This window comes from Halalkalibacterium halodurans (assembly GCF_004376175.1).
Lineage (GTDB): Bacteria > Bacillota > Bacilli > Bacillales > Bacillaceae_D > Halalkalibacterium > Halalkalibacterium halodurans.
On record NZ_SNUY01000002.1, the window covers coordinates 43,051 to 100,721 of the forward strand.

General features: G+C 44.7%; 48 protein-coding genes and 1 pseudogene (1 of these 49 running past the window's edge). 38 read left to right on the forward strand and 11 right to left on the reverse strand.

Annotated elements, in window-relative coordinates; translation table 11 throughout:
- Window positions 1–175 precede the first annotated feature (175 nt).
- The 10 genes and pseudogenes from E2L07_RS00965 to galT all read left to right on the forward strand — a co-directional run.
- Window positions 176–667 (forward strand): annotated as a pseudogene (locus tag E2L07_RS00965) (spore germination protein); the annotation flags it as partial.
- Between the two features lie 32 nt (window positions 668–699).
- Window positions 700–1,869: a Ger(x)C family spore germination protein gene (locus E2L07_RS00970; protein WP_053431672.1), complete on the forward strand. Its 1,170-nt coding sequence runs from the start codon at window positions 700–702 to the stop codon at window positions 1,867–1,869.
- Window positions 1,870–1,917: 48 nt separating this feature from the next.
- Window positions 1,918–2,163 (forward strand): hypothetical protein, encoded by a 246-nt coding sequence (locus tag E2L07_RS00975; RefSeq protein WP_010897272.1) that lies wholly within the window; start codon window positions 1,918–1,920, stop codon window positions 2,161–2,163.
- A 27-nt stretch (window positions 2,164–2,190) separates the two neighbouring features.
- A complete protein-coding gene (locus E2L07_RS00980) occupies window positions 2,191–3,285 on the forward strand; it encodes a GerAB/ArcD/ProY family transporter (protein ID WP_053431671.1) in 1,095 nt (364 codons plus the stop codon).
- Entirely contained in the window at window positions 3,264–4,391 is a 1,128-nt protein-coding gene (locus tag E2L07_RS00985) for a GerAB/ArcD/ProY family transporter (protein WP_243854877.1), read from the forward strand. The genes E2L07_RS00980 and E2L07_RS00985 overlap by 22 nt, the downstream gene beginning before the upstream one ends.
- A 54-nt stretch (window positions 4,392–4,445) precedes the next feature.
- Window positions 4,446–5,573: a GerAB/ArcD/ProY family transporter gene (locus E2L07_RS00990; protein WP_053431669.1), complete on the forward strand. Its 1,128-nt coding sequence runs from the start codon at window positions 4,446–4,448 to the stop codon at window positions 5,571–5,573.
- A 140-nt stretch (window positions 5,574–5,713) separates the two neighbouring features.
- The gene (locus E2L07_RS00995) at window positions 5,714–7,450 is read left to right on the forward strand and encodes a phospho-sugar mutase (protein ID WP_053431668.1); all 1,737 of its coding nucleotides are present in this window, start codon (window positions 5,714–5,716) and stop codon (window positions 7,448–7,450) included.
- Window positions 7,451–7,573: 123 nt separating this feature from the next.
- Window positions 7,574–8,761 (forward strand): galactokinase, encoded by a 1,188-nt coding sequence (locus E2L07_RS01000; protein WP_175414309.1) that lies wholly within the window; start codon window positions 7,574–7,576, stop codon window positions 8,759–8,761.
- A 2-nt stretch (window positions 8,762–8,763) separates the two neighbouring features.
- Window positions 8,764–9,768 carry a UDP-glucose 4-epimerase GalE gene (gene galE / locus E2L07_RS01005; protein ID WP_053431667.1) on the forward strand — a complete coding sequence of 335 codons (1,005 nt, stop codon included), beginning with the start codon at window positions 8,764–8,766 and terminating at the stop codon, window positions 9,766–9,768.
- Between the two features lie 55 nt (window positions 9,769–9,823).
- The gene (galT, locus tag E2L07_RS01010; protein WP_053431666.1) at window positions 9,824–11,350 is read left to right on the forward strand and encodes a UDP-glucose--hexose-1-phosphate uridylyltransferase; all 1,527 of its coding nucleotides are present in this window, start codon (window positions 9,824–9,826) and stop codon (window positions 11,348–11,350) included.
- 25 nt (window positions 11,351–11,375) lie between these two features.
- Here the strand turns inward: galT and E2L07_RS01015 are convergent, their stop codons facing one another.
- Together E2L07_RS01015 and E2L07_RS01020 are read right to left on the reverse strand one after the other, a co-directional pair.
- Complete coding sequence (locus tag E2L07_RS01015; RefSeq protein ID WP_010897280.1) at window positions 11,376–11,594, reverse strand: hypothetical protein; 219 nt, start codon at window positions 11,592–11,594, stop codon at window positions 11,376–11,378.
- Between the two features lie 7 nt (window positions 11,595–11,601).
- Entirely contained in the window at window positions 11,602–11,925 is a 324-nt protein-coding gene (locus E2L07_RS01020; protein ID WP_010897281.1) for a YbjQ family protein, read from the reverse strand.
- A gap of 275 nt (window positions 11,926–12,200) precedes the next feature.
- On the opposite strand from E2L07_RS01020, the gene E2L07_RS01025 reads away from it, so the two are divergent.
- From E2L07_RS01025 to E2L07_RS01095, 15 genes are all read left to right on the forward strand, one after another.
- Complete coding sequence (locus E2L07_RS01025) at window positions 12,201–13,610, forward strand: SpoVR family protein (protein WP_053431665.1); 1,410 nt, start codon at window positions 12,201–12,203, stop codon at window positions 13,608–13,610.
- 209 nt (window positions 13,611–13,819) lie between these two features.
- Complete coding sequence (locus tag E2L07_RS01030; RefSeq protein ID WP_134228601.1) at window positions 13,820–16,624, forward strand: rhamnogalacturonan lyase; 2,805 nt, start codon at window positions 13,820–13,822, stop codon at window positions 16,622–16,624.
- 67 nt (window positions 16,625–16,691) lie between these two features.
- Window positions 16,692–17,792: a rhamnogalacturonan acetylesterase gene (locus E2L07_RS01035; protein ID WP_053431663.1), complete on the forward strand. Its 1,101-nt coding sequence runs from the start codon at window positions 16,692–16,694 to the stop codon at window positions 17,790–17,792.
- Entirely contained in the window at window positions 17,789–20,980 is a 3,192-nt protein-coding gene (locus E2L07_RS21460) for a rhamnogalacturonan lyase family protein (RefSeq protein ID WP_134228602.1), read from the forward strand. Before E2L07_RS01035 ends, E2L07_RS21460 begins: the two co-directional genes overlap by 4 nt.
- Window positions 20,981–21,354: 374 nt before the next feature.
- Window positions 21,355–22,659 (forward strand): ABC transporter substrate-binding protein, encoded by a 1,305-nt coding sequence (locus tag E2L07_RS01045; protein ID WP_134228603.1) that lies wholly within the window; start codon window positions 21,355–21,357, stop codon window positions 22,657–22,659.
- Between the two features lie 52 nt (window positions 22,660–22,711).
- Window positions 22,712–23,668, forward strand: coding sequence for a carbohydrate ABC transporter permease (locus tag E2L07_RS01050; protein ID WP_053431660.1), 957 nt, complete (start codon window positions 22,712–22,714; stop codon window positions 23,666–23,668).
- Window positions 23,665–24,510: a carbohydrate ABC transporter permease gene (locus E2L07_RS01055; RefSeq protein WP_053431659.1), complete on the forward strand. Its 846-nt coding sequence runs from the start codon at window positions 23,665–23,667 to the stop codon at window positions 24,508–24,510. Before E2L07_RS01050 ends, E2L07_RS01055 begins: the two co-directional genes overlap by 4 nt.
- A 25-nt stretch (window positions 24,511–24,535) precedes the next feature.
- On the forward strand, window positions 24,536–25,612 hold the full coding sequence (locus E2L07_RS01060) for a glycoside hydrolase family 88/105 protein (RefSeq protein ID WP_053431658.1): 1,077 nt from the start codon (window positions 24,536–24,538) through the stop codon (window positions 25,610–25,612).
- On the forward strand, window positions 25,609–26,241 hold the full coding sequence (locus E2L07_RS01065; RefSeq protein ID WP_083445577.1) for a YesL family protein: 633 nt from the start codon (window positions 25,609–25,611) through the stop codon (window positions 26,239–26,241). Before E2L07_RS01060 ends, E2L07_RS01065 begins: the two co-directional genes overlap by 4 nt.
- 92 nt (window positions 26,242–26,333) lie before the next feature.
- Window positions 26,334–28,094 (forward strand): cache domain-containing sensor histidine kinase, encoded by a 1,761-nt coding sequence (locus tag E2L07_RS01070; protein ID WP_010897292.1) that lies wholly within the window; start codon window positions 26,334–26,336, stop codon window positions 28,092–28,094.
- A gap of 12 nt (window positions 28,095–28,106) precedes the next feature.
- Window positions 28,107–29,687, forward strand: coding sequence for a response regulator transcription factor (locus tag E2L07_RS01075; RefSeq protein WP_134228604.1), 1,581 nt, complete (start codon window positions 28,107–28,109; stop codon window positions 29,685–29,687).
- Window positions 29,688–29,766: 79 nt separating this feature from the next.
- Window positions 29,767–30,276, forward strand: a complete 510-nt coding sequence (locus E2L07_RS01080) for a ferritin (RefSeq protein ID WP_010897294.1) — start codon at window positions 29,767–29,769, stop codon at window positions 30,274–30,276.
- 357 nt (window positions 30,277–30,633) lie between these two features.
- Window positions 30,634–32,379, forward strand: coding sequence for an ABC transporter ATP-binding protein (locus E2L07_RS01085; protein WP_053431655.1), 1,746 nt, complete (start codon window positions 30,634–30,636; stop codon window positions 32,377–32,379).
- A 15-nt stretch (window positions 32,380–32,394) separates the two neighbouring features.
- On the forward strand, window positions 32,395–34,200 hold the full coding sequence (locus tag E2L07_RS01090) for an ABC transporter ATP-binding protein (protein WP_053431654.1): 1,806 nt from the start codon (window positions 32,395–32,397) through the stop codon (window positions 34,198–34,200).
- A 183-nt stretch (window positions 34,201–34,383) separates the two neighbouring features.
- Window positions 34,384–35,586: an aminotransferase-like domain-containing protein gene (locus E2L07_RS01095; RefSeq protein WP_010897297.1), complete on the forward strand. Its 1,203-nt coding sequence runs from the start codon at window positions 34,384–34,386 to the stop codon at window positions 35,584–35,586.
- A gap of 63 nt (window positions 35,587–35,649) precedes the next feature.
- On the opposite strand, the gene E2L07_RS01100 is transcribed toward E2L07_RS01095, so the two are convergent.
- Window positions 35,650–37,011 carry a sodium-dependent transporter gene (locus E2L07_RS01100; RefSeq protein WP_010897298.1) on the reverse strand — a complete coding sequence of 454 codons (1,362 nt, stop codon included), beginning with the start codon at window positions 37,009–37,011 and terminating at the stop codon, window positions 35,650–35,652.
- Window positions 37,012–37,211: 200 nt separating this feature from the next.
- Between E2L07_RS01100 and iadA the strand changes: the two genes are divergently transcribed.
- The 11 genes from iadA to E2L07_RS01155 all read left to right on the forward strand — a co-directional run bounded on the left by iadA (window position 37,212) and on the right by E2L07_RS01155 (window position 49,002).
- Window positions 37,212–38,387 carry a beta-aspartyl-peptidase gene (iadA, locus tag E2L07_RS01105; protein ID WP_053431653.1) on the forward strand — a complete coding sequence of 392 codons (1,176 nt, stop codon included), beginning with the start codon at window positions 37,212–37,214 and terminating at the stop codon, window positions 38,385–38,387.
- Window positions 38,388–38,692: 305 nt separating this feature from the next.
- A complete protein-coding gene (locus tag E2L07_RS01110) occupies window positions 38,693–39,838 on the forward strand; it encodes an acyl-CoA dehydrogenase (RefSeq protein WP_053431652.1) in 1,146 nt (381 codons plus the stop codon).
- A gap of 32 nt (window positions 39,839–39,870) precedes the next feature.
- On the forward strand, window positions 39,871–41,511 hold the full coding sequence (locus tag E2L07_RS01115; protein ID WP_134228605.1) for an AMP-binding protein: 1,641 nt from the start codon (window positions 39,871–39,873) through the stop codon (window positions 41,509–41,511).
- Window positions 41,512–41,517: 6 nt separating this feature from the next.
- Window positions 41,518–42,876: an acetyl-CoA carboxylase biotin carboxylase subunit gene (locus E2L07_RS01120; protein WP_053431650.1), complete on the forward strand. Its 1,359-nt coding sequence runs from the start codon at window positions 41,518–41,520 to the stop codon at window positions 42,874–42,876.
- Window positions 42,876–43,088: an acetyl-CoA carboxylase biotin carboxyl carrier protein subunit gene (locus tag E2L07_RS01125; RefSeq protein ID WP_010897303.1), complete on the forward strand. Its 213-nt coding sequence runs from the start codon at window positions 42,876–42,878 to the stop codon at window positions 43,086–43,088. Before E2L07_RS01120 ends, E2L07_RS01125 begins: the two co-directional genes overlap by 1 nt.
- The gene (locus E2L07_RS01130; RefSeq protein WP_053431649.1) at window positions 43,057–43,986 is read left to right on the forward strand and encodes a hydroxymethylglutaryl-CoA lyase; all 930 of its coding nucleotides are present in this window, start codon (window positions 43,057–43,059) and stop codon (window positions 43,984–43,986) included. Before E2L07_RS01125 ends, E2L07_RS01130 begins: the two co-directional genes overlap by 32 nt.
- Window positions 43,983–44,765, forward strand: a complete 783-nt coding sequence (locus tag E2L07_RS01135) for an enoyl-CoA hydratase (protein WP_083445576.1) — start codon at window positions 43,983–43,985, stop codon at window positions 44,763–44,765. The genes E2L07_RS01130 and E2L07_RS01135 overlap by 4 nt, the downstream gene beginning before the upstream one ends.
- Before the next feature lie 11 nt (window positions 44,766–44,776).
- On the forward strand, window positions 44,777–46,291 hold the full coding sequence (locus E2L07_RS01140) for an acyl-CoA carboxylase subunit beta (RefSeq protein WP_010897306.1): 1,515 nt from the start codon (window positions 44,777–44,779) through the stop codon (window positions 46,289–46,291).
- A 21-nt stretch (window positions 46,292–46,312) separates the two neighbouring features.
- A complete protein-coding gene (locus E2L07_RS01145; RefSeq protein ID WP_134228606.1) occupies window positions 46,313–48,259 on the forward strand; it encodes an AMP-binding protein in 1,947 nt (648 codons plus the stop codon).
- Window positions 48,260–48,421: 162 nt separating this feature from the next.
- Window positions 48,422–48,625 carry an alpha/beta-type small acid-soluble spore protein gene (locus E2L07_RS01150; RefSeq protein WP_010897308.1) on the forward strand — a complete coding sequence of 68 codons (204 nt, stop codon included), beginning with the start codon at window positions 48,422–48,424 and terminating at the stop codon, window positions 48,623–48,625.
- 131 nt (window positions 48,626–48,756) lie between these two features.
- Window positions 48,757–49,002: a hypothetical protein gene (locus tag E2L07_RS01155; RefSeq protein ID WP_010897309.1), complete on the forward strand. Its 246-nt coding sequence runs from the start codon at window positions 48,757–48,759 to the stop codon at window positions 49,000–49,002.
- Between the two features lie 43 nt (window positions 49,003–49,045).
- Here E2L07_RS01155 and E2L07_RS01160 read toward each other — a convergent pair whose 3' ends face one another.
- The 8 genes from E2L07_RS01160 to E2L07_RS01195 form a co-directional block, all read right to left on the reverse strand.
- A complete protein-coding gene (locus E2L07_RS01160) occupies window positions 49,046–50,143 on the reverse strand; it encodes an ABC transporter ATP-binding protein (RefSeq protein ID WP_010897310.1) in 1,098 nt (365 codons plus the stop codon).
- A gap of 127 nt (window positions 50,144–50,270) precedes the next feature.
- Window positions 50,271–51,164 (reverse strand): PucR family transcriptional regulator, encoded by an 894-nt coding sequence (locus E2L07_RS01165; protein ID WP_134228607.1) that lies wholly within the window; start codon window positions 51,162–51,164, stop codon window positions 50,271–50,273.
- A gap of 169 nt (window positions 51,165–51,333) precedes the next feature.
- Window positions 51,334–51,519, reverse strand: a complete 186-nt coding sequence (locus tag E2L07_RS01170) for a hypothetical protein (protein WP_134228608.1) — start codon at window positions 51,517–51,519, stop codon at window positions 51,334–51,336.
- 54 nt (window positions 51,520–51,573) lie between these two features.
- A complete protein-coding gene (locus E2L07_RS01175; protein WP_010897313.1) occupies window positions 51,574–51,789 on the reverse strand; it encodes a YheE family protein in 216 nt (71 codons plus the stop codon).
- Between the two features lie 65 nt (window positions 51,790–51,854).
- Window positions 51,855–52,322, reverse strand: a complete 468-nt coding sequence (locus tag E2L07_RS01180) for a hypothetical protein (RefSeq protein ID WP_134228609.1) — start codon at window positions 52,320–52,322, stop codon at window positions 51,855–51,857.
- Window positions 52,294–53,508 carry a YheC/YheD family endospore coat-associated protein gene (locus E2L07_RS01185; protein WP_134228610.1) on the reverse strand — a complete coding sequence of 405 codons (1,215 nt, stop codon included), beginning with the start codon at window positions 53,506–53,508 and terminating at the stop codon, window positions 52,294–52,296. Before E2L07_RS01185 ends, E2L07_RS01180 begins: the two co-directional genes overlap by 29 nt.
- On the reverse strand, window positions 53,505–54,884 hold the full coding sequence (locus tag E2L07_RS01190) for a YheC/YheD family endospore coat-associated protein (protein WP_134228611.1): 1,380 nt from the start codon (window positions 54,882–54,884) through the stop codon (window positions 53,505–53,507). The genes E2L07_RS01185 and E2L07_RS01190 overlap by 4 nt, the downstream gene beginning before the upstream one ends.
- Before the next feature lies 1 nt (window position 54,885).
- A complete protein-coding gene (locus E2L07_RS01195) occupies window positions 54,886–56,232 on the reverse strand; it encodes a YheC/YheD family endospore coat-associated protein (RefSeq protein WP_134228612.1) in 1,347 nt (448 codons plus the stop codon).
- Window positions 56,233–56,384: 152 nt separating this feature from the next.
- Here E2L07_RS01195 and E2L07_RS01200 point away from each other — a divergent pair, with 152 nt between their 5' ends.
- Complete coding sequence (locus E2L07_RS01200; RefSeq protein WP_243854879.1) at window positions 56,385–57,515, forward strand: DUF445 domain-containing protein; 1,131 nt, start codon at window positions 56,385–56,387, stop codon at window positions 57,513–57,515.
- Window positions 57,516–57,614: 99 nt separating this feature from the next.
- Window positions 57,615–57,671 carry the 5' end (the start) of a YlbF/YmcA family competence regulator gene (locus E2L07_RS01205; RefSeq protein WP_010897319.1) on the forward strand. The gene runs 294 nt beyond the window's last position, so only the first 57 of its 351 coding nucleotides appear in the window; it begins with the start codon at window positions 57,615–57,617; the stop codon falls past the right edge of the window.

Sequence of the window (57,671 nt, forward strand, 5' to 3'; positions counted from 1 at the left end):
CTTTCCTAAAGCCGCCTAGTCAATTTTTAAAAAAATAATGGCAATAGGTTTCTTTGTCATGCACATTTTTGAAAATACAATGAAAATAATGAGTGTGCAGGCCATTCCAATCCAATTTCCAGTAATTTTGGTTCATTTCACCCGGAAAATTGTTATTTATTCCGAGACTCTATTTATTGATGCCAGGGAAGGGATTCCGTTCCCTTCCTTAATCGAAGCATTAATTATGATGATTTTCTTTGAACTGTTGCGAGAAGCAGGAGTCAGGCTCCCTCGGCCCGTTGGTGCAGCTGTTAGTATCGTCGGCGCTCTCGTGCTAGGAGAAGCAGCGATTCAAGCAGGAATTGCTTCCCCGATTATGGTCATTGTCGTTGCCTTAACAGGAATTGCTTCCTTTGCGTTACCACAGTATACGTTTGCTATCGCGCTTAGGCTTTTGCAATTTCCACTCATGGTCTTGGCGGCACTTCTAGGTGGATTTGGCCTAATGATCGGCTTAATCTTAATTTGGCTTCATCTAGTCAGTCTGCACTCGTTAGGCCAGCCTTATTTAAGTCCTGTTGGGCCGTTTAAATTCAGAGAACTTCGAGATGTGTTTATCAGGGCGCCATTTAAAACGTTGATCAAATCACCACGAAAACGTCCATATGAAGTAAGGGGTGATTAAGACGTATGCTCTTAATATGGAGAAGAATTCCTATGAAAAAATACCTTTCCCGTCTTCTTGTCTTGTGTTTGCTGTTCTCCCTTATGAGTTGCGATGGCCTAGAGCTCACCGAACGAGCTTTTGTAATTGGGCTCGCACTCGATGAGACAGAGGCAGGGAATATTATGTTAACCACTCAACTATACCGCCCTTCACCCGAAGGGGCAGTCGGACAGATGGGAGGCGGGAAGGCAGGACAAAATTATCTCAACATTCAAACATCAGCAGAATCGGTTACAAAGGCTCTTCGTAACATTCCAATGCACATTGGTCGCAAAGCACAGTGGAGCCATATTAGTTCGATCTTAGTGGCCGAGAGATTGGCAGAAGAAAGAGGAGTTGCTGAACTTCTAGAGTTTTTTTATCGTGATCATGAACCACGAATTATTTCGTCGATTGCTGTAACAGAAGGGAAAGCTAGCGATTTTTTGAACATTGCCCCATTGATGGAGATGACCCCAGGGCACCAACTGTTAGTGAATGAAGAGGGGGCTCACACGTTTGCCAATAAAAGCATTGAAACGAGGTTGCTCAAAATTGCCCTGCAATTACGAAGTGAGGTAGGGAATGCGGTCATTCCGTTAATCCATAAAGAGGATGTCCATCCCCAGCCTTCCGCGACAGTATCGGGTGTGGGCTTATTGAAGGACGGAAAGCTAGTGGACAAGCTGTCCCCTGATTTAGTGGAGTACTTACAAATAATTCGAACGGACTATCAAAACGGAATGATCCAATTTCCTTGTCCGGGAAAGAAAGAAGAACCTCAACAGGTGGAAGTGATTGAAGTCGTCTCAATGGATTCTGCGGTACGCCCAATTATTGAAGGGGATTCCTTGCGCGTATCGATCCCTGTTCGGATGGAGGTGGTCATTCAAGAGTTGGCTTGTTCAGAAACGCTGGAGCCTGAGCAGGAACAAGAGTTTGTTGAATACATAAGCCAATTTTTCGAACAACAAATTTTAACCACCGTCGCTACTTTACAGGAAAAGAAATTCGATGCTATCAACATAGGAAACAAAATTTACGGCAAGGATCCGCAAAAGTGGAAGGAATGGAAGGCTGATTGGGATGAACGCTTTGCTAAAGCTGAATTTTCGGTGGATGTCCAATTGCGAGTCATAAATACAGGCACAATGATTGGAAAGCCTACTTTCACCGAATGACGCTCCTTTTTTATCATTAATTTATACGGTCGAGCGGAGGAACTCAAAATGGTCATTAAGCTCATTGTGATGATAGTCGTTTACGCTGTCATATTAGGTTATGACATACCAAAACTAAAAGAAAAGGAAGGGAAAACAATCGGAGTATACACTGGTCTCATGTTTGTTGCCCTTTATCAGAGTCTTATTTTTGTGTTTGATTTAGACTGGCCTTTTTTGCATACGGCTGTCGATGCCTTATTTCGAGAGCCTGCTCGTCACATTGTTGAATTCTTAGAGGCCCCCCCTTCTTAACGCGCGGCCAAAGTGAGGTGAAAGGGAGTGAAAAGTCAGCAGCGTATTCATGCGCATCAGATGTCTAGCTTGTTTTTCCTTTTATTAATAGGAGCTGCGATCATTAATATACCAGGTCCTCTAATCGGTTATGCGGGAAATGGAGCGTGGTTGTCGATTCTCTTATCAGCGGTTACAGGCTTCATTTTTGTGGCATGTTTACTTTATTTGTATCGAAAATTTCCCCACCTTTCGTTTGTCGAGTACAGCAACAAATTAGTAGGGAAGCCACTTACAATTTTGTTCATGTTACCGTTCATTACGTTGAATTTATATCATCTCAGCGGGAATGCCCTTGATATCAGCTTGTTTATGACTGCAACGATGATGCGGGAAACCCCCTTATATGTTTTTGTGCTTTTAACCTTGTCTATCGTTGCTTTAACTGCACGATTAGGAATTACAGTATTTGCCCGAACTAGTACAGTTCTAAATCTAACTGTTTTCGGGGTTGTATTACTCGTTCTCGCACTAGCAAGTGAGCAATATCAATGGGAGCATTTTTTTCCGGTCATGCCGGACGGTATTAAACCGGTCCTACTAGGGGCATCTTTTTCTTATTCATTTCCCTATGCCGACATCGTTCTCTTTTCGATGCTCTTGCCGTTTGTTGATAAAAGAGAGTATGGCAAGCTTAAAAAGGGAATGTACCTTTCTCTCCTCCTAGGTACCTTTTTATTGGGAGGTATTACATTAAGTACAATCCTCGTGTTCGGCCCAATTGCAGGAGAACGAATATATTCTTTATTCGAAATAGCACGTACCATTCATTTGTACGAAATTATTACAGGTGTTGAAATTTTGATTGGATATTCCCTTATCGCAGGGGCCTTTCTATTGGATGTGATTATACTTTACATTCTTAGCTTAGTCATTGGCCAATTATTTGGAATCAAAGATGAGCAAATAATTGTGTTTCCTTTAGCTCTTATAGGTTTTCTATTCTCAATGGTTATTATTTCTGAAGGCGTAGCGAAATGGAATGAATTTGTTCTAGTTACTGATATTCTTCTTGTTACGATTGTCAATCTCCCTCTGTTCATTTTGACAGCTGTAGCAGCTTGGCGAAGACAAATCGAGTGAAAGCGAGATGTACAGATGAAAGGTCAACAACAGATAACGCCAATCCAATTGTCAATGCTGTTTTTTATCTTTTTAACCGGTTCAGCGGTTATTGTCATTCCGGCCCACTCATTGGCAACGCTGGCAACGGGGCGTGGCTTTCGTTGCTGCTCTCATTTATCGGAGCCATTGCTCTCCTAGCTACCGTGCTTTCCTTGCATAAAATGCATCCTCGTTTAACGTTTATTGAATACAGTCGTTCGTTAGTCGGGAAATGGCTAACCGTTTTGATCGGCATTCCGTTTGCGTTCACACAATTAAACAGCACCGCTGGGATCGTCCTTGATATTGGGTTGTTTATGACTTCCTCCATGCTTCGGGAGACGCCACTTTACTTGTTTAATCTGATCATCTTTATTGCCGTTGCTTTTACTGCGCGAGGGGGAATCGAGCTATTTGCGCGGATGTTTCCCATGCTTATTATCACAAGTATTTTGTTTATAACGGTTATTCTCCTGCTTGCTGCAGGTCACTACGACATTGAATTCTTACTTCCCGTTATGCCTGATGGTATAAAACCAATCCTCCATGGGACCTATTTTTCTTTTTTGGGCTTCCCATATTCCGAACTCGTCATTTTTTCTATGTTGCTCCCGTTTGTGTCTAACCAAGATTATGTCTCTGTAAAAAAAGGAATGGTGAGTGCGCTTACGTTCAATTGGATTTATTTGGTGGCCGTGACGATTTGTGCATTACTCGTTTTTGGCCCGATTGCAGGGGATAGACCGTATTCCACTTATGAGGTGGCTCGGGTAACGAGGTTTGACATCTTAATTGGCTATTCGCTTATTACAACTTCCTATATGAAGGCGGTGATTACGTTCTATATTTTGTATATGACGATCGTTCATTTGCTGAAAGTCAAAGATCCAAACGTTCTTATCTTTCCACTTGCATTCATTTGCTTTCTTTTTTCTCTCATTCAACTATCGTTGGGGCATGCCCGCTGGGGTGAACATGTAACAGTAGCTGAGCCATTGTTAAAGCTTTGTTCTTACATTATTCCTTTAATTTTCATCGCGATCATTGCTTATTTCAAAAAGAATAAGAAACGAGCAGCAACCTAATGAAATAAGATGTAGGTGACATACCGGAAGCAATATGACAAGGAGGTGTTACGAGTGAATAAGCAACAAATTAGCGCCTTTCAATTTAATGCTGTGTTTTTTTCATTTATTACTGGTTCCACGATCTTAAATGCGCCTGCCCCAATGATTGGTTTTGCTCAAAACGGGGCTTGGCTTTCTGTCGTCATTTCCCTTGCAGGCGGCTTGCTTCTTCTATGGGGGATGCTCTTTTTATATGACAGATTTCCCGATTTAAATTTGATTGAATACAGCCGTAAACTTGTCGGTTCTTGGTTCACTTGGATTTTGGCGATCCCATTTATTACGATGCAGCTTCATAGTACCGCTGGTATTGTCGTGGATGTAGGGTTGTTTATGACGACCACGATGATGCGGGAAACGCCGCTCTATGTATTTGTTTTACTTATTTTTCTCGTTTCCTCGTTAACGGCAAGAGCTGGGATTGAAGCGTTCGCTAGGCTATTTCCGATTCTGATGGCAACGGTTCTTCTGTTTAGCATTTTTGTTATGATTTTAGCGAGCGTTGATTACGATCCTAGCTTTCTCCTCCCTATATTGCCTGATGGGATCAAACCGGTTCTTCTAGGTACTTATTTCTTTTTTGGAATTCCAGTCACCGAAATCATTTTATTTTCAATGCTGCTTCCATATGTTCGTAAGGATGAGCGAACGAAGGTGAAAAAGGGAATGGTTTATGCCCTTATTATTAATCATATCTTGATGATATTGGTGACCGTAAGTACATTGCTCGTCTTTGGGCCGATTGCTGGGGATCGACCATTTTCCATGTATGAAGTGGCACGAACTATCGCCCTTTATGAAGTATTTGAAGGCTCGGAAATTTTGATCGGTTATTCTCTCATTATCGCTTCGTTTATGAAAGATGTTGTCTCACTTTATATGATGAATGTGACCCTTGTCGCCATGTTTAAGTTAAAAGACAAGCAAATCTTTATTTTCCCGCTTGCACTCGTTTCCTTCTTGTTTGCGATGGTGTTCATTTCTCTAGGAGTGAGGACATGGGCCACGTTCGTCACCGTAAGAGAACCGCTCTGGAAAGGAGTGGCTTACGTAGTTCCGCTGATTGTCCTAGTGATTGTCGCTCTAGTAAAAGGAAAAAGGTCTGTTCACCAAGCGGAGAAGATGAATACATTTTCATAAAATGGTGTACCTTGTCCTACAATCAAGTTCCTCCACATAAGCTTTTCAAAGAAATACTAGATAAAATATTAGATTTCATCAAATCACAAAGCAAGCAAGATGATATAATGGAAGAAATAAAGAGGATGGAGGGGACTCGGATGAGTTGGAGACAGCGTTATGAAAAATGGAAAGGCTTTAATGAGCTTGAATTAGAGCTAAAACAATCGTTGGAAGCCATTGGTGGGGACGAACAGCAGCTTGAAGACTGCTTTTATAAAAACTTAGAGTTCGGGACAGGTGGAATGCGCGGAGAAATTGGACCAGGTCCGAACCGAATGAATACATATACAATTCGTAAAGCTTCTGAAGGCTTTGCCCGTTACTTGCTTGAGCAAGGGGAACATGTAAAAGCGCAGGGGGTCGTCATTGCCTATGATTCCCGGCATAAATCACCTGAGTTCGCACGTGAAGCGGCATTGACGATCGGGAAGCACGGAATTAAAGCATACTTATTTGAAGAATTACGTCCAACACCTGAACTATCGTTTGCTGTTAGAAAGCTAGGAGCAGCAGGTGGTATTGTGATCACAGCAAGTCATAATCCACCCGAGTATAACGGCTTTAAAGTATATGGTTCAGATGGATGTCAGCTTCCACCTGAGCCGGCTAATCGACTCGTCAAATTTGTTAACGAAATAGAAGACGAGCTTGTGATTCCTGTTGGGGATGAACGCGAGCTAAAGGAAAATGGAACGCTGGAAATGATCGGTGAAGAGGTGGACGTAGCTTATCACGAGGCTCTAAAGACGATTATTGTCAATCCAGAGCTGCTTGAAGCGTCAGCTAAAGATGTTCGTATTGTGTTCACTCCACTACACGGAACGGCTAATCTCCCAGTTCGGCGTGTGCTGGAAGCAGTCGGCTTTGAAAATGTAACGGTTGTTAAAGAGCAGGAGCTACCTGATCCACAGTTTTCAACGGTTAAAGCGCCAAATCCAGAGGAGCATGCAGCGTTTGCCTTGGCGATTGAGTACGGCAAAAAGACAGAAGCAGATGTGTTGATCGCAACCGATCCTGATGCGGATCGCGTCGGTGTAGCTGTAAAAAATCAAGCCGGTGAATACATTGTTCTGACGGGGAACCAAACAGGGGGATTGATGCTTCATTACCTTCTTTCACAAAAGAAGGAAAAAGGGCAACTCCCAGTTAACGGCATCGCGTTAAAGACGATTGTGACATCTGAGTTTGGCCGCGCCATTGCGGAGGATTTCGGTATCCCTATGGTAGATACATTAACTGGTTTCAAATTTATTGGTGAAAAGATAAAGGAATACGAGCAATCTGGCGAGCATCAATTTTTATTCGGTTATGAAGAAAGCTATGGCTACTTAATTGGGGACTTTGTACGTGATAAAGATGCAGTACAAGCGTGCTTATTAGCGGCCGAAATGACAGCTTACTACAAGTCGCGTGGGATGACCCTTTATGATGGTTTATTAGAGCTGTTTGATCGTTATGGGTATTACCGTGAAGGATTGACATCTATCACATTGAAAGGAAAAGTCGGCGTTGAAAAAATTCAACACGTGTTAAGCCAATTCCGTCAATCGCCCCCGAAACAAGTGAATGACCAACAAGTGGTCGTGATTGAAGACTATCAAACAAAAGAAAAAGTGTCGGTCAAAGAACGAACTGTAGAAGCAATCACGTTACCAACATCAAACGTTTTAAAATATATGCTTGAAGATGGCTCGTGGTTTTGTCTCCGTCCATCAGGAACAGAGCCAAAGCTTAAAATTTATTACGGTGTAAAAACGGAAGCTTTAGAGAAAAGCGAAGCCGCATTAGATGCGGTAAAGCGCGACGTAGAAGAGATCGTGCACTCGTATGTGTAAAAAAAGTTGAGCTGATGCTCAGCTTTTTTTACGTGATTTTAACGACAAATCTGCAAATATATGATAGGATACAATTAATAAATTAAATTAATTAAGTAATTCGTTGAGGAATGGGGGATGGACATGGAAGTTGCTTACAAAGAGGATCTGCTCACATCTTTTGCGGAAGCGTTTTCTTTTGATCGTTTGACTGATGTACGGGTGTTTTTTGCCCCAGGACGTGTCAATTTAATCGGAGAGCATACCGATTATAACGGGGGATACGTGTTCCCAGGTGCATTAACGAATGGGACGTATATGGTGATCAAGCTGCGAGACGACGGGGAATACCATCTAAGAAGCGCCAACTTTGATACATCCGTTGTCTTTAGAAACTCTGACTTACGATTTGATCCAAAGGATGACTGGGGCAATTATCCGAAGGGCATTATTGCCGAGTTGGCAAAGCTTGGAGTGGATCTTCCAGGGGCTACTATTTATTTTTATGGAAATATCCCGAACGGAGCAGGTTTATCATCGTCGGCATCAATCGGAATGGTCACGGCCTATGGACTTACACAATGCTCCGGTGTAGACATTGATCGAGTAACACTCGCTAAGCTATGTCAACGGATGGAAAATGATTTTATCGGAGTAAGTACAGGCTTAATGGACCAATTTGCTGTTGGAATGGGAAAGAAAGATCACGCGTTGTTTTTGAATACGAGCACGTTAGAATATGACCAAGTCCCCCTCATTCTGAAAGGGTATAAACTTGTCATTACGAACTCTAATAAACGAAGAGGGCTAGCAGACTCAAAGTATAACGAACGTCGGCGAGAATGTGAAATGGGCTTAGAGCAGCTGAGAAAGAAACAACCGAATCTAAGCCATTTGGGTGAAGTGACAGAGGAAATGTTCGCTGAATTAGGTCCTGTCATTGAGGATGAACTGATCTATCGCCGCGTTCGCCATGTTGTAACAGAGGATGCGCGGGTACTAGCCGCTGTTTCTGCACTTAAAGCAGGAGAGTTGCAAACGTTTGGCGAGTTGATGAAAGCCTCACATCTGTCGCTTCGTGAGGATTATGATGTAACGGGAGTTGAGCTTGACACGTTATTCGACCTTCAAGCAAGTGCACCTGGGTGTATCGGAACGAGAATGACAGGGGCTGGATTTGGCGGCTGTACGGTAAGCATTGTTCATGAGGAAGAGATTACTGCTTTTCAGACTGTCGTTTCTAAAGGGTATGAGAAAAAAATTGGCTACAAGCCAACCTTTTATGTGACCGAGTTAGGTGACGGTGTGAACGAATGGAAAGGAGGCGCTTAACAATGGCAATTCTTGTGACGGGTGGGGCTGGTTATATCGGGAGTCATACGGTGTTGTTTCTTTTAGAGCAAGGTGAGCAAGTCATTGTTCTAGACAACTTACAGAAAGGGCACGCTGGGGCATTGTCCGATGTGACATTCTATCATGGGGATATCCGAGATGATCAGCTGCTCGATACGATTTTTACGACTCATTCGATCGATACGGTCATCCATTTCGCTGCCAATTCCCTTGTAGGAGAGAGTGTAAAACGACCGATTGAATATTATGAAAACAATGTGATCGGCACCCATACGCTATTGAAGAAAATGCTTGAGCATGATGTAAAGAAAATCGTGTTTTCGTCGACCGCTGCCACATATGGCGAGCCAGTGCAAATTCCGATTCAGGAATCGGATCCGACCATTCCGACAAACCCTTATGGAGAGACGAAGCTCGCGATCGAAAAAATGTTCCATTGGTGTCAAGAAGCTTATGGACTCCAGTATGTTTGCCTCCGCTATTTTAATGCTGCTGGGGCAGATCCGAACGGACGTATTGGCGAAGATCATAGTCCTGAAAGTCACCTAATACCAATTGTTTTACAAGTGGCGTTAGGTCAACGGGAGAGGGTCGCGATTTTCGGTGACGACTATCAAACGGAAGATGGTAGCTGCATTCGAGATTACATTCACGTTATGGATTTAGCCAACGCCCATTATTTAGCATGTGAGCATTTGCGTAAAGATGGACAGTCAGGAAGCTTTAATTTAGGGAACGGGAAAGGCTTTTCCGTCAAGGAAGTGATTGAAGTGTGCCGTCAAGTGACGGGACATCCGATTCCTGCAGAGATAGCACCAAGGAGAAGTGGAGATCCTGCTTCGCTTATCGCTTCCTCAGAAAAAGCACAAACCATTCTTGGCTGGGAACCTAAGTATCCTTCCCTTGAAACGATGGTTGAACATGCGTGGAATTGGCACAAGGAACATCCACATGGGTATTCAACAGAAAACAAAGATAAGCAATGACACGTAAAGATTCATGTCTCTTGATCAAATCTACTAGGAAGAAGGTGGAAGAGTCATGTCACAATCATCAATTGCTATCCAGATTGAAGCGCTACTAACCTATGCCCTGCAGCATGGGCTCATTACAAAATGGGATATAGATGCTAGTCGAAACCGAGTTCTTGACGTATTAGATTTAGATGAACTAGAGCCGGTCGAACAAGTGGACGTAGAGTGCGAGATGCCTTACCCAATACTAGAAAACATTCTCGACTGGGCTGCTGAAAATGGGCGACTGGAAGCAAATACAGTAACGTACCGAGATCTACTTGACACGAAACTAATGGGCGCACTACTCGGCCAGCCATCAGAGACGATTCGGACCTTTTATGAGAGGTACGAACAACAAGGGCCAGAGGAAGCGACGAAAGCCTTTTACGACTTTTCTAAACAAGTTCATTACATTCGGACCGATCGGATTGCCAAGAACGAACATTGGTTTAGTGAAACACCGTATGGCCAGCTAGAAATCACCATCAATCTTTCCAAGCCTGAAAAAGATCCGAAAGCGATTGCGCAAGCGAAGCACCTGCAGGCAAGTTCGTATCCAAAGTGCTTGTTATGTAAAGAAAATGTCGGGTATCGCGGAAGAGTCAATCATCCTGCCAGACAAAATTTGCGCGTCATACCTGTCGAGTTGAATCAAGAGCAGTGGTACATGCAATTTTCGCCCTACGTCTATTACAATGAGCATGCGATTGTGTTCTCTGGTGAGCACGTACCGATGAAAATATCGACGGAAACGTTTGCTCGTCTATTGGAATTTACAGAAAAATTCCCCCATTATTTTATTGGCTCGAATGCCGATTTACCGATTGTAGGCGGCTCGATTTTAAGTCACGATCATTTTCAAGGGGGGAATCATGCGTTTCCGATGGCGAAAGCTAGTATGGAAAAAACGTTTAGCATCAGTCGATTCCCTTCGGTTATAGCCGGGATTGTGAAGTGGCCGATGTCTGTCGTTCGCTTACAAGGAATGGACCGAGAGGAGCTCGTCAAAGCGGCGGACCATGTTTATCATGCTTGGCAAGCATACGGTGATGAGGCGGCGGACATCTATCCGTTTACAGGAGATACACCGCATAATACCATTACTCCCATTGCTAGACGACGGGGAGAATTGTTTGAACTGGATCTCGTTTTACGAAACAATCGAACGAGTAAAGAGCACCCGGATGGCATTTTCCACCCGCACCAAGAAGTTCATCACATTAAAAAAGAAAACATTGGCTTAATTGAAGTGATGGGGCTTGCCGTCCTACCTGGCCGGTTAAAGGAAGAGCTCGAGCTTCTGGCAGAGGCGTTGCTCTCAAGTGATCCAAGGCAGGTGATCGCTCGGTATGAGCAAATTCAAAAGCATGAAGCTTGGGCGCTGGCGATTAAAGAGCGTCATGCTCATTTACATGATAGCAATGTAATGGACATTTTGCGAGATGAAATTGGCAAGGTGTTTGCGACGATTTTGGCCCACGCCGGTGTGTTTAAGCGGACGGGGGAAGGAGCAGCCGCTTTTGACCGTTTCATTTCTACTCTTAATCAATAAGAAAAAAGGAAGTGAGCTTCTCTGGCTACACTTCCTTTTTACGTTCGCGTATCATGAGACGCTGCTGCTCCTCGATAGCATCTAACCGCTGGAGAATAATGTCCATTTTGTCATTAAGATCTTCTAATTCAGGGTTCCACTCTTGGCGCATTTCCAATTCCTTTGCTTTATGTCGAAACACAATAAAGACGATCACAGCCGGAAGGGCAATGGCTGCTAACGGAATCAGCAGCTCAAATGACATAGCTTCCTCAGCTCCTTCTTCTCAATTTAACAGCTGTACCTGTGGCTACACACATAAGCATTCCATCTCGAAGGGTTTCAAAGTCTAGCATCACGCCAACGACGGCATCCGCACCTAATTGAGCCGCTCGGTCTTCCATTTCTCGCACGGCAATTTGCCGACCTTCTGCTAGTTTATCTTCATAAGCTGCGCTTCGTCCGCCGATCACATCGGAGATTCCTGCAAGAAAGTCGCGAACGACATTTGCTCCCATAATCGCTTCTCCATTTACAATGCCGACATAGTCTGTAATTTCATGTCCTTCAACAGAGTGAGTAGTAGTAGAAATCATGTCATTGGTTCCTCCTCAAGGTTTAAGAAATTTGTTTCGCTATTTATACGAAGGAATCCTCTTTTTCGTTTCAAATTGTTCCAATATGAGAGAGTTTCACTACTTTAGAGGGGAGGATGAAATGTTTAGTAGTCATGATCAAATGGAGTTAAGGATAAGTGTACGAGGGTTCTACTAGTACCTCGTCTAAGGGAATCGCCGAGTTTTCTTTTGTTCATCATCATTAGGGAAGATGATTCATAAAATGAACAAAGCGGAGCTAAGGAGGGGACGAGATGTCAACAGACGCTTGGAAAGAGCTTCAACATGCGATAGAAGAAATTACGGAGATTGCCGAAGGGTTTGGCTTAGACTTTTATCCGATGCGCTATGAAATTTGTCCTGCTGATATTATTTACACGTTTGGTGCCTATGGGATGCCCACTAGGTATACCCATTGGAGCTTTGGAAAGCAGTTTTATAAAATGAAGCTTCAATATGATCTGGGTTTAAGTAAAATTTATGAACTCGTCATTAATTCAGATCCGTGCTATGCCTTCTTGCTTGATAGCAATAGTCTCATTCAAAATAAGCTCATTGTGGCCCACGTTCTGGCCCATTGTGATTTCTTTAAAAACAACGTTCGTTTTTCGAATACGAGAAGGGATATGGTGGAAAGCATGAGCGCGACAGCCGAACGTATTGCCCATTATGAACACGTTCATGGCAAAGCAGAGGTAGAGCGGTTTCTTGATGCGGTCCTTGCGATTCAGGAGCATATTGACCCAAGTCTCGTGCGGCCAAAGCTATCCTGGTCGATGGAGGATGAACCGGAAGAAGAGATAAAACCGAAGCGCTCAGAATTTGACGACTTATGGAATCTTGATGCAACGAAAGAGCCAGGGCGCCGGGAGTCAAAGAAAAAAGCGTTTCCACCGAAGCCGGAAAAGGACATTCTTTTATTTATTGAAGAATATAGTCGGGAATTAGAGCCGTGGCAACGGGATGTGTTAACGATGATGAGGGAGGAAATGCTTTATTTCTGGCCACAGCTTGAGACGAAGGTTATGAATGAAGGATGGGCATCTTATTGGCACGCTCGAATCATTCGTGAGATGGATTTAACAAGCGCCGAAGCGGTGGAATTTGCCAAGCTGAATGCCAATGTTGTTCAACCGTCTCGAACGACAATCAATCCCTATTATTTGGGTTTGAAAATTTTTGAGGATATTGAGCAGTGCTATAATGAGCCGTCAGAAGAGATGAAGAGGCAAGGAGTAAAGCCGGGGAGCGGACGGGAAAAGATTTTTGAAGTTCGCGAAATTGAATCGGATCTTTCCTTTATCCGTAATTACTTAACGAAAGATCTCGTCATGCGTGAAGATATGTACTTATTTCAAAAACAGGGAGCCGATTACAAGATTGTTGATAAAGACTGGGAGGAAGTCCGTGATCAACTCGTTTCATCCAGAATCAATGGCGGGTTTCCGTACTTAGTCGTAACCGATGGTGACTTTTTAAAAAACGGTGAGCTTTACATTCAACATCGCTATGAGAGCACGGAACTCGATGTCGGCTATCTTGAAAAGGTGCTTCCTTATTTGCATCAGCTTTGGGGACGATCGGTTCATGTAGAAACGGTCATTAATGACAAAGCGGTCACGTTTACGTATGATGGCAACAAAGTGCACCGAAAGTATTTATAAAAGTGGGGGCTGTCTTTAGGCAGCCTTTTTCTTAGTGTATTCTTTTCAAAAAACGTAAAGAATTGTTGATAATGAAAAGAAATTTAACGTTTTTCCTCTATGAGATTATCGTCTTCGCCTTTATACTATGTTGTACCTGTGCAAGTTGCAAAGAAATGTAAGCGGTTTCTTTCGTCCCTGTGCGGGAAATTCTCAAAAGGGGGAAGAGAATGAGGAAAAGGCTGACTTTTCTGTTGATCGTCGTCATGGTCTGTGCAGTTTCTTTAACGGTTCCTTTCTCACATCTACCGGAAGTGAAAGGAAAGGAGAAAGGTAAAGTAACAGGGTTACAGGTTGAAGCACAAGGAGAAGAGTATGTGACGCTCACGTGGGATGATTTTGATCAGACGGATGTGTACGTTGTTTATTGGGCGAATAAAGACACGGCCGATATGAATTATCGACAGGTCGGGGAAGTTTCGGAAACGAGTTTTACTTTTGAACGCTCCACCCACATGCCTCACTACTTTAAAGTGGCTGCACTCATCGATGAAGAAGAAGTGGCAATGTCGGAGACGATCCGTTCGGACAAGCATGACAATCTAAAGGTCCAATTAGAATATTTAGATCGGGGACTTGTCGTAGCGACAACAGATGAAGGGAATTTCTTAAGCTGGCGGCTACTTGTGAATGAAGTTTCCGGTTATTCTGAGCAAGGATTGACCGGTGTAAACTTCAACGTCTATCGAGATGGAAAGAAAATTGCAACAGTTGAGGATAGTACGAACTATCGCGATCTCGAGGGGAGGAGTGATGCAACCTATCACGTACGCGCTGTAAAAGATGGCAAAGAAATGGACAAAAGCGCAGTCGTAACCCCATGGGAAACGGATTATTATGAGCTGCCGTTGCAAAAGCCTGAGGACGGAATCACCCCTGCTGGTGAACCTTATACGTACCATGCAAACGACATGAGCGTGGGGGATGTGACGGGCGATGGGCAATATGAATTTTTCGTCAAGTGGGACCCTTCGAATTCAAAGGATGTCTCACAGAAAGGTTACACTGGCAACACGTACATCGATGCGTACCGATTGGACGGGACGCTTTTGTATCGAATTGATTTAGGCGTTAACATTCGTTCGGGAGCGCATTATACGCAGTTTCTCGTCTATGATTTTGATGGTAATGGTACGGCTGAATTGATGTTTAAAACGGCACCGGGAACGAAAGCAATCACATTTGATGAAGAAGGAAATGTAGCAAGTGAGCGCTACATTACGATGCCCGAAGAAGACGTTCAAGCAGGCTACAGCCATGAGGATGATTTTCGGATGAGCGCAGATGACTACTATGCATATTTAGTAAACGTTTTTAAAGGCTGGCATGAACATGAGGAAGTCGTTGCTGGACGCTGGCCAGAGACGATCGAAGAAAGTTTAGGGATTGAACCGCGTTATTCGTACCCACTTACTCAAGAAGACGCGGAGGAACTTGTCGATTACTTTATCGATGAATATGCTCCGAGCCGAAGCGGAAGAAATGATCTTCGCACGTTTGAAGGATTCATTGTGGAAGGTCCCGAATATTTAACGGTATTCGATGGGAGAACAGGCGCTGAGCTCGAAACGATTCACTATAAGCCTGAGCGTCATGATGACGGACTCATGTGGGGCGATTACGCGATGGCAAGAATCGAACCAGCGAACCGCGTTGATCGTTTTCTTGCGGGAGTGGCTTATCTTGACGGAAAACAGCCGTTTGCCGTATTTGCGAGAGGCTACTATACACGGACTACATTGGTCAGCTATCGTTGGGACGGACAATCATTAAAGGAGCATTGGTATGTGGATAGCGGCTGGGTGCCGATGGATAATCCATTTAACGATAGTCCACATGGTCGTAATGGTACTGACCCAGAATATGGGACGTTAACGACCCAAGGAGCCCATTCCTTAAGTGTCGCTGATGTGGACGGGGATGGAAAGCATGAAATCATTTACGGTGCTGCGACGATCGATCATGATGGATCGGTCCTTTACAGTTCAGAGGATGTGCTACCAGAAGGGAGTGCAGATCCTGGAGCCATGGCGAAGCTTGGACATGGAGATGCTCTTCATGTCGCTGATATAAATCCAGATCGCCCAGGGCAAGAAATCTTTATGGTATTCGAAGGTGGACCGTGGGCGCCATACGGGTACGCTTTGAGAGATGCAGAAACAGGCGATGTCATCTATGGTGGATATACAGGGCAAGACACGGGGCGCGGAATGGTCGGAGATGTCATACCATCAACAAGAGGCTTAGAAACGTGGGCAGTTGGCCTATGGACAGCCGATGGTCAGAAAATAAGCGATTCCATGCCAGGGACAAATATGAACATTAAATGGGCAGCGGATATGACGACACAAATTGTCAATGGTGCGATTGAACAGACGCCGACAATTGATGATTGGACTCGTGGGCGGCTTTTAACAGCAACGGGCACGCGGACGAACAATTACACGAAAGGAAATCCGTCGTTAGTTGCAGATGTCTTTGGTGATTGGCGTGAAGAACTGTTAGTAAGAGCGGAGGACAGCTCAGCCATTCGCATTTATTTAAGCACTGAAGTGACTGATCGAAAGCTGTATACGCTAATGCACGATATCCAATATCGAACAGGGATCGCGTGGCAAAACGTTGGCTACAACCAACCATCTTATCCGAGCTTTTACTTTGCCTCCGATACGGATTGGGCGTATGTTCCTGTTCCTGACTTTAAAATGCCTGCTTTGGCGCTCAAGTTACAGCAGCAACTTAGCGAATATGAGAAGAACGGAGAATTAAAAAATCCACTATTGAAGCAACTGCAAACGACGTTACGTCAAGCAATTCATCACGCAGAAAAAGGATCGTACAAACAAGCGATCAAAACAATGGAACGTTTTCAAACGCAATTAGATAAACGGAAGAAGAAGCAGTTATCTGATGAAGTAGCTGCCCACCTCCACTATCTAGCTGCACAATATATTGCCGACCTGAGAAAAAAATGAGTAGACGAAAAAGGCCGCTTCAAACAGAATGGAGCGGTCCTCTTCAACAACTGAAAGGAGACAGTCTATGGAATTGGTGGTGCAAAATCGAGAGGAGAGTGGCTACCCCCTTTCCTTTACAAGGGTAGATGCTCAGGAGGGTACTATCCCCCTAATCTGGACACCGTTAATGAATCAAGAGGACGGATTCCGTTCGTATCCGGGAGATTACGGAAAACAAAGACGCCCATCGCTCGTCATTCCGGTGAAAAACGGAAACTATCATGTGAAGGTAGCGCTAGGTGATAAGGAACGGGAAGGGCGCACGTCGATTAAAGCTGGTGCAGGCTCCATTATGCTTCAGCAAATTCGAACAAAGGCAGGGGAGATCACCGAGCGTGAGTTTATTGTCCGTGTTGAACAACAAGAGTTAAGACTTGCTTTCCTTGGAGATGTTCCGCAAGTTCAGTCGTTACAAATTAAACCCATTCACTGCCCAACGATTTTTCTTGCTGGGGATTCCACCGTTTGTGATCAATGTTCTGGTCATTATCCGTATACGGGCTGGGGGCAGGCGTTACCGTTGTTTTTAACAGCAGGTGCCGTTTCCAATCATGCGAAGTCGGGTCGAAGTTCGAAAAGTTTTATCCAAGAAGGGCGATTAGAACGTCTAGAATCATTGCTAGGAAAAGGTGATTTATTATTGATTCAATTCGGTCACAACGATCAAAAGAATGATGAGCGAGGTACAGCTCCCTTTGCCGATTATTTGACCTATTTAGCAGAATATGTTGCGACGGCAAACAACAAAGGAGCGACTCCCGTTCTCATGACTCCTGTGCATCGAAGAGCATTTACTGAAAGCAGATGGCTCGAAGATACCCATGGTGATTACGTACGAGCGGTAGTGGGCCTTAGCCAAATGCTAGGGGTAGCGTGTATCGATTTAGCTGAGAAAAGTAAACAGTTGTTCGAGGCATTAGGTCCTGAGGGAACAAAGCCTTTGTTTATGTGGACAGATCCAAATGAATATCCGCAATATCCTGAAGGAACGGAAGATAATACTCATTTTCATGTCAAAGGAGCCATCGAAATCGCCCGGCTTGTCTATGAAGGGATAACCGAGCAAGAAGGTTTACGTCAAACGTTTGGACAAGCGAATAAAACATTGAAGGAGGAACAGCGATGAATCGTTTCCTTTCCGCCTGTCTTGTATGTCTTATCACGTTTTCATCTCTATTGACGGCTACAGCAATCGGAGCCGAACCGAGAAAGGAACAAGGACAACAGCGTCATGCGTATGATTTTGGTTCAGAGACAAGTCCTGTGGAAGAAGGATTTACAAAGGTGTCTCATACGATGATTTATGACAGCGAGAGAGGATTTGGATTAAATAAGCAAGTGAACGAACGGGATCGCGGGGCCCCTGACGCCCTCAGGAGAGATTTTGTGCTCGATTCGAATTTTCAATTTATAGTCGATGTAGAGCCGGGACACTATTATGTGCGGGTAATTGCGGGTGATCAAATTGCCTTTAACCGTACAGGTATTGCGATGAACGGTGTGAGCAAAGGTTCGATTACGTCAACGGCTGGACATTTTGCCTCCTATACGGAAGTAATTGAAATTACGGATGATCAGCTCGTCATTCATTTTACCGAGAACGGGAGGGTGAACGGGCTCGAGTTAATTCCAGTTATGGCCCCTGAGGAACTAGACGTAACCGAGATACAGCTTGGTGACCCTACGTATGTCGAGCTAAGCTGGAAAGAAGTAGAGCATGCGAATCATTATCATGTGTACCGAAAAGAGGACGGAGACGAGGAATATACGAAAATTGCCGAAGAACAGCAAACGGTCTATCGTGATATGGAAGCGATACTTGGAGCCACCTATCAGTATGTTGTAACAGCTGTAGGCCAAGATGAGGTAGAATCGCACAAAAGTGAAGTGTTAACCGTAAAGCTGTTCGATGAGGCGGTCGAAAAACCGAATGCCCCTGATGAGATGAAAGTTGCGAGTGCTTTATCGAATGGGGTAGCCCTTGAATGGGCACAAACGAACGATGCACTCTTTTATTACGTTTATCGAGCGAAGCGGGAGGAAGGCCCCTTTACGAAGGTCGCTACGACTACAGAAGCATCTTATACCGATCATGACGTTTTAACGACAGCTTCATTTTATTATAAGATCGAGGCTGTAAATGAAGGAGGACGTTCAAAGGCAACCGATCCAGTTGCTTCGCCGATTGCCCATGTGATGCTTAGGCAAAAGGAACAGCTAGACAGAGGGCTTGTCGCCGTAAAACGGGAGGACGGAGTGTTTTTAAGCTGGCGTCTACTCGGGACGGAGCATCCGTTGACTGTCTTTCATGTGTACCGTGATGGAGAAAAAATCACGAAAGCCGGACTGCAAGAAGGGACCAATTTTGTCGACGTTGATGGGACGACAGACTCTGTCTATCAAATAAAGGCAGTAGCTGGGAAAGATGAAGATATGTCCAATCCTGTATCGGTATGGGGTGATGAATATCTTGCCATCCCTCTTGATAAGCCAGAGGGAGGAGTCACTCCGGATGGTGTTGCCTATGAATATACAGCCAATGACGCAAGTGTTGGAGATTTAGATGGGGACGGGCAGTACGAAATTATTTTGAAATGGGACCCAACAAATTCAAAAGATAACTCACGGTCTGGCTATACGGGGAACGTTTATCTTGATGCGTATAAATTAGATGGAACGAAGCTTTGGCGTCTGGATTTGGGACGAAACATTCGAGCTGGAGCCCATTATACCCAGTTTCTCGTCTATGATTTTGATGGAAATGGTCGTTCAGAAGTCGTCTTAAAAACAGCAGACGGAACGGTCGATGGAGTTGGCAATGTGATAGGGGATCGAGACGCCGATTATCGAAATTCATCAGGTTACATTTTAGATGGTCCTGAATATTTGACGATCTTTTCTGGTGAAACAGGCGAGGCGCTAGACACGATTGACTATGTTCCGCCACGTGGGAATGTCAGTGATTGGGGCGACAATTATGGTAATCGTGTAGACCGCTTCCTAGCAGGTGTGGCGTATTTAGACGGAGAAAGACCAAGCTTTGTCATGGCTAGAGGCTATTATACGCGGACGGTGTTAGCTGCTTATCAATGGGACGATGGGAAAATACAAGAGCAATGGGTGTTTGATAGCAATGATCCAGGAAATGAACGCTATGCAGGGCAAGGGAACCATAGTCTAGCAGTCGCGGATGTAGACGGTGATGGCAAGGATGAGATTATCTATGGTGCTATGGTGGTGGATCACGATGGCACGGGGCTTTATTCGACTGGCTGGGGCCATGGAGATGCTAACCATGTGAGCAACCTTAATCCGAATCGCAAAGGGCTGGAGATTTTTCAACCTCATGAAGACTCGCGCTCTCCTGTAGGCTATGGCATTCGGGATGCAGAGACGGGCGAGCTGCTCTGGGGTGAATTTACAGGGACCGACGTTGGACGGGCGATGGCAGCCGATATTGATCCACGCTTTGATGGGGCAGAGCTATGGGCATCTGCACAATGGGATGGGCGTGAAGGAAGTGGCCTATTCTCCGTTGAAGGAGAATCCATTACGAAGAAAACTCCGCAATCGGTTAATTTTGCGATTTGGTGGACGGGTGATTTGCTGCGTGAGCTCCTTGATCATTCCTTTGACCCAAGCAAAGATCCCCACGGAGTAGGAAAAATCGAGAAATGGGATTGGGAAAAGGAAGAGCTAGTGGAGATTTTCGTTCCAGAAGGGACAAGGTCAAACAACTGGACGAAAGGTAACCCATCCTTACAAGCCGACTTGTTTGGGGATTGGCGGGAGGAAGTTATTTGGCCATCTGCTGATAGTACCGAGCTGCGAATCTATACGACGACCGAAGAAACAGAGCACCGTATCCCAACACTTATGCATGACTCTGTCTATCGCTTGAGCGTTGCTTGGCAAAATGTCGGATATAATCAGCCACCGCATACGAGCTACTTCCTCGGCCACGGTATGAAGGAAGCCCCGTTACCAAAAGTGCATGCAGGACAAGTAGTACCAGTTGAGCTGAAAGCAAATCAGCAAGGGAAAAAGAAGCTATCGGTTCAAGTGAGATTCGATTCACCAACGACGGGAGAATCTCTCGTATCATCATCTGTCAGATTATTCGTCAATGGGGAAACAATTCAAGCGGAGAAAGTAACAGGTAAAGGGATTGTAAGACAAGTAGAGTTTGACTTCGAGTCGATCAAAAAAGCATTACCTGATGAGTTCAGAGGAGAAGTGGAAGTATCCCTTGTCGGCTATTTTGATCATCAGCACGCCCTCCAAGGAGCGACTACCATTAGCATTAATAACTAAAAAAGATGTAGGGAGATTGTCAAAATCACGAGACGCCTTGCTCGCGGCAAGCGAGTGTTTTTTTGAAACAATCACCCTATAAAATAAACATTTGAAAAATAAGGGTGGCATTCAGCGTCGGTGAGTGCCACCCTTATTAACGTTGTTTAGCGTCTGTAATGGATTAAAGTATAAGAAAAGTGCTAGATTCGTCATTAAGATTTAAAGGAGGAGCTAGGTTATTCAATTGTCAGACCACCATCTTTTTTTGGGAATTGTATGAGACATTATTTCTTTGTTTTCTGTAATTTTTTTAACATTTGTTAGCTACAAGCAGAGCAGAATCCTTTCTATAATAATAATGTAAGCACTTTCAAAAAAAGAGGGGGATGAGGATGAAGCTGAAGGCAGGGTTTAGAAGCTGTCTCCTTGGAGTTGCTTTCCTACTAGTATTAGCTGGATGTAGTAGCGGGACAAGCAACGAAGTCGATGGAGAGCAAGAGGCTGGAAACGAAGACGTCGTCTTACGGGTCGCTTGGTGGGGAGGTCAAGAGCGTCATGATATGACGATTGAAGCGATTGAACTATTCGAAGAGAAGTACCCTCATATCCAAGTAGATCCGGAGTTTACATCATGGGATAACTATTGGGAGCGCCTGACGACTCAAGCGGCGGGGAACAATTTGCCTGACGTTATTCAAATGGATAATTCCAAGCTGAATGAGTACAGTTCACGGGGGCTTGTCATTGATTTACAATCGTTAATCGCAGATGGGACGATTAATTTAGATGACGTCGATGATGTCTATCAAGATATGAACGTGCAAGATGGGAGCGTGTGGGCTGTTTCAGCGGGGTCTAATGCATTAGCTGCCATTTATAACGAAGAGATGTTAGAAGAACAAGGCATCCAATTGGAGCCTGGCTATACGTATGAAGATTTCTATGAGGCCATGCAAACGCTAAAGGAAAACATTGATGGGGACTTTTATGGTTATGATTTTGGAAATGCTGAATATGAAATGTTTTTCGTATACGCACGGCAAAATGGAGAGAGTTTCTATAACGAAGATGGGACAGGACTAGGCTTTGAGAATCAAACACTAATTGATTTTCTCACCTTTGTCAAACAGATGGTCGATGATGGTGTCGCTCCCCCTCATGCGTTAACGCTTGAATACATTCAAGGTGGCGAATCGCTATTAGGGGATCAAATGGCTGGGGCTGCTATGGCTGCGAGTAATGGGATTATCGGTCTGCAGCAAAGCACTGAACATCAATTAGGCCTAATGCTGTTACCTTCTCTCGACGGTGGTGTTCATGGCAACTGGATTCGCCCAAGCATGTCGTATTCGATTAGCTCTCATAGCGAGCAGCAAGAAGCAGCTGCCTTGTTTATTGACTTTTTAACGAATGATTTGCAAGCCAATGAGATTTTAAAAGCAGAACGCGGGGTCCCGATTTCCTCTAAAGTACGCGAACATCTTGCACCAATGGTGGATGGGCCAATTGCGAAAACGTTTGAGTTTTTAGAGCTAGTCGCGAATTACACAAGTCCAGCGGATCCGCTTCCGCCCCCTGGAGAAAGCGAAGTAAGGGGAGCTTTTCTACGGATGATTGAGTCGGTGAAATATGAGCGGCTTTCAATCGAAGAGGCAACAGAGCAATTTAGACAGGAAGCGGAACAAATTTTACGGTAACGTTTGAAAATAGGCCATCTTCGCGTGGCCTATTTTTCCTAAAGGAGGTTCTATGAGAGACGCGGCGAAGGTAAATAGAGAAGCGATTGAACTTTATGATAGTAAGACAAGGCAAGAGAGGAAAAAATGGAAGGAAAGTTTCGTCGGTTATGCGATGATCTCCCCTTGGTTGTTAGGGTTTTTTGGGTTAGTAATCGGGCCGATGATCGCCTCGCTTTACTTTTCATTTACAGACTACGACATGCTTTCCAGTGCAAACTGGGTCGGGCTGCAAAACTATATTCACATTTTTACGAGTGATCCGCGGTTTGTTCAATCGTTAAAAGTTACGCTCATTTTCGTGTTTGTCTCAACACCGCTTAAATTAGCGTTCGCGTTATTTTTAGCGATGCTGTTTAATACCGGGAGGAAGGGTTCCGGACTGTTTTCTACCATTTACTATATTCCTTCGATTATCGGTGGTAGTGTAGCTGTGGCCGTTGTTTGGAAACAGCTCTTCGGAAGCAGAGGAGCGGTCAATTCCTTTTTAGAACTCTTCGGCTTCAGTGGTGTGAATTGGATCGGTAGCACCGATTATGCCTTATCCATTCTTATTTTGCTTGTCGTTTGGCAGTTTGGTTCACCGATGATCATCTTTTTAGCGGGGCTCAGACAAATTCCACAGGAGCTTTATGAGGCGGCCAGCGTTGATGGTGCCAACAGCTTTAGAAAATTTTTTAGCATAACCCTACCGATGTTAACACCGGTCATCTTCTTTAATCTTATCATGCAGACGATCGGGGGCTTCATGACCTTTACACAGGCCTATTTAATTACAGGCGGTGGACCGCTTGATTCTACTTTGTTCTATGCCGTCTACTTATATGAAGTAGCGTTTGAATATTTACGCATGGGATACGCTTCAGCGATGGCTTGGATTTTGCTCGTCATCATTGGCGGTATTACGCTTGTGTTCTTTAAATCATCAAGTTACTGGGTTCACTATGAATCGGAAGGAGGACGGTCGTGAAAACGAAACGAACATGGTATACAGATGTAATCTATTACGGATTTGTGATCGCCTTCGGGTTTATCATGGTGTATCCAATCCTTTGGATGGTGGCGAGTTCTTTGAAGCCGGCTTCGGAAATATTTTCACAGGCTTCCTCCCTCATCCCAAGTGAGTTCGTATGGTCCAATTATCCTGATGGATGGGCGGGGTTTGGCCGTACAGGTTTCGATATTTATTTTAAAAACTCGTTCATCATTACAACATCGGTGGTCATTGGTGCGATATTGTCATCGAGCATAGTCGCCTACGGGTTTGCTCGGCTACAATTTAAATTTAAAAAAGTACTGTTCGCCTGCTTGATTGCTACTGTAATGCTTCCAGTGCAAATTACATTAATTCCTCAATACATTTTGTTTCATAATTTAGGCTGGGTGAATACGTTCTATCCATTAATTGTTCCAGCATTTTTAGGAGGAACGCCGTTTTTTATCTTTTTACTTATCCAGTTTATTCGCGGGATCCCTCGTGAACTCGATGAGGCAGCAATCATTGATGGGTGCTCTACTTTTGGCGTGTTTTGGCGTGTTATTTTACCATTATTAAAACCGGCTCTCGTAACGGTGGCCATCTTTGCTTTTATGTGGACATGGGATGACTTTCTTGCCCCGCTTATTTATTTAAATAAAACGGACATTCAAACGGTAGCTTTAGGCTTACGTAACTTTATGGATGCCGAATCGGGGACGTCTTGGGGAGCGCTTTTAGCGATGTCGACGCTCTCATTGCTTCCGCAGTTTATTATTTTTCTATTTTTCCAGCGCTATTTAGTCGAAGGTATTTCGACGACAGGGTTAAAGTAACGAAACGAGTAGAGGAGGTTGTAAAATGAAACGAGTACAATTTGACCGAGAGGATGTTTTACAGAAAATCGACCGCATCGTGAATCGAACCTTTGAGATGGACCACGTGTGGGATTGGCCTGCTGGTGTAGCGTTTTACGGAGTTGGTTTAGCTTACGAAGCAACGAAAAAGGATGCGTACTTGCAACGGCTTAAAGAATGGTTCGATGAATATATGGATTATGGCATTCCGCCCATGTGTGTGAACATCGTGTCTATGGGACATACACTGCTCACATTGTATCAACATACAGGCGAGGAAAAATATTTACAATTAGCGATCGAAAAGGCTGACTATTTGCTCCATGACGCTCCCCGCTTTGCTGAAGGAGTATTCCAGCATACCGTCGGTGGCGGGGTATCCGTGTTTCCGGAGCAGGCATGGGTTGATACACTTTTTATGGCTGGCTATTTCTTAATTCGAATGGGAGATGCATTGAACAATCAAGCTTATATGGATGAAGGCATTCGCCAATTCCGCGGGCATGAAAAGTATTTACAAGATTCGGAGACGAACTTTTACTACCATGGCTGGGATCACCTTTCCCAATCAAATATGTCCGGCATCTTTTGGGCGCGGGGAAATGCTTGGGCCGCATATACGATGGCCGCGTCACTACGTATGATTGATGTGAAGGAGCCAGCGTTCATGGAAATTCACGGATCATTGCGCGATTTAATGAGTGCCCTCTTAAATGTCCAATCAGAGCAAGGATTATGGCATACCATTTTGACAGATCCTAGCTCCTACGAAGAAACATCTGGTTCTGCTGGAATTGCCGCTGCCCTCGTATTACAAGGAGCGAACACACCGAAAGGGCACCACGCTGCGCAACGAGCGTTTGACGCATTGCTGGAGAAGGTAGATGCAAGGGGAACCGTATTAGGTGTGTCAACAGGCACGGCGGTCATGAACCATGCAGACGGTTATCGGATGACGCCAAATCGACGAATCGAAGGGTGGGGTCAAGGGTTAGCGTTAACGTTTTTTTCCCACGTACTTATGAGATACACCGAGACGGAGCAAGAGTCGGAGCCACCTGTAGAGAGTGAGACACGATGAATCTTAGAGCTCTCTCCCATTCATTCACCGCTATGTGTGACTGGTTAATGAAGCTTGCCTACTTAAATGGTCTTTGGCTGTTGTTTACGGCTTGTGGCGTCCTAGTGTTTGGCTGGGCGCCAGCTACGGCCGCTCTTCATTCGGTTTTGCGCAAACTCCGTGATCCAACAAAAGAAGTCGCGATATTTCGTGAATTTGCTCATGTCTACAAGCAAAACTTTTTTAAGGCAACAGGGATAGGAACGATGTTCGTCCTTGGGATAGGCGCTCTTTTAGTAAGCTATGTAGGTCTGGTGACGATGGCAGCCCCCCTTCTCATGCGGTTCATGTTTCTATCGGTTGCTTGTTTTTATGTCATCATGTCTGTGTTCCTATTCCCTGTACTAATTTCTAGTCGTTGCCGAACATTTTCCGTTTTTAAGCTATCCTTTCTCTATGGGGTGGGACATCTCCATTATGCAGTGATCGGCATTGTCTTTGTTTTTGGGTTCTTTTTCTTATCTCTAACGATTCCGACGGTGGGGATTTTCTTTGGAGTCAGCTTGCCTGCATGGTTTGTTTGTCAGCTGTTTGTAAAAATGGAAGAGGGCCAGAAAGTCCAAGTAGGTGGCGTTCGCAAGGTGGCGTAAAAAATTGCTTCAATTGAAAGCGTTTACGTAGGTTGCTATAATCACAATACAATGATCAACGTTTTCAATCATGAAAGAGATGGAGGAGCCGGATGGGAGTATTTAAACGCTATCAAATTCGCCACATCTTTTTTACGAGCTTCTTTGCCTTTATGCTCTTGGCATTTATCGTTATCATCTCCGTTTCCTATCGCTATTCAGTCAATGAGATGGTTCAGGCGACGACGGAGTATCAGGAACAGCTGTTAACTTTACTTAGCAACGATATTAGCAATTATCTTCAATCCTATGATGACATTTCAGTAGGACTTTCACGGCAAAGTAATTTTCGTCAAGCGCTTAAGGGGAGTGAGGATCCTTATACGTACAATCAATTGTTCCAGTCTCTATCCCGAGATTTATCCAATATTGTCTATAGCGTGCCCGGTCTTCATTCCATTGAAGTTTACTTGCATTCCCCGCCCCATAGCGAAATTCAACAGCCGATTAATTATTTACCCTTGGAAGCTGTCGAAGAAATGGGGTGGACTAAGAGGTTGGATGGGAAAAACTCTGTTTGGATCGGGGAACGGGTGTCCTATACGATGGCGGGGGAAGAGAGAGTGTTGAGCCTTGCACGGAATGTTTTTCAGGCGAGAGGGGAAATAGAAGGAGTTCTCGTATTGAATGTTCATGCGTCCACGATCGAAACCTGGTTAAAGCAAAAAAGCCAAGAGTCGAATTTAATGATTATTGATAAGCAAGGCAGGTTTGTTGCAACATCAGATCCGCAGCACGAATCTGTTTTGTACTCACCGTACTTTGATCAGTATTTACCGTATCAACCTACCATGCAAACCGGTGAAAATGATAAGGATGAAGATGCTTTAGAAGTATCAATGCCGATCCCGAATACAGAGTGGACGTTAAAGCAAGTGACACCGTATTCTGAATTGACGGAGGGAAGTCGACGGATGGCAGCGATCTTGGTCATCATCGGTGCGATTATGATCGTTGTGGCCCTTTTAGTAACATATAGTCTGACAAAAAAGTTTACAACACCTATTTACGAATTAAAAAATGTACTCTCGAAATATCCAGATCAAGATCTATCTGGAGAGTTGCCGAGCGACTACCGAAACGAATTCGGGGAACTATTTGAAGGCTATAAGGGATTGATTCGCCGCAACAATGAGCTCTATCGCTCGCTCCATAGGCAGTACAAACGGCAAAGAGAAGCAGAAATTAAAGCCCTGCAAGCGAACATTAATCCCCATTTTTTATATAATACCCTCGATCAATTAAACTGGATGGCGATTGAAAAAGGGGATCGAACGATGAGCCATATGCTAGAAAACCTCGGGCAAATGCTAAGGATTGGCTTGTCCAACGGGGAAAGCATCCTCCCACTGGAAAAGGAAGTCGAGTACCTGAAATATTATTTGAAGATTCAAAAATTAAAGATGGGTGAACGACTAACATACACCGTCGATGTACCTGTGATGCTTTACCGTTACCTTATTCCTAAGCTAACACTTCAACCATTTGTTGAAAACTGCTTTATTCATGGATTCCAAGATGGACGGGACGGAGAAGTTGTCATTCGCGCGATGGAGGATCAGAACCACATTGTTATGACCATTCAAGATAATGGAATCGGGTTTCAGCCTGTGACGACGAAGCGAAGCAAATTGGATATGGGCGGGTACGGCATTCGCAATGTAATGGAAAGGCTTGATGTGTACTTTGATCGTTATGCATCCGTCCACGTCACTGGAGATGAGCAAGGAGGGACACTTGTAAAAATCATCATTCCAAAAGTCTTGAACAAGGAACGTTTGCTCGATGGCCGCTCGATAACCGAAGCAAAATAGGGGGGGACGCTGATGTGGAAGGTTGTCATTATTGATGATGAAGAGCATGTAGTACGAGGGTTAAAAAAGATCACTTCATGGAAGGCACTAGGTTGTGAGTGTGTTGGTGAGGCAGCTAATGGGAGAAGAGGACTTGACATTGTCCGTGAGACGTCACCGCACATCGTCTTAACGGATATTTATATGCCGATCATGAACGGACTTGATATGATTCAAATTTTAAGGGAGGATGGCTTTGACGGGGAAGTTGTGATTTTGAGCGGGTATAGTGAATTCGAACATGCACGAAAGGCGATGCAATTAAATATTACAGACTATTTGTCAAAGCCAGCTTCTGTCGATACGATTGAAACGGTTCTAAAACGGGTAATCAATAAACTAGAGGAAAAACAACGACAACAAGGCTATTTGCAAGAGCTGACAAACAAAGTAAAACGCTATGAACCACTCGTGGAAACAGAATGGATGAAATCCCTATTGACTGGCCGCCTTCGCAATGGAGAAATCCCTGAAGAATTTTTGGTGAAAATCACCAAATGGAAAGATCAACAGCATATAGCCTGTTCTCTTACGTATGATGGTCCACAAAACAAGGAATTAAAGCCAGCTGACTGGTATTTGTTTCGCTATTCCGTTCATAAAATGATTCGCGAGGTGTTAAATGGCTACCCAATCGACTTTCGTTATTTAGAGATGGATGCATATCGTTCTGCACTCTGTCTACATGTTAACAAAAGCGTATCAGAGCCAGTATTGTCTTGCATGTTAAAGGAGATAAAGGACCAAGTGGAACAAGGGATTTATTCGTCTTTTAACGTCAAGACGACTGTTCATTACGGGAGAGTGAAGGAGAACTGGACCGATCTATCCGAGTCTTTTCATGAAGCATGCATGAAGTCGCAGTCATTCCCTTTAGGGAACCCCTATGAAGATGGTACTCGAGCAACTTTTCCAATGGAAAGTAGCCAAAAGTTGTATGACGCCATTCGCTATGCAGATGCGACTCGAGCGAAAGAGGTTTTGGAAGAAGCGGTAGGGGTGTTGGGCGAAGTTCCTTACTCCACCCTAGTTGGCTACAAGGTTGGCATCGAAATTTGGACGATCATCACATACTCGTTATACGATATTGGGATCTTTATTCAAGAAATGTTTGATGAAGACTTTGACCTTGCACAGCATTTGACGAAGCAAGGGAATTGGCAGGAATGGATTCGATTTTTGTGTGAACAGATTGAGCACATTTGCTACCATCAGCAATGGGATGAGAACATAAAGCATAAGCAGCTAATCGAACAAGTGATGATCTACATTGAAAAACACTTAGCGGAAAACATTACACTACAAGACATAGCGGATGAATTGTACATTTCACGAAACTATTTAGGACAAATTTTCAAAAAGGTGGTAGGAGAATCTTTCAAGAATTACGTCACGAGACTTCGAATGGAGAAGGCGAAAAAAATGATTCAGGAAGGGAATTTTCTTATTTATGAGGTGTCGGAAAAAGTAGGATATGTCAATCCGGCTTACTTTACGACGATGTTCAAAAAATACACAGGCTATACTCCGAGAGACTTAATTCAAAAGCGATAAAGATCAATGCATACGTCAGGTCTTATCTTTCATATGCTATACTTACACTGTAGTGATGATAAAAAAGGAGGCATGCCCGATGCTCAATGAAAAACTACTCCAAGCATTAAACAAACAAATGAATTACGAAATGTACGCAGCTCATTCCTATTTGGCTATGGCAGCGTACTGTTCGGCGGAAAGTCTCGATGGATTTGCGAACTTTTTTATGGTGCAGGCTGAAGAAGAACGGTTTCACGGAATGAAGTTTTACAACTTCATTAACGCCATGGGCGAACGTGCCCGTTTTGAAGGGTTTGAGAGCCCAAATAACGAATTCAGTTCTGTCCTCGATTGTTTCGAAAAATCATTAGAGCAAGAAAAACTTGTGACAAAACAAATTTATGATCTATCCGATTTAGCATGGGATGCACGGGAGCATGCGACGATTAACTTCTTAAAATGGTTTATCGATGAACAAGTAGAAGAAGAGGACATGTTCGATACGATCATTCAAAAGCTCAAGCGGATCGATAATGACAGCAACGCCTTTTTCATGATGGACAACGAGTTTTCAAAACGATCCTTTAACCCAGAAGACGAAGCGTAAGGATAAGACAAGTCACTGTGAAAACAGTGGCTTTGCTTTTTATCAGTAAAGTGCGCTTCGCTTTCTCGTATAAATATGAATTCTTCAAGAGTTTGAGGTAACTAGAAAGACGAATGAACATAAAAGAACAGAGACTACATTCACCATGTCCTGTGGAAACGCCTGTGTAAACCCGCATCACAATCCGATTGGTTTAACTAACATTTTGTCAGGGAGGATAAAACTCTCCACTGAATGAAGTTTCACTTTATCGTTTTTAGTTGACGGATGGGCTTGTCTCCACTTAAGATATTGTTTAGTCTTTCGAAATTTTCGTTTCACGAAGAGAATAATATGGAAGACCTTAGGGGTGGTATGATGGACACATTTAAACGGTTGGCTCAATTTTATTGGCCGTATCGACGCTATTTTTATTGGTCGCTGTTTGCGATGGGTGTGATGACACTAATGACGGTCCTCTATCCAATCATTTTGCAATTTACGATTGACAACGCTGTCATTGGTGGGAGGTACGACCTTATTCCATGGCTTGCTCTAGCTTTGATTATCGTCATGGGATTTAAAGGGGTGATGGTGTACATTCATCAATATTTAGGTGACTTATTTGGTGTGACCGCTGTCTATCGATTGCGAAATTCTTTGTATGAAAAGCTGCAATATCTTCCGTTTCGTTACTATGATAATGCGAAGACGGGTGATTTAATGTCTCGTTTGACGGGAGATGTGGAGACATTTCGTTTTTTCCTTTCCTTTGGATTTGCCCAGTTCATTCAATTTATTTTACTCGTAAGCTTCAGTATGGGTGTAATGTTATACTATTCCGTTCCATTAACATTGGCGACAATGTGTACCCTTCCTTTTTTAGCGATTGTTGTTGCCAAATTTGATCGCCGGGTTCATCCAGGATTTCGTGACATTCGCAAGTCGCTTGCCAAACTAAACACGAAAGTTCAAGAAAATGTGAGTGGGATGAATACCGTAAAGGCTCTTTCTCAAGAAGATGAGGAGGTTTCTCGCTTCGAAAACCGAAATGTCGATTATCGGCAGAAGCATTTAGATATTGCGAGAGTATGGGGAAATTATTTTCCGCTCATGGAGTTTATCGGGAACCTTTCTGCGGTCTTTTTGCTTTCTTTTGGTGGATATCTCGTCATTACAGGTAGCATGCAGACCGGACAACTTGTTGCATTTTTTAGTTTAGTCTGGTACATCATCGGACCGATCATGAACTTAGGTTTTATTATTAACACGTTTTCCCAATCGAAAGCGAGTGGAGAACGCCTGCTTGAAATTCTCGATGAAGAAAATCGAGTGGATGAAGGAAAGGATGAACGCACTAGTCTACAAGGTTCTGTTACGTTCCGAGATGTCTGTTTAAACTACCGAGGAGCTGAAACACCCGCTCTGCAAAATGTGTCATTCGAAGCCCCTGCTGGGAAGACGATCGGGCTCGTAGGGGCAACAGGATCGGGCAAAACGAGTATTGTCCAGTTAGTTAATCGATTTTATGAACGAACGAGCGGAGAGATTTTAATCGATGGGAAGCCGATTGAATCTTATCCTCTAGAGACGCTCCGTTCACAAATCGGTGTCGTCCTACAGGAGTCTTTCCTCTTTTCGTCGACGATTCGCGATAACATTGCCTATGGGCGTCCTGATGTATCGATGAAAGAAATTATTGCTGCAGCTAGGCGTGCCCAAGCCCATGATTTTATCGCGGAACTACCAGATGGCTATGATACAGTGCTCGGTGAACGGGGACTTGGCCTGTCAGGGGGGCAGAAACAGCGGATTGCCATTGCACGTGCGATTCTAATGAATCCGAGCATTTTAATTTTGGACGATGCCACAAGTGCTGTTGATATGAAAACCGAGCACAAAATCCAAGCGGCCTTTCGTGAAGTGATGAAAGGCAGAACGACGTTTATCATTGCTCATCGGATTTCTTCTGTTAAGCAAGCTGATGAGATTCTCGTTCTTGATGGGGGCAAGGTATGTGAGCGCGGAACCCATCACACATTGCTACAAAATAAAAAGGGACTCTATCGACGAATCTATGATATTCAAAGCAAAGATCAAGAATATGTGTTGCAGCACGCATAGAGAGAGGAGAGAAAGATGTCAGAAGGAAAACGTAGAGCTCGCTTTCATTATGCGAGCGATCAAGTGATTGAGAAACCATTTAACTGGGCACAGATGATGCGCTTGCTTACGTATATGAAGCCATATGCAGTATCACTGCTTCCGAAAACGATTGTTGCGATGCTGATCGTGACCGCAGTTCGGCTGTTCGTGCCGATCATCATTGGTGTGTTAGCGATTGATCATGCGATTGCTGCAGGGGATCTGAACGTCATGTATCAGTTGGCAGCTCTTGTTTTAGGGTTGTACAGTATTTCATATGTGGCAAACGTGTTCCGAATTCGCTGGATGAATGAGATCGGACAGCATGTGATTTATGATATTCGCGCTGATCTGTTTAATCATATCCAACGTCTCTCCCACCGTTTTTTTGATCAACGTTCGGCAGGGTCCATTCTTGTCCGAGTCGTCAATGATGTGAACTCGTTGCAGGATCTATTTACGAACGGGGTTATCAACTTATTGATGGATATCGTCATTCTGCTCGGAATTATCGTGATTTTGTTCTCGTTAAGTCCAGAGCTGGCGATTTTAATCTTAATCGTCCTGCCGATTATGTTTTTCATATCAACGAAGCTACGGAGAAACATTCGCAGATCGTGGCAGACGGTGCGTCTCCGTCAATCAAAGCTCAATTCTCATTTAAATGAAAGCATTCAAGGCATTCGTGTCACTCAAGCCTTTTCACAAGAAAAAGAAAATATGCGTTTTTTTCGTGACATCAACGAGGAAAACTTTCAATCTTGGAAAGACGCCACGAGAATGAATGCATTATTCAGGCCGTTTGTGGAGATGGCGAGTGCGATCGGGGCCGTTGTCCTCATTTGGTATGGGGTGAGCTTGATCCAGTCGGAGGTACTAACGGTTGGGGTGTTCGTCTCCTTTGCATTCTACTTAGGGATGTTCTGGGAGCCAATCTCAAGGCTTGGGCAAGTATACAACCAACTGCTTGTCGGGATGGCTTCGTCCGAACGGATTTTTGAATTTTTAGATGAAAGGCCATCGGTTCCAGAAAAAGAGAATGCGGTCACCTTACATGGGATGCGTGGTCATGTGACGTTTGAACAGGTGGAATTTTCGTATGATGACAAACGGAAGGCATTAAATGACATCAGTTTCGAAATAAAAGCAGGGCAAACCATTGCCCTTGTAGGTCATACAGGTTCAGGGAAATCAACGATTGTCAATTTAATTAGCCGCTTCTATGACCCAACGGCCGGTATCGTCAAAATTGACGGTGTGGACTTGCGTGACATTCAGCTGAATAGCCTTCGAACAAATGTGAGCTTTGTGTTGCAAGATACGTTCATTTTCGCCGGCACAATTATGGAAAACATTCGGTTCGGCCGGCCGACAGCGACCGACGAAGAAGTAAAGGCCGCAGCAGAAGCGATCGGGGCAAATGATTTTATTGAACGCTTGCCAAACGGATACGACACCGAAGTGGAGGAAAAAGGAAATGTTCTTTCGGTTGGTGAACGGCAGCTACTTTCCTTTGCTCGTGCACTATTAGCCGATCCGAAAATTTTGATTTTAGATGAGGCGACCGCAAGCATTGATACTGAAACCGAATTGAAAATTCAAGCTGGTTTAAAGAAACTACTTCACGATCGGACGGCCATTATGATTGCCCATCGGTTGTCAACCATTCGTGATGCCGATCAAATCATCGTGCTCGAGCAAGGGGATATTATTGAGCAGGGAACACATAGTGAATTAATGGACGCTCGTGGAACGTATTACGGTCTAGTAAAAGCACAATATGAAGCATCGGCTGGCTAGTAGACAGACTAGGGATTCTCCCTAGTCTGTCGCTGTTTCTAACAGGGCGAATGCTGAGTGAGAATAAAGAATCATAAAGTTCTCATAAAATCATAAAAATTGCGATAAAAACGGTTGACATTTTACTGGAACGGAGTAGTATAAAGTTAACTTTCAAAAAATTAAGTCTATTGGGGTGTCATCATGAAATATGCATTTGCGAAGCGGGTCCGCCATCTACATTCATCTGCCGTACGAGATATTTTAAAAGTCGTTAACCAACAAGGGGTGATTTCCTTTGCTGGAGGCTTGCCTGACGATGAGTTATTTCCGCTCGAGGCAATGGAGGATGCCTTTTCGCGGGTATTTGCCACAGGAAAAAAATCCATGCAGTATTCTGAAACGGAAGGCTTTCTCCCATTGAGAGAGCTCATACTCGAACGAATGGGTCGCAAGGGAATCCGATCATACAGTGAAAGAAATGTCCTGATCACGACAGGTTCCCAGCAAGCGATCGATTTATTTTCTCGTGTCATGTTTAATCCAGGGGATGTCGTATTGACGGAAGATCCAACTTATTTAGCTGCGCTTCAAGTGTTTGAATCCTATGAAGCTGAGATTGTTCCAGTTGCTTCGGATGATGAAGGGATGATCCCAGAAGATTTGGAGCAAAAAATGAAGCAGCATAAGCCGAAATGCGTCTATGTTGTACCGACGTTTTCCAATCCTGCTGGACGTGTTTGGTCGTTAGAGCGTCGCAAACATTTATTGAATATGGCTCATAAGCATCATGTTCTTATTTTTGAAGACGATCCTTATGGGGACATTCAATTTAATCAAGAGGAGACATACGTCCCGCTCGCAGCCATGGATACCGGTTCACACGTTCTCTATACGAGTACGTTCTCGAAAACGGCGGTTCCAGCGCTGCGCACAGGCTGGATTACTGGACCATTTCAAGTCGTACGAATGATGGCCCAAGCAAAGCAAGCGAATGACCTTCATTCAAACTCATTATCCCAGCAAGCTTTATACCAATTGTTTACTCACCACGATATGGACGGGCATATCCAACGTCTCATTGAGGTATATCGTTCGCGAAAAGATGTCATGATCAAAACCTTACAGGGTGCCGATATTCCAGGACTCCGTTTTGTGGAACCAAAAGGAGGAATGTTTCTTTGGGCAGAACTAGATGAGGCCATCAATACATCGTTGCTCATTAAAGAAGCTGTGGCAAAAGGAATGGCGTATGTCCCTGGGGAACCGTTCTACGCTGGTGTGCCAAAATACAATACGTTAAGATTAAATTTCACGCACTCGACTCCTGAGAAAATCGAAAAAGGAATCGGTATCTTTGCCGACGTGGTTCACAAAGAGATGGAATCTGTGGCTATGTACACATAAAAAGCAAGAAAATAATCCCGTATCATCTTAGTTCAAGATGGTACGGGATTTGCTTTGTATCAATTAATTAAAAAAGATTTGGAATGCACTTAAAAAGACGATTAAGATCGCAATTGGTGCAATAAAGCGAAGGGAAAGAATCCAAAGCTTACCCCAAACGCTATCAGTTAAGTCTGATTCTGCAAGGGCGTCTGATGTTTTCCAGCCCCATCCGATGAATAGAGCGATAATCATTCCACCTAATGGAAGGAAGACACTGGACGCGATAAAGTCAACAGAGTCAAAAATGTTCAAGCCAGGAATGATGGTGACTTCACCTAAAACGCCAAAGCTTAACGATGACGGGATGCCTAACAGTGTGATGATCACACCGAGAGTAATTGCAGCCTGTTTACGTGACCAGTCGAATTTACGCATGAAATAAGCGACGGGTACTTCTAACAGCGAGACAGCTGATGAAAGAGCAGCTGCCCCTAACAGAATAAAGAAGGCAATCCCAACGATTGGGCCTAGGCGAATCGAATCAAAAATATCAGGTAGTACGACGAATACGAGTCCTGGCCCGCCACTAGGGCTTAGCCCTAAGGCGAAAACAGCAGGGAAAATCATAATACCAGCAATGATTGCAAAGGCGGTGTCGAGACCAGCGACACTAACAGCAGCCCCTGGCAAACGGCTATCTTTTGAAACATAGCTTCCATAGGTGATTAACGCACCCATCCCAAGGCTGAGGGTAAAGAACGCTTGGGAGATTGCGGCAAGATACACCCCTGGATCTTTTAAGGCGCTCCAATCTGGTGAGAATAAGAACGCTAATCCTTCTTTTGCTCCGCCGAGCGTTAAGCTGTAAATCGCTAGAGCGATAAGGAGCACACCGAGCAGCGGCATTAAAATTTTGTTTGAGCGTTCAATTCCTTTTTTCACGCCAATTGCGACAATCCAGATCGTCGCAATCATGAACAACGCTTGCCAGAAAAGCGGGAGTGTCGGATTGGCAATAAAGCCTTCAAAGAAACCTCCAAAGCCTTCAGCAGGTGCTGACCAAAGTTGCCCAGTGATGTAATTAAACAAATAAAACAAAATCCAACCAGCAATAACACCGTAAAAAGATAGGATAAGAAAACCAGCAGCAACCCCCATAAGACCAGCCACTTTCCACGGCTTTCCAGGTGCTAACTTTTCAAATGAGCCCACAGCGTCGGATTGAGCACGTCGACCGATTGTAAATTCAGCAAGAACAATAGGGATACCAATAAGTGCGATAAATCCTAAATAAACGAGTAGAAAGGCTGCTCCTCCATTTTCACCAGTTACATACGAGAAGCGCCATATATTTCCTAAGCCGACAGCAGAGCCCATCGCAGCTAAAATGAAGCCTAGTCGGGAGGCCCACTGCTCACGGCCTGTTTGTTGCTTTAATGACACAACGTATTCCTCCTTTAAATGATTAAAATCTGAATAAGCGATATTACTATAACATATCTTTCAGGCAGTGTATAGAGAATTTTCTGATACATTCAACTGGAATACGAGGAAAATTTTATAAGGATAATATTTACCTATCATAGCAAAGGACGAATGACTAAGGTATGATGAGAAAAATGAATAAAAAAAGGGGCGATAACATGTATACCCTCATTAAAAACAGTGAAGTTTATACGCCAACTTATATTGGGAAAAAAGATATGTTAATCGTAGGAGATCGGATTGAGGCAATTGAAGATGAAATTGAACTAACGGGAAAAGGATGGGAAGGAACCGTCGTGAATGGAGAAGACATGGTCGTCATTCCAGGACTGATCGATAGTCATGTGCATATCATTGGCGGTGGTGGGGAAGGAGGTTATAAGACGCGAACTCCTGAATTGACATTAACTGATGCGACAACAGCGGGAGTGACGACCGTTGTCGGTGTGATAGGAACAGATGGCACGACACGGACGATGCCTGACTTGATTGCGAAGGCACATGCTCTTGAGGAAGAGGGAGTTAGCTGTTTCGTCCTTGTAGGCTCGTATCAACTTCCCATAAAGACATTAACCGGTACGCTTCAAAGTGACTTGCTATTAATCGATAAAATCATCGGTGTCGGTGAAATTGCCATTTCTGATCATCGTTCTTCTCAACCGACGATTCAAGAATTAACGAGGGTAGCAGCAGAAGCGAGAGTGGGCGGAATGCTTGCAGGAAAAGGGGGGATTGTCAACATTCACGTTGGGGATAGTCCAGAGAAATTGAGGCTGTTAGAGGAAGTAGTGGCTACCTCAGACGTACCAGTTACACAATTTCTCCCCACCCATATTAATCGAAATCAAGACTTGTTTTGGGCAGGTGTCGAGTATGCAAAAAAAGGTGGAATCGTAGACTTTACAACAAGCTCGATCCCTCAATTTCGCAAAGAAGGTGAAATAAAGCCGAGCACAGGGTTAAAAATGATGTTAGAACAAGGTGTACCTCTTGAGAACATTACGTTTACATCCGATGCGCAAGGTTCCTTGCCAGCTTTTAATGAAAGTGGGGAATATCAAGGTTTACAAATTGGCAAAATGGCCTCCCTTTTTAGTGAAGTACGGGACGCGGTAATTGCAGAACAGCTTCCATTGGATGTTGTCCTTCATGTCGTAACGAAAAATCCTGCACGTGGATTAAAGCTCCGTAAAAAAGGGGAAATTCAGCCCGGATTTGATGCAGACCTCGTGATGATTGAGCGCGATTCTTTCACGATCCACCACGTGTTTGCAAAAGGCCAGCATATGGTTCAGGAAGGGCAAGCCATCGTGAAAGGGACATTTGACATGTAGCAGTGAGTTGCACGGACAAGTGCGGCTCTTTTTTGCTCATTTAGTAGGCACGATCATCCCATAATAATGTCAATCGTGCAACGAAGTCTGCTGCACTTAAAATGATAAGAAAAGCAGATAAGTCGAAGTCAGATCTTTATCGAGATAATAGTATGAATGTTAATAATATATTGACATAATTCAGAATGAACGGTACGATTTTGGTAGCGCTTACATCACTGTTCTTTTCTTCATTGTGCGATCATACATTTGTAACGGTACGTATGCGTTTAAATTGAGCGACCGTTCAGATTGGGGGAGATCGAATGAACTTTGAGTTGACGAAAGAGCAACAAATGGTGCGAGACATGGTTCGCGATTTTGCGGAGAACGAAATTGCACCTAACGCAATTCATTACGATAAGACGGCTCAGTTTCCTGAGGATGTTTTTAAGAAAATGGGGGAGCTTGGCCTGTTAGGTATCCCTTTCCCTGAAGAGTATGGTGGATCAGGAGGCGATACCATTTCTTATGCCTTAGCGGTAGAAGAGGTGGGGAGAGCATGTGGAGGAACTGGGCTCAGCTATGCTGCTGCTGTATCTCTCGGCGCAAGTCCCATCTATTATTTTGGAACGGAGCGACAAAAGCAAGAACATTTAGTGCCCCTTGCGACCGGTGAATCGCTCGGTTCTTTTGGATTGACCGAACCGAACGCTGGCTCAGATGCAGGTGGAACGCGGACGAAGGCCGTCCTAGAGGGAGATGAATACGTAATAAATGGCGAGAAATGCTGGATCACCAATGCTGGTTATGCGCGGACGGTGATCGTAACGGCAGTAACAGGCAAAGATGAACGTGGCAAGCCGGTAATTTCTGCTCTCATCGTGCCGACAGGAATTGAAGGGTTCGCCATTTCTTGCAATTACGACAAAATGGGCGTCAGGGCGTCGAATACGTGCGAACTTGTACTAGAGGATGTTCGCGTTCCAAAAGAGAATTTATTAGGAGATCCAACGAAAGGATTCAAGCAATTTTTATATACCCTTGATGGAGGGCGAATTTCCATCGGCGCGTTAGCGGTAGGGATCGCTCAAGCTGCTTTCGATCGAGCGCTCGCCTATGCCAACGAACGGAAGCAATTTGGTCAAAAAATATCAAGCTTTCAAGCGATTCAATTTAAGCTAGCAGACATGGCGATGGAAATTGAACTAGCGCGCAATATGGTGCTGAAGGCTGCCTGGTTAAAAGATCAAAAGAAACCGTTTACAAAAGAAGCGGCTTATGCGAAATTATACGCGTCAGAAACAGCGATGCGCACAGCCAATCAAGCGATCCAAATTCATGGGGGCTACGGCTACATGCAAGAGTATGAGGTGGAGCGAATGCTTCGCGATGCCAAACTACTCGAAATTGGCGAAGGAACGTCAGAAATTCAACGAATGGTCATTGCAAGACAGCTAGGATGTCGCTAACAAGATGAAAATAATCTGTTAGGAGGACGCCGATGTCAGAGCGATTACAAGTAACCGTTGGAGCGTTGTTAGAAAAGGTGGCTAAAAGACAACCGACCCATGAGGCGCTTGTTTACCCAGACCGAGGGTTACGCTATTCATATGAACAGTTTCTTAGCAAATGCCAACAAGCAGCAAAAGGATTGATGAAACTAGGCATTGAACGGGGAGAGCATGTCGCCATATGGGCAACGAATGTGCCTGAATGGGTGATCACCCAATTTGCGACGGGAACAATGGGAGCCGTTCTCGTGACAGTTAATACGAATTATCGAACGAGTGAGCTCAAATACTTGTTGAAGCAGTCAGACGCTACGACTCTCCTTTTAATTGACGGCTATCGCGATGCATCATATGTAGAAATGCTTTATGAAATTCTCCCAGAACTTAAAACGTCAGAGCCAGGGGCGTGTTATTCGAAAAAACTGCCTCATCTGAGACGCGTCATTCATTTAGGGGAAGAGCGATATCCAGGAATGTATACGTGGGAGGATGTGCTGAACCTAGGGACCGAGGTAACCAATGACGAGTTGGCTGAGCGGAGCGCCTCCCTGGACCCTGATGATGTGATAAATATGCAATATACGTCTGGGACGACGGGATTTCCTAAAGGAGTCATGCTCACGCACAACAACATCGTCAACAATGCCCGAAACATTGCCGAATGTATGAAGCTGACGAACGAAGATCGGCTCTGCATTCCAGTTCCGTTTTTTCATTGCTTTGGCTGTGTCCTTGGCACGCTCGCATGTGTGTCGGTTGGCGCCACGATGGTACCAGTTCAAGAGTTTAATCCTACACGTGTGCTGCAAGCGGTTGAAGCGGAAAAATGCACCGGATTACATGGGGTACCGACAATGTTTATTGCAGAATTAAACGACGATGATTTTATGAACTATGATTTATCCCATTTGCGGACAGGAATTATGGCGGGTTCGAATTGTCCAATTGAAGTGATGAAAGCCGTTATCGAAAAAATGGGGATGTCTGATATTACGATTGCTTACGGGCAGACGGAAACGTCACCAGTAATAACCCAGACACGGGTTGATGATCCGATCGAACTCCGCGTGCAAACCGTAGGCCGTCCCTTACCGAATGTAGAAGTGAAAATTGTGGAGCCTGGCACAGAAAAAGAAGTGGCACCAGGGGTCCAAGGGGAATTGTGCACCCGAGGCTATCATGTGATGAAAGGCTACTATAAAAACCAACAAGCTACGCGAGAAGTGATCAAAGAAGATGGCTGGCTTCATACAGGGGATTTAGCCGTTATGGACGAGGCTGGCTATTGCCGAATTACTGGCAGGTTAAAAGATATGATTATTCGCGGTGGGGAAAACATTTACCCAAGGGAAATTGAAGAGTTCTTATACCAGCATCCTGATATTCTCGATGCCCAAGTGGTCGGAGTCCCTGACGAAAAATACGGGGAAGCAGTATCGGCATGGATTAAATTGAAGCCTGGTGTGAGCGTGACGTCAGAAGAAATTCGTGATTTTTGCCAAGGGAAGGTGGCTCATTACAAAATCCCACGCTATATAGAATTTGTTGATGATTATCCGATGACAGCTTCTGGGAAAGTTCAAAAATTTAAATTGCGACAAATGGCAGAACAGATTTTTCAAAAAGGGTGAAGGCTTATGTTTAAAAAGGTGCTTATTGCCAATCGAGGTGAGATTGCGGTTCGCATCATCCGGACGTGTCAAAAGTTAAACATTCGCACCGTTGCTATTTATTCAGAGGCGGATGTAGATTCTCTTCATGTCAAACATGCAGATGAAGCTTTTCTCATTGGGAAGCCTCCTGTTGCCGAAAGCTACTTAAAGGTAGACACGATTTTAGAAGTGGCAAAGCAAGCAGACGTGGACGCCATTCATCCAGGCTACGGGTTGTTATCGGAAAACGCTCGTTTTGCTAGGGCATGTGTTGAAGCAGGAATAGCGTTCATTGGTCCCTCACCTGAAGTCATTGAAAGAATGGGGAGCAAAATTGCTGCAAGAACCGCGATGCAAACTGCGGGTGTTCCCGTCATTCCGGGTTCCGATGTGGCGCTAGCCGATGAAGAGGAAGCAGTACATCTTGCTCACAAGTTTGGTTATCCAGTCATGCTTAAAGCCTCTGCAGGCGGTGGTGGTATCGGCATGCAGCTCGTCAGAAATGATGAGGAAATGAGAAAAGCATTCGCTGGCAATCAAAAACGGGCGACAAGCTTTTTCGGAGATGGGACGATGTTTTTAGAAAAGGCGGTTGAAAACCCGCGGCACATTGAAGTGCAAATCGCCGCAGACCATCATGGCCACGTCGTTCATTTATGGGAACGGGATTGTTCGATCCAACGCCGCCATCAAAAAGTAGTCGAGGAAGCACCGTCACCGTTCGTAGACGAGGCACTTAGGGAAAAAATCGGTCAGCTCGCTGTCAAGGCTGCAAAAGCGATCGATTATAGGAACCTCGGAACGGTGGAATGTCTCGTAGACGGGGAGAAGAACATTTACTTTTTAGAGATGAACACCCGTCTGCAAGTAGAGCACCCCGTGACAGAGGAAATTACCGGAATCGATCTCGTGGAATGGCAACTATTGATTGCAGCAGGTGAACAACTACCCTACGCCCAACATGAGATTCCATTGCAAGGGCACGCGATTGAAGTGCGGATCTATGCAGAAGACCCAGTGACCTTTTTTCCGTCACCAGGGATGATTAAACGATTTACGCTGCCGGAAGGGGAAGGGATTCGTCACGAGTATGCCATTTCAGAAGGGTATAAAGTGACACCGTTTTACGACCCGATGGTAGCGAAATTGATTGTATCAGCAGACACGCGGGGAGAAGCGATTCAGCGACTAGACAGAGCACTCAAGCAATATGAGATCGAAGGAATCAAAACGAATATTCCGATGCTAAAGCAAGTGATCAACCATCCAGTGTTTCAAGCAGGAGAAGCAACAACGGCATTTGTAACCAATCATCTTAAAGTGAAAACAGGGAGGAATCCATAATGGCAAAAATCGAAACCAATATGGCAGGTAACGTATGGAAAATACTTGTGAAAGAGGGAGATCAAGTAGAGGCAGGGCAAGAAGTGGCCATTCTTGAGTCGATGAAAATGGAGATTCCCGTGGAAGCTGCGAGCGGTGGAACAGTAAAAAGCGTATTGAAGCAAGAAGGAGAATTTATCGATGAGGGGGAAGCCCTCCTTGAACTCGAGTAAAAAAGTATCCATTCGGGAAGTAGGACCGCGGGATGGCCTGCAAAATGAGTCAACATGGATCGATACAGAGCAGAAAATCGAGTGGATCAATCATTTAAGTCGCACGGGACTTCCTTACATCGAAGTGAGCTCCTTCGTTCATCCAAAATGGATTCCCGCTTTAGCGGATGCAGAGGAGGTGCTTGCTCGTATTGACCGAGTGGACGGTGTCACATATGCGGCCCTAGTACCGAATGAAAAAGGGTTGGAGCGAGCCCTTCGAGCGGGGGTAGATGAGGTAGCCATCTTCATGTCAGCGACGGAAACGCACAATCGAAAAAATATAAACAAATCAATCGCTGACACGCTACCTGTTTTAAAAAATGTAACTCGAATCGCAAAACAGGAAGGAAAGTCAGTGCGTGGCTATTTATCGACCGTATTTGGTTGCCCCTATGAAGGGACGACAGAGCAAACGAAATTGCTGCAAACGGTAGAAGCGCTTATGACGATGGGGATAGATGAATTATCACTTGGCGATACGATTGGAGTTGCTACCCCGAACTTGGTGGAAGCGGTCGTCAGTGAAGTGACAAAGCTCGTCCCAACCGAAAAAATGGCTCTTCATCTCCATGATACGAAAGGAATGGCGATTGCGAATATCGCGTGCGGTTTGCGCACAGGGGTTAGAAAGTTTGACAGCTCGGTTGGTGGTTTAGGTGGCTGTCCATATGCCCCAGGAGCAGCGGGGAATGTGGCAACGGAAGATTTGCTTTACCTACTTCATGGTCTCGGCTACGAAACAGACGTATCCTTGAATGAAATCATGAAGGCAGGTGCCTATATCCAAGAGAAGCTCGACAAACCGTTGCCAAGTCATAACTTGCAATCGTTTTTAGCAAAGGAGGGGTCGGTGTGAGTGAAACCGTGGGAGTCGAAATGCTGTCCAGCGGGGTGTGTAAAGTAACGCTTATCAGGCCAGAGGCTGCCAACGCCCTATCCGTTCAACTGCTTGAAAAATTAAAGGATACGCTGGAAGCATTGGCATTTCAGAAGGAGGTCCGAGCTGTTGTCTTTACAGGAGCTGGCGATAAAGTGTTTTGTGCTGGGGCGGATTTAAAGGAGCGACGGACGATGGAGGAAGAAGAGGTGAGACGCACCGTCGCCCTAATTGGAGAGACAATTGAGAAAGTCGCCAAACTTCCACAACCTACCATTGCGGCAATGAACGGCACTGCTCTTGGGGGGGGGCTGGAACTTGCGCTCGCATGCGACCTTCGCGTAGCGGCAGAGGAAAGTGTTTATGGTTTACCAGAGACGACGCTTGCGATCATTCCAGGAGCAGGGGGAACGCAACGATTACCGAGGTTAATTGGAGTCGGCCGGGCGAAAGAGATGATTTTCACTGGAAAACGAATCACAGGAGCAGAAGCGTATTTGATCGGGTTAGCGCAATACGCTTGTCCCCTTGCAAAAGTAGAGACACTCGCCTTAGATCTGGCAAAACAAATGAGCGCCAATGGACCGATTGCACTGGCTCAAGCGAAGAAGGCAATTGACAATGGAATAGAGACGGATCTTGCAACAGGACTTGAACTAGAAAAGTTGGCGTATGAGCGCACAATTTCAACGAAGGATCGGCTTGAAGGATTAGAGGCCTTTAAAGAAAAGAGAAAGCCACAATACATAGGGGAATAGGAGGGGATTCCATGTTTGAAGAAACAGTTGAAAAACTCAAACGAGGTGGTAGTGAAAAGTATCATGAAGCGAATCAGCAAAAAGGAAAGCTGTTTGCTCGTAAACGATTAGAGCTTCTATTTGACGACGGGCTGGCAGCTGAGGATGGCTTGTTTGCAAACTGTCAGGTGGACGGCTTGCCTGCCGATGGTGTCATTACAGGCATTGGAAAGATTAATGGGCAGACCGTCTGCGTCATGGCCAATGATTCAACGGTGAAAGCAGGGTCATGGGGAGCCAGAACGGTTGAAAAAATAATCCGTATTCAAGAAACAGCAGAAAAATTAAATGTGCCGATGCTCTATTTAGTCGATTCAGCAGGGGCGAGAATTACAGATCAAGTGGAGATGTTCCCAGGGCGAAGAGGAGCAGGTCGAATTTTTTACAATCAAGTAAAACTGTCTGGGCGAGTTCCACAAGTGTGCATTCTGTTCGGTCCATCTGCTGCTGGAGGTGCGTACATTCCTGCTTTTTGTGATGTCGTCATCATGGTGGATGGAAATGCGTCCATGTATCTTGGCTCACCGCGGATGGCGGAAATGGTCATCGGCGAAAAGGTGAGTCTTGAAGAGATGGGTGGTGCGAAAATGCATTGCTCTGTGTCAGGCTGTGGTGATATTCTCGCTCCATCTGAGGAGGAAGCCATCGGACTTGCCCGTGATTACTTACGCTATTTTCCGAGCAGTTATTCAAAGCGACCACCGATAGAGGATGGAAGAGAGCCGAAATCGTTTACCAAAACCATTGAGGAGATTTTGCCCAAAAACCAAAATGCTCCTTTTAATATGTATGACTTAATTGACCGGGTGATCGACGAGGATTCCTTCTTTGAAATTAAGAAGCTTTTTGCTCCTGAGCTTATTACCGGACTTGCCCGAATCGATGGAAAGCCGATCGGGATCATCGCCAATCAACCAAAAATGAAAGGTGGTGTATTGTTCCACGATTCTGCAGATAAAGCGGCGAAATTTATTACCCTTTGCGATGCCTATCACATTCCGCTCCTCTTTTTGGCGGACATCCCAGGCTTTATGATTGGAACGAAGGTGGAGCGGGCAGGAATTATTCGACATGGGGCGAAAATGATCTCGGCCATGTCAGAAGCGACGGTTCCCAAAATCTCGATCATCGTACGCAAAGCTTATGGGGCAGGGCTATATGCGATGGCAGGCCCTGCGTTTGAACCGGATGTCTGCCTTGCGTTCCCGAACGCACAAATTGCGGTAATGGGCCCAGAAGCGGCTGTTAATGCAGTGTATGCCAATAAGATTGCCGAGCTGCCGGAAGAGGAACGTGCGGCATTTATCGCAGAAAAGCGTGAGGAATATAAGCAGGATATTGATGTGTACCGACTCGCCTCTGAACTCGTGATTGATGGGATCATCCAAGGGAATCAGCTGCGAGAAGAGTTAAAAACCCGTTTGACCGCATATGCTTCAAAAGAATTAACATTTACTACACGAAAGCATCCCGTATATCCAGTTTAAAAAAGGAGAGGGGGGAGTACGGTGACAGCGCCTGTCTGGTTTCCATCGGATGCTTACAAAGAGCAAACGAGATTGTATCAATGGATGAAAACGCTCGGCTATTCGTCCTATGACGATTTTTATCAACGTTCGATTGACGACATTGCTTGGTTTTGGCGGGAAGTGGAGCGGGAGCTAGACATTCCATGGATGAAGCCTTATGATCATGTCCTTGCAATGGAGAAAGGGCCTGCCTGGCCTGAATGGTTTATCGGTGGCAAATTAAATGTGACGGAAGCAGCCGTGGAAAAATGGGCGAATGATCCAAAGACCGCAAATAAAACGGCGATCGTCTGGGAAGGGGAAGAAGGAAAGACTTCCTTGCTATCGTTTGCAGCCCTTGATGAGGCGGTGAAACGTGCAGCCCATGGCTTAAAACAGCATGGAGTCAAAAAAGGAGATGTGTTCGCCTTATACATGCCGATGATTCCTGAGACGGTGATTGCCATGCTGGCTGTTGCCAAGCTCGGAGCAATCTTCACGCCGATTTTTTCTGGTTATGGTGCAGAGGCGATCGCTACGAGACTACGCGCTTCTGGAGCGAAATGGCTCATAACAGTAGATGGCTGTTACCGGCGAGGCAAGCTGATTGATATGAGGCAAGAGGCGGAGAAAGCACTTGCTGACGCGCCGAATGTCCAATCAATTGCCGTTGTGGAGCGGGTCGGCACGTTAACATCTTATGGTGCCAACGATATACGCTGGACTGAGCTTATGACCTATGCTCCGCTCCAAGAAACGGCAGCGATGAATTCGGCAGATCCCTTAATGCTTATTTATACTTCCGGGACAACTGGACGGCCAAAAGGAGCGGTTCATACGCATAGTGGCTTCCCAATTAAAGCGGCGTTCGATGCAGGAATTGGCATGGATTTACGAAAAGAGGACACGCTTTTTTGGCTGACAGATATGGGATGGATGATGGGCCCGTTTCTTGTGTTTGCTGGTTTGATCAATGGGGCAACCATTGTCCTTTACGACGGTGCTCCTGACTATCCGAATCATGACCGACTTTGGCAGCTTGTCGAACAAAAGCAAGTAAGTCATTTAGGTATTTCTCCGACATTAATTCGCGCCATGATGAAGTACGGGACGGAACGAATGGCTGAGCATGATTTGTCTTGCTTAAAGGTGATTGGCTCTACGGGGGAGCCGTGGAACCCTGAGCCATGGCATTGGCTGTTTGAACACGTCGGAAATAAACAGGTGCCTATCTTTAATTACTCCGGAGGGACGGAAATATCAGGTGGGATTTTAGGGAATGTACTCGTTCGACCGATTGGTCCGATTACGTTTAACTCAGCGATTCCAGGGATGGCAGCTGCTGTATATAACGAAAGTGGTGAAAAAGTAACCGCGGAAGTGGGGGAGCTTGTCCTAACAAAGCCTTGGGTCGGGATGACTAACGGCTTTTGGCAGGAGCCTGAACGGTTTCTCGAAACGTACTGGTCACGCTGGAGCAATACGTGGGTTCATGGAGATTGGGTCACTCTTGACGCGGATGGATTTTGGACGATAACCGGTCGATCAGATGATATTTTAAATGTAGCTGGCAAACGACTTGGACCGGCAGAAGTTGAGTCTGTCCTAGTCGGTCATAGTGCCGTCATTGAGGCTGGAACCATTGGGGTACCAGATGATGTGAAGGGTGAAGTGCCAATCTGTTTTGTTGTCATTGCCCCAAGTTTTTCTGAGAGTGACACATTAAGACACGAATTGATCCAGCTTGTCGGGACAAAGCTTGGAAAAGCATTGAAGCCAAAGGCAGTGTATTTTGTTTCCGATTTACCGAAGACACGAAATGCGAAGGTGATGCGCCGTGCGATACGGGCGGCCTTTTTGCAAAAGGAGGCAGGAGATTTATCCTCACTTGAAAACGCTCATGTATTAAAAGAAATCGAAAGGTTAGGAACAAAGCAATCCTCATAGCTGCGAGGATTGCTTTTTTGATGTACGCAATAAGGATCATTTATGCACGAGTCCTTGTAGGCTTCGCTTAGTTAAAAATACCAATAAAAAATCGATTTATTTCGTACATAACAGTGAAAAGCCGTTACAAACTATGATTACATCGTCAAGGAGGTGATACACATGGCGAACAACAACTCAAACCAATTACTAGTACCTGGAGTGCAACAAGCACTTGATCAAATGAAAACAGAAATTGCTCAAGAATTTGGCGTTCAGCTTGGTGCTGACACAACTTCTCGTGCTAACGGTTCTGTAGGTGGAGAAATTACGAAACGTCTAGTTGCTATGGCTGAGCAACAACTAGGTGGAGGATTCCAAAAATAATAGCATGGCTATGAAGGGGCGGGATTCCGCTCCTTCTTTGCACTTTAAATAGGTTAACTTCTAATAAAAGGTTCAATTTCGCTAATAAGACTTGGCCTAAGTCAAGTTTTTCTAATAGTAGGAGGAGCAAAATGGCTTATTGTCCTGTATGTAATGGGATGACGACGATCGAAATTACGTGTGATACTTGTGGAAAACGATTAGATGATGCAGGAAAGTATCAAGATTTTTTTGATGATTATAGCCCGTATGAGGAAATTGAGATGATGAAGCTAGAGGACGGAATCAAGGAGAATGCTCGCGACCATCGATGCGCCCATGTTCTTGTCTGTCCCCGTTGTCAAATTACCTCTGTTTATCTTATCGATGAACAGTAAAACAGCCACCTTGATATGAGGGCAAGATGGCTGTTTGGTTTACTTATTTTATTCGCAATTCTGATTCTGGATCGAAGAAATGGCATTTGTTCATATCGAGAGCGAGTTCTACTTTATCACCGCTTTGAATGTCAGAGCGGGAGTCCACACGGGCGATAATTTCTTGATCGCTCAATTGAGAATAAAGAACTGTTTCTGCACCTGTTAACTCGGCTACTTCAATATGAGCGGTAATTTTTGAGCCAGGTGATGATTCAATGAATAAAAGCTCATCATGGATATCTTCAGGACGGATACCGAGAATGAGTTCCTTACCTTCATAGCCATGCTCGCGCAATACGGCTAATTTACCTTCTGGAACTTCGATTGAAACATTTCCAATTTTAAGTTGTGAACCTTCCAAACGACCGTTTAAGAAATTCATAGATGGTGAGCCGATGAAGCCACCGACAAATACGTTCTCAGGGAAGTCATACACTTCTTTTGGCGAACCAACTTGTTGAATGACACCGTCTTTCATAATCACGATTCGCGTCGCCATCGTCATTGCTTCGGTCTGATCGTGGGTTACGTAAATGGTCGTGGTTTGCAGGCGTTGGTGAAGCTTTGTAATTTCAGCACGCATTTGCACACGAAGCTTTGCATCAAGGTTTGATAACGGTTCATCCATAAGGAAAACTTGAGGGTCACGAACAATTGCCCGACCGAGGGCCACACGTTGACGCTGACCACCAGACATCGCTTTAGGTTTACGATCAAGCATCTCCTCTAGACCTAGAATCTTTGCTGCATTTTTAACCCGTTTATCAATTTCGTCCTTTTTAAATTTCCGTAGCTTCAAGCCGAATGCCATGTTATCATACACATTCATATGTGGGTAAAGGGCATAGTTTTGGAATACCATCGCAATGTCACGATCTTTTGGCGCCACATCGTTCATCCGTTTTCCTCCGATGAGAAGGTCGCCTTTCGAAATATCTTCTAGACCGGCAATCATACGTAGGGTTGTGGATTTTCCGCAACCGGATGGACCGACAAACACAATGAACTCTTTGTCCTTAATGTCCAGGTTAAAGTCTGTAACCGCTTGAACGTCTCCATCATAAATTTTGTACACGTTTTTTAACTGAATTTCCGCCATGTCGTCCCCTCCTGAACTGATTTCTGTTTTTATTGTAGCGCTTACAAAAAAATCAGAAAATGGACAACATGCACAAAGATTCTTTTCTCCTTTGTGCATGTTTATGAAAGCGTTTTATTTCAAGGGATTACTGTCCACCGTCGTAAAGTAATAGTGCCAAGTAGACGACAGAGGCCTGAGAGAATTGTCGAATGTCAATCCCTGTTTTTTCAATAAACTTGTCGACCCTGTATTGCAAGCTGTTGCGGTGCAAATGAAGGGATCGGGCTGCAGATGTGATGTTTAAATTATGTTTGAAGTAACAGGTGATGCTTTGCAATAATTCGTGATCTTGCCTGACGTCCTCTGGAAGAAGATGATCGATTAAGTCTCGTTTCGTATTAGTTGTTGCCTCAGAGAAGAGCAGATGGGGGATTGCTTCCACACCATACCAGATCTCTTGTTTCGACTTGCGCTCGACCGCTGTTTGAAACGCATGCTGTTCAAAGCGAAACAATGCAGGAGTGGCCTCGGTTTGGTGAGGCAAACCGACTAATAAGAATACATTAAAATAAAAATCAGATGAAAGGGCTTCGGTAAAGCCTTCAAGTGCTAACGGATCGTCGATCGAATGATTAAATAGTAGGACAATGCCTGTTTTTTCTGATTGCCATAAAAGAATAAAAGAATCATGCCCTATGCTTGTCCAAGCCTCTTGAAAAGCTTCGTATTGATCAACAGGTTGATCGAGCTGAAAATGGATCAATTGTAGCTGGCCTTTTGCAGGAGGGGCACCTTGCCCTTTAAAAATCCATGCCGCCCACTGCTCCTCTTCTACCGTTTTTGGCTGTGGTGCTAGGGAATAAGGCTCTAGCAGCATGTTCAACAACACTCGTTCCCGTGATGTGATGAGGTTGCGCTTAATCCCGATCACGTCATGGTTTTCCGTACGAAACCAATCAATGTCTTCATGAGATTTCTCCTCTTGATCGAATGTAACGATGGCATCTTGAAAATGACGTTTCAATTGCTCGAGGTTCATAACCGACTCCTTACCATTCCATTATGCTCTTTTTATTATAGCAGATGTGAAAGGAAGAGCACCGCTTCAGTGAACGAGTCGAAGACTTTTGTTTTCGGAAATGACATTGCTGCTTTTCTACGTATAAAAAACAACCATGAGCAAACAATCACGGTTGTTTTCAAAAGGGTTAGTTTTTTTCTTTCTCGTGGTGGGGTGGTTCCTCTTTTTCTAACGAACGTGCTTCTTCAATGGTACCCGCATGTGTGTCATTCACCGTACCACCGCCAAGACCTTCGTTGATCATTCGGTCCACATCCATAAAAAATTCATCGCGTCCCTCAAACTCGGACGATGGTCGCTTTTCCTTAGCCATGTTGCATCCCTCCTACCTTTAACATGGTACGAGAGGTGAGAAAATATGCACGTCCTAGTGCTCTTCGTAGATGTGATAAAGCATAAGGTCGTGAATTTTTGGTTCAAGAGTCTGTTTTAAGGCATCTGAAGGCGCGGGCGTTCCCCAGTGAATGGCTCCTTCTTTATCATAAATGCCATGGTAGTACGTCCCTTGTGTAAAAAAAGAAAAAGACCACTCGCGGCGCAGCAAATTATTGCGCAGCTCTTTCCACTGAAAATGAGAAATCATCGCTAGCCTCCTGATCGTAAGCGGTTTCTTCTACTATACCATAGCAACCACTTTTCTGTGGACAGCTAAGCCTCTTTTTCCGTTGAACCGGTGGCTATTTTTTCACCGCCTTCAAACCAATACATAGTTTCACAATCCCCGCGATCTTCATACGTATAACAGACGAACCCAGAATCAAGGGCCCAACGAATTTCTCGTTTGGCATCGGCAGGGAACGCGAAATAGCACGTGTGCAAATCACTGAGCAACGATTTTAGCAAGCTCGGCGCAACGTTTGTACGAATAAAACGAGGTTCAACTTGCAGAGAGGCATGCGCTTTTCCTAGCGACTCCACTGCAACAACGGCAATGATTTTTCCTCGCCAGGCAGCGAGGTGAATCGCTGTGTCATTGCTAAGGAATGAGTGTTTCGTAAGCTTTAGAAACCAAGGATAATAAGCTGTATGGTTTTGCTTATCAATTCGACGAACGAAGCGAAGTAACGGTTTTAAATAAATAATTAAATTATCTGAGGTCATTTTGATGATATTCATCATATCCTCCTTTGCCGTCATGAAAGCCACTCCATTCAAAAAAGATAGCGGTTAAGGCTTGAATGATGTTTCGTTGGATGGACGGTTCATCAAATGTCATTGGTTTTGCGTTTACTTCAAACAGCCAAAGCCCACCGTCCTGATCTTCACCAATGTCCAACGAACATTCCCCGTGAGGCCCGTACGCACGTTCTAACGCCATCGCCGCTTTTTTTCCAATCCTCTTAACGACTTGCTCATCAGGGGGGGCAGGGAGCTGATCAATGGAAAGAATCGACCCTCCTTGAGGAACATGGGTTGTTATGGACCCTGCCTTTCCAAGTCGGACACCGATACCCGTCATATGCCAACGGTGCCTGAGTTTATGCATATGGATGCGATAGTCGTACGGTTTGTCTTGATACGTACGAAGGCGGATCGCTTGTTGCAAAATGAGTTGGTCCGTATACGGAAGGAGTAAATCCGTGAGCTTAGGGAACGTTATGTGTAGTTGCTTTCGATTTGTAGTCATTAAATACTGCTTTTCATCGATCGCTTCAAGTGTGAAGACCCCTTTCCCTTGACTCTTGTTTGTCGGTTTCAAATAGATCCGCTTGTAGTTTCCTAGCATATCCAATAGGTTGGACGGACCCGAAAAAAGACGTGTGGCGGGAAGGAAAGAGCGGAGAAAAGGATCTCGGCTTAAGATTTCAAACATGGACCATTTATTAAAAAAATGAGGATTGAAATAAGGAATTTTTCTTGTTCGAATTTGTTTTAATAGGCGGATGGTTTGTCGTTTATTTTCCTCAGTACGAGATGGGATTTTGTTGTAGATCATGTTTGGATATGGAAAGGTAGCGCGTATCCATTGATCGCTGCCTTCTTTTAAACAATAGCCTTCAATCTCTGACTCCTTCACATCTTCGGGGGTAAAAACGACCAGGCAGCCTCCACGCTTTGCAACTTCTTTTGCCAGCTTGGAAAACAATGGCTTGTTGCCAGAAAAGTGATGGCTTTTGTGTGCGCTCGTTAACAGCCCAATGAGCGGACCGATCCTATCTCCATAAGAGGAGAGAGTAATCTGGGGGCCATTGTCTGATTTGGCCCGGGCAACAGGTTGCTTGTTATGGCCCCATGACATGGTGCGATGGGCATTAAGAGTTCCCCACCGCTTTTCTTCCCCGTTGTATACAAGCTGAATCATGCTTGGATCACGCGAAGCTGCTCGAGACGGGTGTGCTTAGCTAAAAACGTCCCGTAATGGAAAGGAAGGCGCAACGTTTCCCGCTCTTCCTTCTGAAGGTTTGGGTGACGGAAGATCGCACGCCCTGGTTTAGAGTTCGCTTCTAATAGCCAGACACGGCCCGATTCATCAAGGCCTAGGTCGAAGCCGATTTCGCCAATGAACCCGTCGAGTGATTCATCGATCGCTAGAGAAAGCTGAAGAGCTGCTTTTTTTAATCGTTTGACGGACTCATGTTTCTCTGGTAGCCAATCGAGAATTTCTTGAACCGTTCGAATTTCACCGCCTGTTTTTAGATGGGTTGTAATACTTCCTTCTCCCGCAATCTTAGCCGCTATAGCAGTAATGATCCATGTACCCCGCTTGTTTTTATTCGTATGAATACGAAAGTCAATCGGATGATCGTTGAGGGTGAAAAGTTTAATTCCTTGCTGGGCGATCATCTGTTGTAACGATTGAGGAAATTGATTGGCGACACACCTTTTTAGTGATGAATAACGTCGTAGACGATTGCCGCCATTTTCATGAAAACGACAGTAAACATAAGGGTCATTGTCAGGACGAATGATTTGATGAATCCCTGCACCAAAGCTTCCTTCGACCGGTTTCAAGTAAACGTGTTTGTAGTCGTCCAGCATTCTTTCCAATTCTTCCAAAGAGGGGTTCAGCAAGCTTTCTGGAATGTAGACATTGATCTGACGATGGTTCTTTAGTTTCGTATAAAGGTCCCATTTGTTGAAAAAGTCCACGTTAAACCAAGGAATTTGTTGTTCGTCTTCTAAAAAGTGTCTTACTTCTTGAACGTCTTGGAGTGCGGCGACTTTTCGAGCAGGGATGCGATCATAAACAGCATTAGGCCACGGAAATGTTTCCTGCCGCCATTTTCCGTCTGTAAACGTCAATCCTTCAATGGTCTTAGCGCCTTTATTAACGTGATGATTGCCGAATAAAAAAGCAAAAACGCCTTCTTCCTCTGCTGCCGATAGGAGGTTTGCAAAATAGGAGGAACGAGAGCCAAGCGGATGATAGGTCGACGAATGGAAGCCGGCTGTAAATATGCCAATGAGTGGAGCAAGGCAGAGCGTGCGCAGTTGCTGTGAGCATGAAACATGCTGCTCATATGGAAGGCGGAGCCGATCCCACAAGTCGGCAGATAGTAAAAGCTCTTCCTTATGATCAGGGTGAGGAGCTACTTGAATCGTGCAGGTCTGTTGACCAAACGATACTTCATTCGGGAACCGTTTAGTATCTACCCACCTTTTAAATAGCGACGAGGCGGCAAATAATGTCCCTTTTGAGGTCACGTGTTTTTTTAGAGGAAAAAGTAGTTTGCTCACATTAATCAGTCTCCTTTAACAGATGGTTCTTTACCGTCCATTCATAAAAGTAGGCGAGCAGCTTTTTCGTCGATGGACGCACACCTACAGTTAACAACCTGTGCTGTTTAGAAGGTTTCGTGTTCGCTTCAATAATCCAAATGTGATCATTCACATCAATGGCCATATCAAGGCCAAGTTCGATCAATTGTCCGCTTGTTTCTAATGTAGCGGCAGCGTCTTTTGCCACCTGCTTCATTTTTGTCCATTGACTAGAGGCATGAGATTGATCGTACCAAGAAGAAAGGACGTCCTGCACCGTTCGAAACGTACCTCCTTGGGCAATGTTTGTGAGAAAATGGCCTGCATTTGATTGTCTAGCAACGGCAGAGACAACCTTCCAACGCCCATTCGCAGTCTTGATTAACAGAAGGCGAAAGTCAACAACAGATTCGTTTTCCCTCATTAAGGAGATTCCTTGCTGCAACATGTAGTTCTGTTTATTTTTAAAGAAAAATACACGGAGGAAGTGTTCAACTGTTCGAAAGTGAATGACCTGCTCAGTATGACGGTGTACAATGAGTCTCTCCTCATCGAAGGAAAGCTTAAAAATCCCTTTGCCCTCTTTGCCATCTTTCGGTTTCAAAAAGGCATTTTTCCCCTCAGCGAGCAGTTGTAAGAGCGTTGCTTCATCCCATGTAGGCCATGAGGGAGGAACATGCTCACGTACCGATGGCGCATCAGCTAACAGTGTATGAACCTCCCCTTTGTCAAGAAAGCGCTCGTTCCAAATCGGAATGTGGTGGCTATGAAAACTAGCCATCATTCCTTGAACCAACGCGCTTTTTTCGAGGCGCCGAGAGCCAATACGGTTATAGACAACATGGGGGAGAGGAACGAAAGTATCGATCCATTCGCTGTTATAGTACGTTGTAGCATTCGCTTTTTCCATCGACCATTCAGACGGATGTATGACATAGGTCAAGCACCCTTGTTTGTTGCTATACGCGATAAACTCTTCTAAAAAGGCGGTTAAAGAGTGGCCTTCGGTTCGGGTATGGTCGCTTAAAATTGCGAAGATTGGTCCAAACCATAGCTGGTTCAATTTAGGTAAAAAAGCGATACGCCATTTTAATGATGGTTTAAAGTAAGGGCACTGCTGAACGAGGCATTCATTTGCGAAAGCATGATCGTCATGTTCGTCATGAATCACGAGCGTTACGGAATGTTTCTCCATACCGATAAGCAGTTCATACTTTTCTCCACTTTCGAGCCCCCAAAGACGACAAAGGCGGCGAGGTAAGGAGATAGCAGGCACTTCGTGTAAAAGGATAGAGGACGGTTTTACGACGATAGGATAAAGGATCATTGGCAGCTCTCCCCACCTACGTGTTGCATTTTGATTCAATCTGTACAAAAATAGAGAGGAAATTCAAAGGCAAATGCCTATAGATGTAAAGTATACTATGAGATAGGCGCCTAATTGGTGCAACAAAGGAGTGAGAGAAACGATTGAACACTGTGTGGTTGATTTTATTTATGATCGTGATCGGAGCAGTAATCGGTGGAGTGACGAACTCACTTGCAATCAAAATGCTGTTTCGTCCTTACTCGGAAAAACGGATCGGTCGCTTTCGCCTCCCATTCACCCCAGGCCTTATCCCGAAACGACACGATGAGCTAGCGACTCAATTAGGAAGGATGGTCGTCAGCTATTTAGTGACGTCAGAAGGAATCGGAAAAAAGCTAACCGAAGCTTCCTTTACCGATAGCGTGACAGAATGGGCGAAGCGGGAAAGTCGTAAGTTCCTATCATCTGATCAATCGCTGTCTTCTATTTTGCACCAAAACTTTCAAGTGGAGGATAGTGAGAAGCTTGTTTTACAACAAGTGGAACGTTGGCTAGAAACTAGCTACGATAGGTGGTTTCGCGAGGCAAACAGTCGGACCATCGGGATGGCGCTGCCTGAAGTGATCGTAGAAAAGGTAGAAAGGAATCTTCCAGCTATTCGCAGAATGTTGCTCACGAAGGCGAGGGATTACGTCGCTAGTGAACAAGGAAAAGCGCAACTTTCGGTCATGATTGATCGATTTCTTGAAACCCATGGAACGCTAGGCAACATGGTTTCGATGTTTTTTAGCAATGAGCGACTTGTAGACAAGCTTCACCCAGAACTGTTGAAATTTTTAAATGATCAAGAAACAGAAAAATGGCTACAAAAACTTTTGGATAACGAGTGGGAGCGCTTGAAGGAAAAGCCATTAGCCGATATCCAGCAATATGTTGAAAAAGAAGCAGTGGTCCGCATCGGACGGCAAGCCCTCCAAACGCAAGTACCTGTAATCCAATGGCTCGGAAAGCCGCTTCATGCTTGGACAGGTCCCTATGAAGAAAAGGTGGCGGAAGAGTGGGTTCCGAAGCTTGTTCACGTGACGATTCAATTGCTCGTCTCCCAACTGGATCATATGTTAGAGCGACTTCACTTAGAGGAAATTGTCCGCGAGCAAGTAAGTGCCTTTTCGGTCGAGCGTCTGGAAGAGCTCGTTCTTTCCATCTCACGGAAAGAGTTTAAGATGATTACATATTTAGGGGCGCTTCTTGGCGGTGGGATCGGTTTAGTTCAAAGTCTCATCATTCTGTTGATCAAGTAATGCTCGACAAAATTTAAAAAAATTGACTGGAATAGATGAATTCTAATCTCATACATGTTATAGTCGTGAAGACTATGGTTTTAGGAGGCTCACGAATTTATGTCAAATGTTTATGATAAGGCACAGGAGTTAAAACAAGCGCTTGCGGAAAGCGAA

Excerpts from the sequence above, each read along its gene's own strand:
- E2L07_RS01160 (WP_010897310.1), bottom strand. The coding sequence starts at position 50,143 with ATGGCGGAAATTCAGTTAAAAAACGTGTACAAAATTTATGATGGAGAC.
- E2L07_RS01015 (WP_010897280.1), bottom strand. The coding sequence starts at position 11,594 with ATGTCATTTGAGCTGCTGATTCCGTTAGCAGCCATTGCCCTTCCGGCT.
- E2L07_RS01180 (WP_134228609.1), bottom strand. The coding sequence starts at position 52,322 with ATGAATATCATCAAAATGACCTCAGATAATTTAATTATTTATTTAAAA.
- E2L07_RS01140 (WP_010897306.1), top strand. The coding sequence starts at position 44,777 with ATGTTTGAAGAAACAGTTGAAAAACTCAAACGAGGTGGTAGTGAAAAG.
- E2L07_RS01120 (WP_053431650.1), top strand. The coding sequence starts at position 41,518 with ATGTTTAAAAAGGTGCTTATTGCCAATCGAGGTGAGATTGCGGTTCGC.
- E2L07_RS21460 (WP_134228602.1), top strand. The coding sequence starts at position 17,789 with ATGAATCGTTTCCTTTCCGCCTGTCTTGTATGTCTTATCACGTTTTCA.
- E2L07_RS01045 (WP_134228603.1), top strand. The coding sequence starts at position 21,355 with ATGAAGCTGAAGGCAGGGTTTAGAAGCTGTCTCCTTGGAGTTGCTTTC.
- iadA (WP_053431653.1), top strand. The coding sequence starts at position 37,212 with ATGTATACCCTCATTAAAAACAGTGAAGTTTATACGCCAACTTATATT.
- E2L07_RS01130 (WP_053431649.1), top strand. The coding sequence starts at position 43,057 with ATGAGGGGGAAGCCCTCCTTGAACTCGAGTAAAAAAGTATCCATTCGG.
- E2L07_RS01030 (WP_134228601.1), top strand. The coding sequence starts at position 13,820 with ATGAGGAAAAGGCTGACTTTTCTGTTGATCGTCGTCATGGTCTGTGCA.
- E2L07_RS01165 (WP_134228607.1), bottom strand. The coding sequence starts at position 51,164 with ATGAACCTCGAGCAATTGAAACGTCATTTTCAAGATGCCATCGTTACA.
- E2L07_RS01150 (WP_010897308.1), top strand. The coding sequence starts at position 48,422 with ATGGCGAACAACAACTCAAACCAATTACTAGTACCTGGAGTGCAACAA.
- galE (WP_053431667.1), top strand. The coding sequence starts at position 8,764 with ATGGCAATTCTTGTGACGGGTGGGGCTGGTTATATCGGGAGTCATACG.
- E2L07_RS01185 (WP_134228610.1), bottom strand. The coding sequence starts at position 53,508 with ATGATTCAGCTTGTATACAACGGGGAAGAAAAGCGGTGGGGAACTCTT.
- E2L07_RS01060 (WP_053431658.1), top strand. The coding sequence starts at position 24,536 with ATGAAACGAGTACAATTTGACCGAGAGGATGTTTTACAGAAAATCGAC.
- E2L07_RS01170 (WP_134228608.1), bottom strand. The coding sequence starts at position 51,519 with ATGGCTAAGGAAAAGCGACCATCGTCCGAGTTTGAGGGACGCGATGAA.
- E2L07_RS01125 (WP_010897303.1), top strand. The coding sequence starts at position 42,876 with ATGGCAAAAATCGAAACCAATATGGCAGGTAACGTATGGAAAATACTT.
- E2L07_RS01075 (WP_134228604.1), top strand. The coding sequence starts at position 28,107 with ATGTGGAAGGTTGTCATTATTGATGATGAAGAGCATGTAGTACGAGGG.
- E2L07_RS00995 (WP_053431668.1), top strand. The coding sequence starts at position 5,714 with ATGAGTTGGAGACAGCGTTATGAAAAATGGAAAGGCTTTAATGAGCTT.
- E2L07_RS01065 (WP_083445577.1), top strand. The coding sequence starts at position 25,609 with ATGAATCTTAGAGCTCTCTCCCATTCATTCACCGCTATGTGTGACTGG.
- galT (WP_053431666.1), top strand. The coding sequence starts at position 9,824 with ATGTCACAATCATCAATTGCTATCCAGATTGAAGCGCTACTAACCTAT.
- E2L07_RS01110 (WP_053431652.1), top strand. The coding sequence starts at position 38,693 with ATGAACTTTGAGTTGACGAAAGAGCAACAAATGGTGCGAGACATGGTT.
- E2L07_RS01020 (WP_010897281.1), bottom strand. The coding sequence starts at position 11,925 with ATGATTTCTACTACTACTCACTCTGTTGAAGGACATGAAATTACAGAC.
- E2L07_RS01095 (WP_010897297.1), top strand. The coding sequence starts at position 34,384 with ATGAAATATGCATTTGCGAAGCGGGTCCGCCATCTACATTCATCTGCC.
- E2L07_RS01195 (WP_134228612.1), bottom strand. The coding sequence starts at position 56,232 with ATGATCCTTTATCCTATCGTCGTAAAACCGTCCTCTATCCTTTTACAC.
- E2L07_RS01080 (WP_010897294.1), top strand. The coding sequence starts at position 29,767 with ATGCTCAATGAAAAACTACTCCAAGCATTAAACAAACAAATGAATTAC.
- E2L07_RS01050 (WP_053431660.1), top strand. The coding sequence starts at position 22,712 with ATGAGAGACGCGGCGAAGGTAAATAGAGAAGCGATTGAACTTTATGAT.
- E2L07_RS01025 (WP_053431665.1), top strand. The coding sequence starts at position 12,201 with ATGTCAACAGACGCTTGGAAAGAGCTTCAACATGCGATAGAAGAAATT.
- E2L07_RS01000 (WP_175414309.1), top strand. The coding sequence starts at position 7,574 with ATGGAAGTTGCTTACAAAGAGGATCTGCTCACATCTTTTGCGGAAGCG.
- E2L07_RS01070 (WP_010897292.1), top strand. The coding sequence starts at position 26,334 with ATGGGAGTATTTAAACGCTATCAAATTCGCCACATCTTTTTTACGAGC.
- E2L07_RS01115 (WP_134228605.1), top strand. The coding sequence starts at position 39,871 with ATGTCAGAGCGATTACAAGTAACCGTTGGAGCGTTGTTAGAAAAGGTG.
- E2L07_RS01155 (WP_010897309.1), top strand. The coding sequence starts at position 48,757 with ATGGCTTATTGTCCTGTATGTAATGGGATGACGACGATCGAAATTACG.
- E2L07_RS01175 (WP_010897313.1), bottom strand. The coding sequence starts at position 51,789 with ATGATTTCTCATTTTCAGTGGAAAGAGCTGCGCAATAATTTGCTGCGC.
- E2L07_RS00970 (WP_053431672.1), top strand. The coding sequence starts at position 700 with ATGAAAAAATACCTTTCCCGTCTTCTTGTCTTGTGTTTGCTGTTCTCC.
- E2L07_RS01090 (WP_053431654.1), top strand. The coding sequence starts at position 32,395 with ATGTCAGAAGGAAAACGTAGAGCTCGCTTTCATTATGCGAGCGATCAA.
- E2L07_RS00975 (WP_010897272.1), top strand. The coding sequence starts at position 1,918 with ATGGTCATTAAGCTCATTGTGATGATAGTCGTTTACGCTGTCATATTA.
- E2L07_RS01035 (WP_053431663.1), top strand. The coding sequence starts at position 16,692 with ATGGAATTGGTGGTGCAAAATCGAGAGGAGAGTGGCTACCCCCTTTCC.
- E2L07_RS01085 (WP_053431655.1), top strand. The coding sequence starts at position 30,634 with ATGGACACATTTAAACGGTTGGCTCAATTTTATTGGCCGTATCGACGC.